This window comes from Streptomyces sp. NPDC049585 (assembly GCF_040675615.1).
Taxonomy (GTDB): Bacteria; Actinomycetota; Actinomycetes; order Streptomycetales; family Streptomycetaceae; genus Streptomyces; species Streptomyces luteosporeus.
Map to the genome: position 1 here is coordinate 1 of NZ_JBFAPE010000039.1, position 49,002 is coordinate 49,002.

The window sequence follows — 49,002 nt, forward strand, 5'->3', positions numbered from 1 at the left end:
CCGCTACGAGCGCAAGCCAGAACACTTCCTCGCCTTCACGGCCATCGCCGCGACCCTGATATGTCACCGCAGACTGGCCAAGTGAAATGACGTTTTAGAGAGTCGCGGGGACCGGTGGAGGAACGACGGGCTCACCCATGTCTCAAAGCGCCGCGACAGCCTCCCTCGACCCCACGAGTTCCCTCAGCTTGTCGCGTGTCTCGGGGTCGGTGGAGTACACCACGGTGCCGATCATCCCGCGGGTCAGCAGCACCTTGTAGGTGTTGCGGACGAGGCGGTCGACATCGGCGTCGGGGGTCGACTTCTTGAACACGGGGTCCTTGGACGCCGTACGGTCCGTGACCCACCTGTCGCCCCGCCACACCAGGTCGGGCCCGATGACGACGCCCGACCAGTCGTACTCGAAGCCCTGCGCTGTGTAGACGCATCCGACCTGGCCGAATCCGGCCGGGTCCGTGGCCCAGAGGGCCGCGGGCGGCGCGCCGGCCACACCCCGGTCACCCCGCACGTTCCAGGGGCGGGCCCACTCCCCGATCACCACGTCCGCCGCGAGCGGCTCCCCCGCCTTCGGTGCCTGCGACCACGGCCAGCAGTAGCCCGCGGAGATGCGCGCCCCGTACCCCTGGGCGCGGCGCCCTTCGAGGAACTCCTCCATCTGCTCCGGGCTGTCGGCAACCCGCAGCTGCATCCGGTCGTCGGGCTCCCAGCGCACGGGTCCGCCCGGTTCCAGTCCCAGGAGCCGTGCGACCCAGCGCAGGTAGGCGTCGCTGCCGCCGCACCGGAACTGGCCGTCGAGGTGGACCACGCTGCAGCCCAGGCCCTTCACCGCTGCGGCGGCCCGGATGTCCGCCACCGTCCCCATCTCGCCCGGACGCACGACTTGGTGCTCGTCCAGGAGGAAGACGGGGACTCGCGCCACGTCGATGAGTTCGTCGATCTGCGCCTTGCCGGTGCGCCGAGCGGCCGGCGTGTAACGGTTGGCGGAGGTCTCGCGGATGCGGTGTGCCTCGTCGCAGATCAGGACGTCGAGGCTGTTCCTACCGGCGGTCATGAAACTGTTGAAGTACTTGAAGAGATCCTGGACCTCACGCTTACGCGCGCCCGCGACCTTGCGCATGGTGGTGGTGAAGGACTGCGATCCCGTGGCGTGGAGCGCCGGCACCCCCTGCCGGTACAGCTCCCCCAGCAGGGAGAGCGCAATGACGCTCTTGCCCGTGCCCGGCCCACCGGTGACCACGACGACCTCTTTGTGATCGGCTTCCTTCGCCTTGCGCACGGCGTTGAGGACCATCCGGTACGCGACCTGCTGCTCGTCCAGGAGAACGAACTGCTCCCGCTCGCGCACTTCCTGCGCCGCGACGGACATCAGCTGCCGGGACGGAACCGTCCTCCCGTTCAACAGCTCGTCGGCCGCTCGAGCACCAGGGACCGAGGGGCTCAGCTTGGCGCGCAGATAGTCGAGGAACTCACCGCGCCGGCCGGCGGTGAACAGCTGTCCGTGATCGTCGCACTCGATGTCGCGCAGTCCGGCGACACCGAACTCGGTGGCGTTGTGGAGATACGCCACGCCACTGATGCGCTCCGGATGCCCGGCGACGGCCCCGTTGAAGTTGGCGATGTACTGGCAGTACCGGCGCACCTGCTCGATGGGATTGAGAACGGGCCGCGTATACCTCTCGACGTGGCAGAGGGAGGCGTCGTCCTCGTCCGGTACGGCCTGGCTCCACTGCTTGAGCTCCACCACGACATAGGACGGTGCACCGGTGACCGGATGCACTCCGGCGAGCACCGCGTCGACACGCCTGCTGTTCAGCGGAAGCGCGTACTCGAGGACGACCTCGACGTCACCGAGCCCGGCATCGTTGAGGGCCGCGGCCAGCACGGGGATGCTGCGCTCCCACGACCGCGCCTCCGACGGCCCCGGGCGGTGCCCGAGCACGTGGAAGTACTGCTCGTTCAGATGAAGAAAGAGCGAGCCGTCCAACGCCATGACGGCGACGGTCTCGGCAGACGCACGGAACAACAAGAAATGCCCCCCAAGCAGCACGAAGAGACTCGTGCGGGTGGGGGCATGTCCGTTGCGCCCGCATCAGGACGGGCAGACCGGAAGCCCGGCGGGCCGCAGTGACGAGATCGGCCCAAGAATACCTGTGCGATGCATGGAGGAGTGAAGGCTCTGCTTCGGCCCACTCCGCCGACGGCTCGTCGGTGGCGCCAGCTACCATCGCCCACAGCCGGACAGTTGTACGGGGGCAGCGTCGGCGGTGGAGGGGTGCGTCCGGCGGGAGCGGCGGGGGATGTCATGGGTGACGTGAAGGCCGTGGTGTTCCCGGCGTGTGCTGCCCTGTGTGCGTTGGCCTTCCTCTACAAGGTGCGCGATCTGCGGCACCGGAGGAACGATCCTGCGCTGCGGGCGCTGCTCGTCGCCTTCTTCTGCAAGGGTGTCTCCTTCACGCTGTCCACGCCGCTCGTCGCGCGGGCGGTGGACGTTGCCGTGGGCGTGGACGACCTGGGGGCGCTGGGCATCCATCTCTTCGGCGGTGTGGCCTCCAGTGCTGCGTTCCTCACCGCGATCGTCTACTGGGTGTACCCGAGCGAGGAGGCGCGCCGTCGGGCGCTCGTACGGCTCCTCGCCGCGGCCGTGGTGGCCGTCGCCATGGTGGGGCTGTGGATCACTGCCAAGCACGGGGGTCAGCAGCAGCGCAGCGCCCATTACCTTCTGCAGAACGCGCATCGCCCGGCCGTGGCCACCTACCTGCTGCTGTACGTCAGCGCCTTCGGCGCCGGGATGATCGAGATCATTCGGCTGTGTCTGCGGTACGGGCGTGTGGCGGGGCGGCAGTGGTTGCGCCGGGGGTTGCACACCACGGCGATCGGGGCGAGCGCGTGCCTCGTCTATTGCCTCAACCGCCTGTTCGTCCTGATCAGCGTGCAGTGCGGGCTGGACCCGCTGGAGTGGGAACTGCTGACTCCGGTCGCCAACGGCACGGGCATTTTCTTCCTGGTGGCGGGGCTGACGATGCCCTCGTGGGGGCCCCGGGTGTCCGAGGGGCGGCGTCTGGCCCGTAACTTCGTCGCGTACCAGCGGCTGCATCCGCTGTGGCACGCGCTGTCCACGGCGGTGCCCGGCATTGCGCTCGACCCGCAGGCGGGCAATCCCCTGGCCCGGCTGCTGCCGGGGGGCACCGACTTCCGGCTCTACCGCAGGGTCATCGAGATACAGGACGGCCTGCTCGCCCTGCGGCCCTACACGTCCCCGGCCGTCATCGCCGCCGCCCGGCAGTCGGCGCAGGAGGCGGGGCTGGCGGGGGACGCACTGCGCGCACGCGTCCAGGCCGTCTCTGTGGCAGCGGCCCTGCGCGCGAAGCGCGACCAGCGCAAGCAGCCGGACGGGGAGCCCGCGTCCGTCGGCCCGGAGGCGGCCGGGGGCGGGGGCTACGCCGACGAGGTGGCGTGGCTGCTGAAGGTCGCCCGGGCGTACTCCGCTCTTCCCGCGATGGAAAGGAACGAACGATGAAGTACCGCAAGCTCGGGGCCCACGGGCCCGAGGTGTCGGCGATCGGCCTGGGCTGCATGGGCATGTCGATCGCCTACGGCGTGCCCGACGAGGAGGAGTCCCAGCGCACGCTGGACCGCGCCCTGGAGCTGGGCATGACCCTGCTCGACACCGCGGACGCCTACGGGCAGGGTCTCAACGAGGAACTGGTGGGCCGCTGGCTGCGCCGGCACACCGGCGACCGGGACCGGGTGGTGGTGGCCACCAAGTTCGGCCTGCGCCACGACGCGGCCACGGGCCGGGTGGGCGATGTCGACACCTCGGCCGCCTACGTCCCGGTGGCCTGCCGCGCCTCCCTGCAGCGCCTGGGCGTCGATCACATCGACCTCTACTACGCGCACCGCAGGAACCCCGACACCCCCATCGAGGAGACGATGGGCGCCCTGGCCCGCCTCGTGGACGAAGGGCTGGTGCGCCACGTCGGCCTGAGCGAGGTCAGCGCCGCCACGCTCCGCGCGGCGCACGCCGTCCACCCAGTCGCCGCGGTGCAGGTCGAGTACTCGCTCTTCACCCGGAACGTGGTGGAGGGCGAACTCCTCGACACCTGCCGCGAGCTGGGTATTGCGGTCGTCGCCTACTCCCCCCTGGGACGCGGAATGCTCACCGGGGCGCTCTCCTCCCGCGACGACCTCGGCCCCGACGACAACCGCCGCCGCTGGCCGCGGTTCGACGAGGACAACATCGACCGCAACCTGGCCCTCGTGCGGGCCGTGGGAGAGGTCGCCGCACGGATCGGCTGCACCCCGGCCCAGGCGGCACTGGCCTGGCTGCTCGCGCAGGGGGACGACATCATCCCGATCCCCGGCACCAAGCGCCGCCGCTACCTGGAGGAGAACGCCGCCGCGGCCGACCTGTCCCTGACCCCCGCCGACCTCGACCTGCTGCGCGCGGCCGTCCCCCCGGAGGCCGTGGCCGGCGACCGCTACCCGGCCCAGGCCCTGGAGCGGCTGGGGCACTGAGGGGCCAGTGGCAGGGTGATGCCCTGCCACCCACGGCTCAGGCGTCCTTCGCCACCTGCTTCAGGATCGCCACACGCTCTACGTGGTGCCTGATCGGGCAAGCCGAGGGCGATCAAGTGGCGCCGTAGCCCCGGGGGGAGCCTGCTGGGAAACGATGGCCACCACCCACAAGAGCGGCTGCTTTCCCGGCGGCGTCAACAAGGTGGCCTCCGGCGATCAGTGCGCCCAGCTCTTCACCGACAAGATGGGCGACAGCAGCAACTTCGGCCTGCTCGCCGATACTAGGAAGGCTCAGAACGGCCCGAAGGGCAAGGAACGCTGCGGCAGGGCGTCCATCCCCGATGTCCAGTACTCTGGCGCGTTTCAACGAGTTCCCGGCACCGTCGTGGCACCTGCTCGACAATGATGGGTCTTCGCCAAAACCCGGGCTTCGAGCACTGCACGAACACCCACACCACCTGCGTCTGGCGCAAGGCGTAGCAGCACCGCCTGAACATGTCTGTGGTGCCCGGCCCCGAGCCGGCCCCCCACACACCCATGTCTGCGACTGGACCGTTCAGCCGGTGTACTCCAGCCACGGATGGTCCGGATCGGGATAGAACGACGGCCCCCACACCAGGGCGCCGCCCGCGAGGCCCGACCTGGCACCTCTGACAGGGCCCGGCGCCTCCAAGGCGTCGGCGAACTCTTCCAGGTAGACGGTCAGTGACGCCTGTTCCGTCCAACATTCCGCGTACCGACTGAAATAGCCCAACTCGACGGTAGCGACCTCCAGATAGAGGCCGGCGCCGCGGTCGTCGGCCCCGTACGAGCAGAACTCGGCCCCCTCTTGTTGTCGGATCAACCCATTAGAATCCGGTCCGAGGGTTGAGCCGGGCTTCCTGGACGCACTGAGCAGGAACGCGGCAGGGGGCACACGCGCACAAACAGACACAGGCGGGGGGCCGCATGCGGGAAGGCCGGTGGACAACGGTCACCGAGTCCGAGTACGAGCACGAGCGCCGCGGTCTTGAGGCGATCCGCAGGCGCTTACCGGACGAGGAACCGTGGCGCGCCTGGGCGAACTTCCAGTTCACCGCGAACAGCGGGCACGTCCGTGAGGTCGATCTCCTGGTAGTAGCACCGGCCGGAGTGTTCCTCGTCGAGCTCAAGGACTGGCACGGCTCGGTTCACGGCGGCGGCAACGACTGGGTGCAGACCACGCCGGGCGGGACCAGCCGTCGGCATGGCAACCCGCTGCATCTGTCGAACCGGAAGGCCAAGGAGCTGGCGGGTCTGGTCAACGGTGTCTCCGGTCGACCTGCGGACCGAACGAAAATCTGGGTGGGTGAAGCGGTCTGCTTCACCGACGACAAGCTTCGGGTGAACCTTCCGGCCGCCGATATGAATGGCGTGTTCACGGTCAAACAGCTCGTGGAGATGCTGGCCGTACCGCCGGGAGACGCCCGGTACCAGACCACAGCCGCGACGTCCCGCCTTGTCGATACGGCCCTGAAGAAGCTCCGTATCGCGCCGATCCGCCGCCAGTACGAGGTGGGCTCCTACCTCCTGGAGGCGAAGGCGTTCGACTCCGGGCCCACCTGGGCCGACTATCTGGGCCGCCACTCCCAGCTGCACGATCTGGCACGGGTACGAGTCTTCCTCAGCGAACGTGGCGCCTCCGACGACGAGCGGCGCTCGGTGGAGCGAGCCGCCGCGCGCGAAGCGTCGGTACTGAGCCGGTTTCGTCATCCAGGCGCGGTGCAGCTGAAGAACTACCTGCCGTCGGGGCACCCCGCCGGCCCCGCAATCCTCTTCGACTACCATCCGGAGACGCTGCGCCTGGACGACTACCTGGTCCAGCACGGGGACGGTCTGGACCTGAAGGCTCGCCTCGCTCTGGTGCGGCAGCTTGCCGAGACGGTGCGCTCCGCGCACTCCCGGAGGGTCCACCACCGCACGCTCTCGGCACACGCGGTGCATGTGATTCCACGCGACCGCGGCCCTCGCGGGCGTGAGCTCAGCGAAGAACAGCGCTGGCTGCGCCCGTGGCCGCAGATCGCGGACTGGCAGATCGCCACCGGGGAAAGCGTCAGCCGCGGTCGGCCACTGACCCTGGCTCCGAGCAACATGTCGGGGTTTCATGTCGCGGAGCAGGCCGATCCGTATCTGGCGCCGGAGCTGAAGATCCCGAAGGCCGATCCGGTGCGCCTCGATGTATACGGGCTCGGCGTTCTTACCTATCTACTGGTCACCGGGCAGGCGCCCGGCGCGAGCCAGAGCGAGGTCATGGCACGCCTGGAGGCCGGCGAGAGTCTGCGCCCGAGCGCATTGGTCGACGGTCTTCATCCGGACGTCGACGATCTGGTGGAAGCGTCCACTGCGTACGAGCCCGGTCGGCGTCTGTCCACGGTCGACGATTTCCTGGAAATGCTGGAGTACGTCGAGCAGGCGTTCGTCGAGGAGGTCCCGGAAAGCAGGGATACGGCTGCAGGTGCAGGCAGCGGCGGCGGTTCGGCCACAGCCGGGGGCGAGGAGCGGTCCGAGCCGGAGAAAGATCCGCTGGAGGCGGTGGCCGGGGATGTGCTGGCCGGGCGCTGGGAGGTCGTGCGCCGGCTCGGTACGGGCTCGACCGCGCGGGCATTCCTGGTGCGGGACTTGGAGGGCGAGCCACGGCGTAGCGGCACCCTGCCGGTGGCGGTACTGAAGGTCGCGCTGAGCGAGGCCAAGCACGCAGTCCTGGATCGGGAGGCGGAGGTCCTGGGCCGTATCCACCGGGATTCCAGCATCATCTCACTGTACGAGCCCGAGCCGCTCACGCTGGCCAGGCGCCGGGTGCTGGTCCTGGAGTACGTGGGCGACAGTCGGGAGCTGAAGGACCAGGACGGCGGGACGGTCAAGGGGCCGCGCCGCCGTGAGGACACCGTCGCCCGCCAGCTGCGGGACAACGGCCGCCTGGGCATGGACCAGCTGGAGGCGTACGGGAAGTACCTGTTCGGCGCGGTGGAGCACCTGGAGGCGGAGGGGATCTGGCACCGGGACCTGAAGCCGGACAACATCGCGATCCGGATCCGCCCCAACGGCACCAGGCAGCTAGTGCTGATCGACTTCTCGCTCGCCGGGTATCCGGCGAAGGAGATCGCGGCAGGCACCGAGGGTTATCTCGACCCCTTCGTAGGGATCATCACGCGCGGCTCGTACGACGGACACGCCGAACGATATGCGCTGGCCGTGACACTGCACGAGATGGCGTCAAACGAGCTGCCCCGCTGGGGTGACGGCTCGGTCACGCCCCGGCAGACGGATGCGAAGGAGTGGCCGTACCCGCAGCTTGTGGCCGACGCCTTCGAGCCGGCCGTCCGGGACGGCCTCGTGGCGTTCTTCCGTAAGGCCCTGGCCCGGGACGTGAAGGACCGCTTCCCGGACCTGAAGCCGATGGAGCGTGCCTGGCAGAAGATATTCCTGGACGCACAGCAGACGACGGCGCCGAGCACGGGGCACGGTGAGAAGTCGACGCGCGGAGCGAAAAGCGGCACGGACTCGGTTGCCGGGTCAGCGGCGGAGCCGCGGATCGGGCGGGAGGACGACGACGTCTCCGCTGAGCAGGTCCGCGACCAGCAGGCCGAGCGCGCCGACCGGAAGACGCCGCTGTCGGTGGCCGGTCTGACGGTGGCGGCGCAGTCGCAGCTGTTCGCGATGGGGCTGAACACCGTCGGGGACGTCCTGGAGTACTCGGCGAAGAAGTTCCTCACTGCGCCGGGCATGGGCTCGCGTACCCGGGAGGAGATCCAGCGCCGGCAGAAGGAGTGGAACGCACGCCTGGGCAAGGCGGCTCCCGCGCCGCTCAGCGCGGAGGCCCGCAAGGCGGCGGGCCAGGAGCTCTCCGACCTGGAGCGGGCGGTCGCGGAGTCGATCGCCGCAGTCGACGCAGACGTCACCGACCCGCAGGTGCTGCGTGGCCTGAGCCTGGACGCACTCGCCGCCCGCCTGGTGCCGAAGCCGTCCAGCGGCAGCGCCCGCTCCAATGCCAAAGAACGCGAGGCGGTCCGGCTGCTGCTGCGGTTACCCGACGAGGCGGGCACGCTGCCCGGGGGCCTGGCATGGGTCCGGCAGAGGGACGTCGCCGATGCGGTGGGTCTCACTACGGGCCGAATCCCGCAGATCGTGAAGAAGGCGCGCGAGCGCTGGTACAACGACCCCGCCCTCGCGCTGCTGCGTGAGCAGGTGGTGGAGCTCCTCGCCGAGCGCGGCCGGGTGGCCCCGGTGATCGAGCTCGCCGACGCGCTCATCGCCCGGCGCGGTACCCAGCACGTGGAGCGGCGTGACCGGCGCGCGCTCGCCTTGTCGCTGCTGCGTGCGGTGGTGGAGCGTGAGAGTTACGACAATGAGTCCCCGCCCCTCTTCCGTTACTTCCACGCCCGGATGCCCAAGGGCGCCGATCCGGTACTCGGCCTGCTCGCCCTGGATGTCCGGGAGGACGTGGACGGCCCGGACACCCCGGCGCTCCCTGCCCTGCAGGAATACGCGCTGAACCTGGGCGTGCGGGCCGACCGGCTCGCGGCGCTCGAGTCCCTGCCGACGGCGAGCACGGTCCTCACCGAGCTGGACGCGGTGCGACGGCCGCCGGGCAGCCTGGGCTGGGACGAGCGGCGCACCGCTGAAATCGCGGTTGCCGCCTCCACCCGGGCCGCGCTCACCCCGCGCCTGGAGATCTACCCGCGCGACCTGGACCTGGTGCGCGCGCTGCGGATCACCCAGGCCGGTGTCGTCGCCGTGCAGCCGGGCGTGGAGGAGGAGCGGCAGCCGGGTCTGACGGTGGACGCGCTGCACAAGCGGGTCGCCACCCGCTTCCCCGACCTGGGCACCGATCCACTGGCTCCGCGCGAGCTGCCCACGGGCAGCGCCTTGGTCCGCGACCTGAAGCAGGCCGGCTTCGAGCTGAAGCTGGCGACCCGCTACGACAAGGTACTCCGGCTCGTCCCGGACCGCCCGTACGGAGACACCACCGCCGGGCTTACCTCGGCGAGCTGGGGCGCTTCGGCAGCGCGCCGCTCGGCCCCTACCCAGTACGACGCAGACGCGGCCGTCGCCGCCGCCGTCAAGGCCGAGCAGCGGCTCGCGCACTCGGCACGGCAGGACGGCTTCCGGGTCCTGACCGTGCCCCAGCGGCGTGCCGAGGATGCGGTGCGGTGGCTGGCCGACGAGCCGTACGGGGCTCGACCGGTGTCGCTGACCGGACTGTTCGTGGACGAACTGCGCGCCGTGGTCGCCGAGGCGGCCCGCCCGACCTGGGAGACCGTCCTCAAGGCGGACGCCGCCGAACCAGGCAGCCGGGCCCACCAGCAGCTGCGGATCCGCACCGACAAGGCGTGGGGGCGGATCGAGCCGCGGCTGCGCGAGCGGCTGGCGGAAGGGCATGGCCCGTTGCTACTCACCGACACAGCAGTTCTGGCCCGGTACGACGCGCTGGACCTGCTCGGGCGGCTCGCGGAGGAGGCTCGGCAGGGCGGCAGCCCACTGTGGCTGCTCGTCGCCCAGTCCGATCCGGCGCGGGCGCCGCGGCTGGCCGGGCAGGGCGTTCCGTACCAGGCGGGGTTCGACGAGTGGATCGTCGTACCCGAGGCCTGGGTCACGCGCAAACACCTCGCACCGAACGCCTGACTCAATTCCTCCCTTCTGATCTTGCTTTCTTCCGTCCTCTCCCATTTCTCCACAGGAGCCGTTCGTGATCGACCGCAAGAGCCTCCTCGCCGACCTGCAGAAGCAGGTCAAGGCGGCAGAGACCGACCTTGAGCAGCAGGTCAAAGCCGTCTCGGAGGTCGGAACGCGGCTGCGCGGCGAGTACGACCAGGCACGGAAGTTAGGCCGTACAGCGGCGACCTGGAATGCCTGGCTCGGCGAGCGGATCACCCAGGTCGCGGTGGCCTGGGTGCTCGGCACGGTCTTCGTCCGCTTCAGCGAGGACAACCGGTTGATCGCCGAGCCGTACATCACCTCCCCCGACGTAGCGGGGCGGGAGACCGCGCAGGCTCGGTACGAGGAGTACTTGGAGAAGGACGCCGACCCGACGTACCGAGGGTGGCTGGAGACGGCATTCGCCGAGTTGGGCGCCGGGCAGGCCGGGCGGTTGCTCTTCGACCGCAACCACAACCCGCTCTACCAGATCCCGCTCTCGCACGACGGAGCGGGCGCGCTGCTCGCGTTCTGGAGGGAGCAGCGCGCCAGCGAGGGCAGCGGGGACGAAGGTGTAGGCGGTCCGGCCCTCGTGCACGACTTCCGCGACCCGCTGAGCAAGGACGGCACCGAGGGCTGGGACACCCGGTTCCTGGGCGACCTGTACCAGGACTTGAGCGAAGCAGCCCGTAAGACGTATGCGCTGTTGCAGACGCCGGAGTTCGTGGAGGAATTCATCCTCGACCGGACGATGACCCCGGCGGTACAGGAGTTCGGCTTCGAAGAGCTGAAGATGATCGACCCGACCTGCGGGTCTGGCCACTTCGTGCTCGGCGCGTTCCGGCGGCTGGTACGGATGTGGGCCGAGCAGCGGCCCGAGGTGGGCTCGTACGAGCAGGTGCGGGCGGCGCTCGAGTCGGTGCACGGGGTTGACCTCAACCCGTTCGCGGTTGCGGTGGCCCGCTTCCGTCTGCTGGTCGCGGCGATGGCCGCGAGCAACATGCGGACCTTCGAGGAGGCGGGGCGCTACGAGTGGCCCATCCAGCTCGCAGTGGGCGACTCACTCATCAAGGACCGGCAACTCGAGCTGCAGTTGGGGCTCGCCTTTGAGGAGGAGGGCAGCAGCGCACCTGGTGACCCGCTGGCCGACTTTTCGTATGCGACGGAGGACGTGCACGAGTATCCCGGAATCCTGGACGAGGGGCGGTACCACGTGGTGGTGGGCAACCCGCCCTACATCACGGTCAAGGACAAGAAGCTCAATCAGCTGTACCGGGACTTGTACGACGCGTGCGCGGGGACGTACGCGCTGTCCGTCCCCTTCGCCCAGCGGTTCTTCGAACTGGCCAAGCAAGGCGGAGTTGACGGAAACGGTTACGGCATGGTCGGCCAGATCACGGCGAACTCCTTCATGAAGCGAGAGTTCGGCACGAAGCTCATTGAGGAGTACTTCGCGCACAAGATCGAACTCACCGAAGTCATCGACACGTCAGGGGCGTACATCCCGGGGCACGGGACGCCGACGGTGATCCTCGTGGGCCGGCCGAGGGACGGGGCAAAGCGACAGGCAACGATCCGCACGGTCCGGAGTGTGCAGGGGGAACCTTCGGCGCCAGAGATGGCAGAGGAGGGCTTGGTGTGGCGGGCGATCGTTGAGCAGATCGACCGTCCGGCAAGCACGGGGCGGTGGGTCTCGGTGGATGACCTCGAGCGCGAACGGTATTTCGGTCACCAACCCTGGGTTTTGGCTGATGGCGGGCGTGAAATGCTGGAAGCGCTCGACTCCACTTCCCCACGCACCCTGAAGCAGGTCATCGACCCGCCGATCGGCCGGGCGATCCGAGCTGGCGCTGACGAAGCGTACATTCGCCCGATGCGGGCCACGTACCGCGCGATGGCCGACCGACAGGGACTGCGGCCGCTCGTGATCGGTGAAATCGTCCGCGACTGGCGCGCCACGCCAGAGGAGGCAATCTGGTTCCCCTACGCCCCGGAAATTAAGGCATCGGACCTTGCCGATGAGCTGTGGCCTCTCCGTACTCCTCTAACCGTCCGCCGCACATTCCAGGGTGATATGGCCGCTGCGGGTTTACAGTGGTGGGACTACATGCAATACACCGCCTCGGCGTACAAGACATCCCTTTCGATCGCCTTCTCGTTTGTGGCCACGCACAACCACTTTGTGCTTGATCGGGGCGGGAAGGTGTTCAAGCAGTCCGCGCCAGTGATTAAGCTTCGAAAGGGAGCAACCGAGGAGGAGCACGTGCGGCTGCTTGGGCTGCTCAATAGCTCCACAGCCGGGTTCTGGCTCAAGATGGTGAGCCACGACAAAGGTAGCCAGGGTGTAAATGAGGGCTACAAATCGCAGGCATGGGAGCGCTTCTACGAGTTCACCGGAACCAAGCTCCAGGAATTCCCCCTCCCCTCCAAATACCCCACTGCTCTCGCCACCGAGCTTGACGCCCTCGCCCAGCAACTCTCCACGACGGCCCCCGTCGCCCTCGCCGCTGAGGCCATCCCCACCGCCACCGCCCTCCGCGAAGCTCAGGTCCATTACAACTCCACCCGCGCCCGCATGATCGCCCTCCAGGAGGAGCTGGACTGGCAGGTCTACTCCCTCTACCAGCTGCATTCTGAGGACCTGCGTCTGCCCGACCCCTCCACCGTCCCCGAACTTGCCCTCGGCGAGCGTGCCTTCGAGATCGTACTCGCGCGCCGAGTTGCTGCCGGTGAGGCCAGTGACGAGTGGTTCAAGCGGCACGGCTCGACGCCGATCAAGGAGATTCCCGTGCACTGGCCCGCCGACTACCGGGCGCTCGTGCAGAGGCGGATCGAGGTCATCGAGTCGAACCGTGCCATCGGCATGGTGGAGCGCCCGGAGTACAAGCGGCGCTGGGCCACCGAGGGCTGGGATGCGATGCGGCAGAAGGCGTTGAAGTCCTGGCTGCTCGACCGTATCGAGGACCGTGCGCACTGGTTCGACGCCAGCGGCAATCCCACCGTCACCACCCTCGCTCGCCTCACCGAAAACCTGTCCACCGACGAGGACTTCACGTCCGTCGCCGAGCTGTACGCACCCCGGCAGGACCTCGCGAAGACCCTGCGCGAGCTGCTCGCCGAGGAGCACGTACCCTTCATCCCCGCCCTCCGCTACAAGCCGGCCGCGCTGAAGAAGCGCGCCGACTGGGAGCACGTCTGGGACCTCCAGCGCGAGGAGGACGCAGCGCCCGACGAGCCCGCCAAGCGGAAGGTCCGTGAGCGGACGCCCGTGCCGCCGAAGTACACCTCGGCGGACTTCCTGAAGCCGAGCTACTGGCGTGCGCGCGGCAAGCTCGACGTGCCCAAGGAACGGTTCATTTCATACGGCACGGTCAACACGCAGTCGCCGGAGCTGTACGGGTGGGCCGGCTGGGATCACCTGGAGCAAGCCCTCGCGCTCGCCTCGTACATTCAGCAGACCGGGCTCGGTGACGACGAGATCGTGCCGTACCTGGCCGGACTGCTTGAGCTGCAACCGTGGCTGGAGCAGTGGTACGGCGAGTACGACCCGGAGTTCGGGGCGTCGCCGGCCGCCGAGATCCTGGCGTTCCGGCAGCAGAAGCAGGGCGAGCTCGGATTGACCGACGATGCGCTGCGGGCCTGGCGTCCGTCCGCGGCCACGCGCGGACGTGGCGCGAAGAAGGCCGCTGTGCCGAAGCAGCGCACGAGCACGAAGGCCGCCGTCCAGACGTCCTTCACCGACGCCGACACGAATACCGTCACCGATGCCGTCAGCGGCACACAGTCCGCCTGAGAAGGGCGAGGAGCAGACACACCATGGCGTTCATGAGCAGGAACACCCCTCGTCCCGAGGACCGGCCGCTGCTGCGGGAGTTGATCGACATCCCGGAGTCGGTGTCCACCTCCGACTTCGTGCTGAAGCTGAACGAGGCGGTCACCCCCGAGGGGGCCGAGGCGGCGCTGAAGGACTATGTCGTCACCGACCGGCTGCTCGGCAACTTCGACGAGGCACTCGACTTGATCAAGTCGGCGCTGGACAGCCGCTCGTCGAAGGCTGCCTACCTGCATGGTTCGTTCGGTTCCGGTAAGTCGCACTTCATGGCAGTGCTTTACGCGCTGCTGTCGCGGAACCAGGCCGCCCGGGAGCGCGGCGACCTCGACCCGGTGCGGGCTCGGCACGCCTGGCTGGATACGGACGACCGCAAGTTCCTGCTGGTGCCGTACCACATGCTGGGCTCCAAGTCCCTGGAGCAGCGTGTGCTCGGCAAGTACGTGGAGCACGTACGGAAACTCCACCCCGGATGCCCGCTGCCGCAGGTCTACCGGACCGACGGACTCTTCGAGGACTTCGCCGAGCAGCGCCGCCGCAATGGTGACGACCGGGTGATCGAGCAGCTCGCCGACGCCGGCGACGGCCAGGAAGACGAGTGGGGCGACTCCTTCTCCTGGACCACCGAGCTGCTCGACCAAGCAGTGAACGCGCCGGAGGAGCACGAGAACACCAAGGACCTCGACCTGGAGAACCCCTCCACGCCGCGGGAACTGCGGGCGCGTCTCGTGCAGGACCTCACCCAGACCCTGTTCCCGTCGTTCTCGCGCAGCGCCTCAGAGGATGCCGACGGGTTCGTCTCGCTGGACAAGGGGCTCGGCATCATAGCCGCGCATGCCAAGTCCCTCGGCTACGACGGTCTCGTCCTCTTCATGGACGAGTTGATCCTTTGGCTGGCCTCCCGCATCCATGACCAGAAGTTCGTCTCCCGCGAAGCCGACAAGATCACGAACTTTGTGGAGGGCGGCGGCGAGCGGCGCGCCATCCCGGTGGTGTCGTTCATCGCCCGCCAGCGCGACCTGCGTGAACTGGTCGGCGAGGAAATGTCGGGGGCCGCCGAGGCCGCCGTCCAGGACAGTCTGAAGCTCAGCGGCGGCCGCTTCGACAAGATCGTTCTGGAGGACCGCAACCTCCCGCAGATCGCGCAGGCCCGCCTGCTCAAGCCCAACACCCCCGAGGCCGAGGCGAAGGTGGAGGCGGCCTTTGCCGAAGCCAAAAAGCTCGGCCCGGACGTGTGGGACACCCTGCTCGGCCACGACAAGTCCACCACGGGCGCGGACGAGGACGCCTTCCGGCGGACGTACCCGTTCCCGCCGGCGTTCATGGACACCCTGGTGCACATCTCCGCCGCGCTGCAGCGCTCCCGCACCGGCCTGAAGCTGATGAGCCAGCTGCTCGTCGACCACCGCGACGACTGGCGGCTCGGGCAGCTCGTACCACTCGGCGATCTGTACCCAGCGATCGCGGGCGGCGGTGACAAGGCGTTCAGCGGCGAGACCAGCGTTCATTTCGAAGCCGCCGACAAGCTGTACCGGGACAAGCTTCGCCCGTACCTGCTGAAGACCAACCAGGTCACCGAGGACCAGGTCGAGGCGTACCGGCGCCGTCCCGGTACCCTTGGCGACCCGCAGCTCGCCGCCCGTTGCCGCGACTTCACCGGCGACAGTCGGCTGCTTCAGACCCTGCTGCTCTCCGCCCTCGCGCCCAGCGTCCCGGCGCTCGCCGATCTCACCCTGGCGCGGCTGCACGCCCTCAACCATGGCTCCATCACCACCCGCATCGCAGGCACCGAGGTCGGTCGGCTCGAGCAGAAGGCGAAGGAGTGGGCGGCGACCTTCCCTGAAATCAAGGTGACCGGTACCGGGCCGGGTGCGGTGGTGCGTCTGGAACTCACCGGTGTCGACTTGGACGCCGTCCTCGCGAACGCCCAGGTCCACAACAACCAGGGCAATCGGCGTGCCAAGATGCGCGGCCTGCTCAAGGAGGCGCTCGGCGTCAGCGATGGGCCCGGCGGCTTTGATGCGTACGACGTGCTCAACCTGGTGTGGAGGGGAACCGAACGGCAGGTCGAGGTGGTCTTCGGTAACGTCGCCGAGGTCGACTCGCTGCCCGAGGCGACCCTGCGGCCCAGCCAGGATGACGCTTGGCGACTCGTTGTCGACTTGCCATACGACGAGGGCGAGTTCGGTCCGATGGACGACCTGCAGCGGCTGCGCGCTCTGCGGGAGAAGCCGGGCGGCGACTCACGCACCCTGGCCTGGCTGCCCACCCACCTGACCGATGCCTCCCGGGGCGACTTCGAGCGCCTCGTCGTTATCGACAAGGCCCTCGCCGACGAGATCCGCTTCGACTCCGACTTCGCGCGCAGCCTCAACGCCGACGACAAGGCACGCGCCAAGGGCATGCTTCAGTCGCAGCTGGCCATCCTTACCGAGCGCGTCATCCAGGCACTGCGGCAGGCGTACGGGCTTGCCCAGAAGCAGGAAGGGGTCGTCGACCTCAGCTTCGACACCCATCTGGTCGCCCAGCAGGATGTCCCCGAGCTGCGGCTTCCGCTCGGCGCATCCCTGGATGCCGCCGCCCGCGACTTGGCCGGCAAACTGCTCGCCCACCAGTACCCCGCCCACCCCGACCTGGACCCCGACGGCACAGGCAAATCTGTGAAGCCTGCCGAGATCAGGGCCGTCTTCGAGTACGTGCGCAAGGCCGCCGAGGACCGCGACGGGCAGGTCGAGGTCGACTCCAAGGACCGCAAGACCATGGCGCGGATCGCGGGCGGCCTCGGGCTCGGTGCCATGCGGGAGGCGTACTACCGGCAGTCCACGGCCTGGCCCGACCACTTCAACGCCCAGGCACGCCGGAACGGCACCGCCGAGCCGACCCTGGTCAAGCTCTCCGACTGGAGCGATCAATCCGAGCCGCGCGGACTGCCCGAGCCACTGCGCCGACTGCTCGCCGCTGCGTACGCGGAGATGACCGACCGGGTGTGGGTGCGCGGCGGCGTTCCCGTCGAACCCGCGCCGGCACCGCACGAGCTGAAGCCGGACTATGCCCTGCGCGAGCAGCAACTGCCTGGCGAGAGCGACTGGGCGGAGGCGCGCAAGCGCTTCGAGACCGTGCTCGGCGACCGGGCGCCGCAGCTGCGGCGCGGGCGGATCGTCAACCAGTTCGCCGGGCAGATCAAGCGGGCCGCCGCCGCGCTCGCCCAGGACGCCGGACGGCTCGTCGGGGAGCTGGAGAAGCATCGCGACTTCCTCCAGCTGAATGACGGTTCACCCCGGCTCGTCCTCGCTCGACGGGCGCAGGAGCTGGTCAAGGAGGTGACGGAAGCGGGCATCGAGGCGAAGGCCGTAGTGGAGCGGCTCGCCCGCTTCGACCTCGGCGATTTCACCGCCCACCGGTGCGGCATGTCGTTGAAGAGCGCCGGGACGGTCGCCAGCGCGCTGCAGAGCACCAGCTGGGACCAGCTGGGTCTGGCCGACACCCTCGGCGTGGACGGTGCGGCCGTCCTGGACCGGGTGCGGGATGCCGCCGCCGGCGACCCGGGTGACTACCCCGACCTGCCGGGCGTGTTGAACGCCAGCAGCCGGGAGGTGCTGTCTTTGCTGAGGTCTCGCCAGACCCCGGCTGAGCACCACCAGCCGTCGCCCACTCCGCCGCCGAGCTCCGACAGCGTGGACTTGAACGGCGGTTCCGCCCACCCGCTGGTGCTGCCGGAGTCGACGCAGCGGCCGGGCCCACGTGCATCGTCGCGGCCCGCGGCCCGCTCCGGCGGCGGGCGGACCACCGCCGCACGGGCCGCCGCCGAACTGCAGGCGGCGATCGCGGCGCTGGCGGCCGAGCAGCCGAATGCCACCGTCGAGGTCATCTGGAAGGTCGTCGACTGATGCCCGACACCGTCACCACAGCTTCCGCGACTGCCGGCCCTGCCCGGCTGTCCGCTGGAACCGTCCGCCAGTACCTCGCCGCCCGCAGCCGGCTCGGCGACGGCGCGGTTCGCGTACTGCTGCTGCGGGCCGCTCCCATCTGGGACGGGCCCGCCGTGCAGCAGACAGCGGGCGGGCTGCAGGCGCGGGTGGCCGTCGCGCCGTCGGTGCTGGCCGTGCACGAGCAGATCCTGAGCCATCTCGATGCAGCGGCTCCTCCCGACCCCAAGGTCCTGGTCGTCCTCACCGACCGCGAGGACACCGACCTCGACCCCGGGCTGCTCGCCCGCGTCTACGGCGGAAGGATACGGTCCGTCGACAACTGGGAGGTCGTACAGGAGGCATTCGACGCGCGCGGTCTCGACGGGCGGCTGCGCAGTGAGACCTGGGCTGCCGAAGCGCTTCTCGACGCAGCGGCAACCCGCGGCTGGCCCTCGCTCGGCAAGGGACTGCTCTCCCGCGACGAGGCCCTCACGCGGCTGGCGAGGCGACGGCTGAGGCTCGACCGCCACAACACGGACGCGTTGGGCGGGCCGGCCGCACACGACGACGGAGACCGCATCGACCCCGTCACACTGTTCCGGTGGACCCTCACCCCCGGCGGCCCCGACCTCCTGCGTGACCTGCGCGGACCGGAACGGGCCGGCCTAGCCCGCTTCCTCTCCGAACCCGAGCACGGTGGCCCCACCGGCAGGATTGTCACCGCCTTGGTGGACGCCGAGCACGGTGCGGACGCGGCCGCATACGCGGTCGTCTGCGCGGCCCTGTGGGGACACGCAGAGGCCGACCACGACTTGTATCGGGCACGCGGTCGCGCCGAGCGGTGGCTCGGCGACCAGCCGCCCGCCCAAGGCGACGAACTCGACAGACTCCTGACTTCCTTCGGGCGCAACGGCGAGGCATACGTGCGCGGCCTCATCGACCGGGGCGAACATCGACTCGCCGACCCGGTTCTGCGCCGGGCCGCACAGCTCGTCACCCAGTTCGGGGCGCAGACCGCCGCCGCGGCCAGCCCCCTGCTCGCGGCCGGCCTCGACGCACGCTTCACCGCCGCGGGACGCGCCCTCGCCGACGGGGGTACCGAGACGGTCACGGCCGCCGTTACCGCGCTGGCCGAGCACGCCCTGGCCTCCGACGGCGCCACCCGCACCCGTATCGAACGGGTACGGATGGCGGTGCGGCTGCGGCGGTGGCTCGCGTCCCAGCCCGACTCCGACATCGCCTCGGTAGCCGACGGCACCGCCCTCCAGATCCGCGAACTCGGCTGGGTGGACCGGGCCCTGGAACACCTGGAAGCGGGCGGCGATGCGGACGGCGTACTCGCCGACGCCTACAGTCGGATCGGCGTGCAGGCGCGAGCAAAGCGCCGCGAGATGGACCGCGCGTTCTCCGAACGGCTCGCGGTATGGACCGCGGACGGCACCACCCCCGGCGCCATGCTCACCGTGGAAAACTTTCTGGATCGGGTCGTCGCGCCCATCGTGGCCTGCCCCGGCCGGCGCGTCCTGCTCCTCCTCGTCGACGGGATGAGCGCGGCGATCGCAGCCGAACTGGGCGAGGAATTGCACAGACATTGGTCCGAGTTCGATCCGCTGCAGGACGCGGCCGGAGCACCGGCCCGGCGTGCCGTGGCCGCTGCGCTGCCCACACTTACCGCCGTCTCCCGCACATCACTGTTCGCAGGCACCCTGATGAAGGGCGACCAGAACGACGAGAAGCGGCTCTTCCCCCAGCACCCCTGCTGGAACGGGGCCCCAGCAGCGGTCTTCCACAAGGAAGACCTGCGCAGTCCCGACACCGGCTCGCCCTTCTCCACCGCACTCAGCGACGCGCTCGCCGACCAGCACACCCATGTCGCGGTCGTCCTCAACACCGTGGACGATCGGCTCGCTAAGGAGCAGAAGCTCAACGACGGCACCTGGGAGGCCAAGGAGATCGGCGGCCTGGAGCCCCTGCTGCGAGCCGCCCGCGCCAACGGCATGACCGTGCTGCTCACCTCCGACCACGGCCATGTGATCGAGCGACGCAGCAGCAAACTCGATGTGACCGGCGCCGTGATCGCCTCGGCCCGTCACCGCACCCCCGGTGGTCCCGTCACTCAGGCCGAGATTGAGCTGGCCGGGCCGCGGGTGGTCTGGCCGGAGCCCGGATCACAGATCATTGCGCTGCGAGACCATGACACCCGGTACACCGCGCTGAAGGCCGGCTACCACGGCGGGGCGACCCTCGCCGAGTTCACCATCCCGCTGCTCGCCCTGCTGCCGTTCGGCGCTGAGCCGCCCACGGCGTGGCGGGAGTTGGGCGACCCAGCACCCTCGTGGTGGGTGGAAGACGCTGAAGACGGTGTCGAAGTGGAGACCAAGGCCATCGGAGCCGACGTCGCCGCCACGCCCGGCACCTCTGTAACACGGCCACGTCGCAAGCAGACCACGAAGGCAGCCCCGCCCGTATCTGAAGGAGCCATCAGTCTCTTCGGCGAGGACGAGGTCGCGCCGGCCGTACCGCAGGAACCTGCCCCTTCTGCGATGGAGTCTGTGACCGTACCGGCGCCCGCCGCGGCAGGGGACCCAGCCGCCGCTCTGGTGGAACGCCTCATGGCCACCGAGCTGTACCAGGCACAACTGGACCTGCTTGCCCGTAAGCCACGCGACAAGGCGGTCCTCCCGAAGGCCTTGGCCGCGCTCGTCGAAGCGGGCACCCTGCCGATGACCGCCCTCGCCGAACGCGCCGGCCACCCCGCCACCCGTGCTCCTGGCTTCGCCGCGACCCTGGCCCAGCTCCTCAACTACGACGGCACCCAGATCCTGGAGATCCTCCCCGACAACCGCACCCTGCGTCTGCACCGGGCCCAGCTGGTCGAGCAGTTCGGGCTGTGAACCGGAGCTCTGCGGCGGCGCTGGGCGGGGCGGTTCACCACCCCGCCCGGTCCGCGAAACGGCCGGGCCAATCTCCACATGGGTGTCCGGCCGGCCATGTGGAGACGGGTGCAATCTCTATGCAGGCCCTGTGCCCTTGAGGACCGACTCCAGGCTTTCCCCGTTCTCCGCCCACCGCCGCAACTCCTCGCGGCCGATCAGTCGCACCCGGGAGTCTTCCGCCGCCCACCCCTTCGCCCCACCAGTGAGCCTTCCATTCGTCACGACGACGGCCAATGTCGAGGAGTGCGTGGCCATGGCCCCGCCGTACAGGTGCTGCACGACCGGTTGGCCCACCGAACCACCACCGCCGGTGAAGTGCTTCGCCTGCACCATCACGAACCTCCCGAGGGGGTCGGCCGCGAGGACATCGGCGCCCATGTCGCCAGCGCCCCCACCCGAGCGGATGATCCGGTATCCGTCGCGGTCGAGGAGGTCGGCGATCAGCTGCTCGAACTGGCTGTGGTGCAGCTCGTCGATCCCCTCCAAGTCCATCACCGTGGGTTCCTGGAGAAGGGGGCCGTCGAGAGCCTCCTTGGTAACCTGCCAGAGCGTCGTCATCCGCAAGGTGACGTCCTTGTACATGGTGCGGGTAAACGTCGCGTGCTTGGCGTAGCGCTTGATGAACAAGGCTGTCGGCCCAAAGAGGCTCCCGCCCTCCACCCTCAGCAGCGGCGACGAAGCGTGAGCGAAGGTCTCCGAGATCTCGTCCGCCGAGTTCCAACCGGGGGAGTACGGGGGTGAGACCCTGAGCCGACCGGAAAGACGCTCGACTTCCTGCCGGCGCCGGACCGACTTCAGGTCGGCCCCCATGAGCTCCTGGAAGAGTTCGGTGAGCGCATCATCGATTGCGCCAGCCTCGTCGTCACACTGCTGCACGTCGCGCAGGAGACATTGATCATCCTTAACCAGGCCGAGAGCAAGGGCATCCATCCGGGGGACGCGGGTGACGGTCTCCTGGTGAGCCCGCAACACAGTGGCGCAGCGTTCCAGCCTGCCTTGCAGGATCATCAGCCGCTGACGCATGCCCTCGGTGCCTGTCTCCGTGCCGGGCAACAGGGCCTGCCCGAACTGCGGCCCCGCTGACGCCGGTCGCCGAGTGGTCGGCCGCGCCGTGCTCGAATCGATACTCAAGGTCCCCCCTCGGATGTTTCACGCTGGGGGAAAGCCTAGGTGATGCCACGTCAGGCTCAATTTAGCCGGAGCCGTAATCGACCGGGCTCGCCGCCGTGAGTCGCGTGCCGCAACCAGCCCTGTTCGTCCTTGCGTTGCGATTCGTATGCGGCGGCCGGGTGGGAAACTGTTCGGGTGAACGCGTTTGGATCTTCAGCATCCGGGACCGCCGCACCGGTCGGCGTCGTGCGACGGCGGGCCGTGGTGGATGCGTTGCGGCGTGGCGCCGTCCCCGAGAGCGGCCTCGACCTGCTCGCCACCGGACTCGGCCGCTTCGAGCAGGCAGTCGACGAGGAACTGGACACCGTCGCCGCCGGCGGCTCGGTGTTCAAGGCCGTGCGCGGCGAGTACGGCTCCGGCAAGACCTTCTTCACCCGCTGGCTCGGCGAGCGCGCCAAACGGCGCACCTTTGCCGTGGCTGAGGTGCAGGTGTCGGAGACCGAGACCCCCCTGCACAAGCTGGAGACGGTCTACCGGCGACTCACCGAACGCCTGGCCACTGCAAGCTTCCCGCCCAGCGCCCTGCGCCCGGTCGCCGACGCCTGGTTCTACGCACTGGAGGAGGACGCACTCGCCGACGGCGCAGGCGAGAGCGAGCTGCCGGAGGCCGTGGACAGGCTGCTCACCGCCCGCCTGGCCGAAGTGTCTCGGCAGGCCCCCGCGTTCGCCACCGCCCTGCGCGGATACAAGCAATCCCTGGACGCCGGCGACGAGGCCACCGCAGCTGCGGTGATGGCCTGGCTCGGTGGCCAGCCGCACGTCGCCGCAGCCGCGCGGCGCAGCGCCGGCGTCCGCGGCGACCTCGACCACTTCGGTGCCTTCGGCTTCCTGCAGGGCCTGCTCACCGTACTCCGGGACGCCGGGCACGCCGGACTCGTCCTCGTCCTGGACGAAGTGGAGACCCTGCAACGGGTCCGCTCCGACGCCCGCGACAAGGCACTCAACGCGCTGCGGCAGCTCATCGACGAGGTCCATTCCGGCCGCTTCCCCGGCCTGTACCTCGTCATCACCGGTACGCCCGCCTTCTACGACGGACAGCAGGGCGTGCAGCGACTCGCACCGCTCGCTCAGCGCCTCGCCACCGATTTCACCACCGACCCCCGCTTCGACAACCCCCGGGCCGTCCAGATCCGGCTGCCTGGATTCACCGAGGAGGCACTGACCGGTCTGGGCGCCACCATCCGTGACCTGTACGCCGAAGGCTCCCAGTCCCCCGACCGGATCAAGCAGCTCGCCGACGACGCGTACCTCACCGACCTGGCACGGGCTGTGGGCGGGGCCCTCGGCGGAAAGGTCGGAGTAGCCCCACGGCTGTACCTGAAGAAGCTCGTCGGAGACGTACTCGACCGGATCGACCAGTTCCCCGACTTCGACCCACGCGCTCACTACAAGCTAACCGTGGCCAGCGGTGATCTCACCGCCGCCGAACGGAACTTCGCCGCGCCCGTGCCGGCCGCCTCAGCGGACGACCTCGAGCTCGAACTCTGAAGACACATTTTCCGAAGCCCCATTCTCTGACGACCAGCGCAGGAGTCACACACGTGCAGGAGCAACGGCGCGACACCGACCCGTTGGAACGCCTCGACCCGGTAGTCCTGCACCACATCGTCAACACGCTCGGGTGGTCCGATCTGCGCCCCCTGCAGAAGGCCGCCGTGCATCCGCTGATGGACGGCGAGGACGCGGTCCTTCTCGCGCCGACGGCGGGCGGAAAGACAGAGGCCGCCACCTTCCCGCTGTTGTCCGCCATGCGAGAGAAGCACTGGACCGGCACCTCCGTCCTCTACCTGGCCCCGCTCAAGGCACTCCTGAACAACCTGGTGCACCGGGTCGACAGCTACGCTCAGTGGCTGGGGCGCCGAGCCGCCCTCTGGCACGGTGACACCCCCGAGTCCGTACGCCGTCGCATCCGCATCGAATCCCCCGATTTCCTGCTCACCACGCCCGAGTCCCTCGAAGCGATGCTCATCAGCGTCAAGACCGACCACGCGCACATGCTGGGTCGAGTGCGTGCCGTCATCGTCGATGAGGTGCACGCCTTCGCCCGGGACGACCGTGGCTGGCACCTGCTCGCCGTACTCGAACGTCTGGAGCGATTGGCCGGCCGCCGCATCCAGCGCATCGGCCTGTCCGCCACGGTCGGCAACCCCGAGGCCCTGCTCACCTGGCTCCAGGGCGCGCGCCCCGCCGACCGCCTCGGCCGGGTCGTCGCCCCCGGCGTCACTCTGCCCGCCACTAACGGCACCACTAGCAGCACCGAGCTCCCACGTCCCCCTGGAGAGGTAGAGCTCGACTACGTCGGATCACTCGCCAACGCCGCCAAGGTGATCTCCGCCCTGCACCGGGGCGAGAAACGGCTCGTCTTCTGCGACTCCCGCAAGCAGGTGGAAGAACTCGGTGCCGCACTGCGCGCCCGCGGCGTCACCGTGTTCCTCTCCCACGCCTCCCTCTCCCCCGACGAGCGCGCACGCTCCGAGCAGGCTTTCGCCGAAGCCCGCGACTGCGTCATCGTCTCCACCTCCACTCTCGAACTCGGCATCGACGTCGGTGACCTCGACCGCGTCATTCAGATCGACTCACCCAGCACCGTGGCCTCCTTCCTGCAGCGCATCGGCCGCACTGGGCGCCGCACCGGAACCTCCCGCAACTGCCTGTTCCTCGCCACTCGGCCCGACACCCTGCTCCAAGCCGCCGGCCTGCTCACCCTGTGGGCCCGCGGCTGGGTGGAATCCGTCACCCCGCCGCCCTCACCCCGGCACCTGGTCGCACAGCAACTCTTTGCCGTCACCCTGCAGGAACACCGCATCGGAGATCGTCTGTGGCCCGAGCAGTGGAACGGCCTCACGCCCTTCGACCGCTCCGCCGCGCCCATCCTGTCCCACCTGGTCGCAGGCGGCTTCCTCGACAGTGACGGCGGCATGCTGTTCATCGGCCCCGAGGCCGAGAGGCACTTCGGCCGCCGGCACTTCATGGAGCTGACCGCCTCCTTCACCGCACCTCCCGAGTTCACCGTGCTCGCCGGACGCACCGAGCTCGGCACCACCGATCCCACCGTCCTCACGGAAGAACGCCAGGGCCCGCGCCGCCTGCTCCTGGCCGGCCGCAGCTGGCAGGTCACCTTCATCGACTGGGCCCGACGCCGCGCTTTCGTCGAGCCCGTTGAGGACGGCGGCATCGCCAAGTGGCAGGGCAGCGAAGCCCGCGGTCTGTCGTACGTCCTCACCCGCGCCATGCGCGACGTCCTCCTCGGCACGGACCCCGACGTCCGCCTCACCCGCCGTGCCATTGCGGCCCTCACCGACCTCCGCATGGACCGGGCACCCCACGAAGTACACCCGGCGGGCACCCTGCTGGTCCACGACGCGGACGCCGTCCGCTGGTGGACCTGGGCCGGCTACCGCGCCAACGCCACCCTCGCCGCCTCCCTCGGCAGCCTCGCCGACCCCGTGCAGCGCCCCACCGACACCCATATCCGGCTCCGTCAGGACCTCTCCCCCGCCGACTGGAAGACGGCCCGTGCCGAGCTCCCCGACTCCCTCACCCTGCCCACCGTCGACCCGCGAGCCGTCCGCGGCCTGAAGTTCTCGGTGGCCCTCCCTCCCCGCATCGCCACCAATACCCTCGCCGAACGCCTCGCCGACTTCGACGGTGCCATTGCCGTGGCCCGCGAGCCCGTACGGGTGGATTGGGGCACCTGAACAACCAGGAACGCGACCCGCTATGGGTGACGCCACAGAGCATGGAGTTTCAGCACGCCCATGGCCCACCTTTGCCACAACTCTTCCTCAGGTTCCGAAGCTTCACGTGCCAGAGAGAAGGCGACATGGCGATGGAACGAGTGCATCACATGACGACCCACCACGATGAGCGCCGAGAGCAGTGGTCAGTGCCGGTCGGCAGGCGCCGGCGATCTCGTCGGCATACCGGTCGTACCAGGGGTTCAGCCTGGTCACTGATCAAGGGGTCGCGGTTGCATCCGGTTGGCTGGGCAGCGGCACGGCATAACGCGGAGCATCTTCTCCAGCCCGACACAACCCGCCCGCCAGCGGATCTAGCGATCCATCTGGCGGGCGGATTCATAGCGCGACCATCAGGAGAGCGTCACGAGCGTCATTTCAGCGTCAGAAATTCACCCTTAAGGCCCATGTCGCACATCGTGCACACCAGGTAAATCGCAGGTCAGCCTTCCTTCGCCACCCGCTTCAGGATCGCCACGCACTCCACGTGGTGCGTCATCGAAAAGATGTCGTCAGGCGGGATGCCGGAAGAAACCGCAGGTCAGCGATGGCATTCGGGGCGAGCGACGGCCGTCGGAAGCACTCGGAGCGTCATACGAGCGTCAGCCGCGGCCACAGCTGTCGGCCGGGCGGTGTCGGCGGCCAGGCCGACGAGGGCGGCAGTCAGAGCAAGCATGCTGTTCGCGACGGTCGCATCCGCCACCTCGCGCTCTGGAGGGCCCACGCCCTGGTGAACCCCACCGCGACAGCCCGAGAGCGGGAACCTATGCGGCTCGCGTACGACACACGCGAGCCGCATGGCGTGGGGCCCCGGAGGCTGCGGCCGACTGCCGAGCCGAAACGTCATCGTCTGCGTCCGCACGACCTGCCCCCGCTGCGTCCTCCTGGCGTGCTGGGGTTCGGCGGGGGGACGGCGCGCGGAACTCGAAGTCAAACGTCAGCTCGGGCAAAGGACGCCCGTCGCCCACGTCGATGACCATCTCGCTTGTGCACTGTCGCCGCCGCGTACGTCGGGATTACGTCCGGTCAACGCATCCGCCTCTATGCCGGCCGGGCTGCCAGGGAATCAGTGACAGGGTGTGGCCGGCCCGTCAGCGCCGTGATAGAGGTTGAGTTCGTTTGCGGTCATGGGTGTGCCGGCTCGTGCACAGAGAATTTTGGCCGCGGTTCGAGCGTTGGTGTTCCAGCTGTTCAGGGTCTTGTCGCCTGTGGCTGCGATCAGTGAGTCGGCTTCTGGGGCGAAGGCGCTGACGCCGATGGTGCCGTGGAGGACGGCGTCGAGTTGCGGGTAATGGGGAGCTCTGAGGTTCCAGATGCGGAGCGGACCGCCCTTATCACCGCTGGTGGTGAGGAGGCGGGCGCCGTCCGGGGTGAGGTCTGCTGTCCAAATGGGGGTGGTGTGGCCGCTGAGAGTGGGAAGAGGGGTGGGCTGACGGGGATCGGAGGCGTCCCAGAGGTAGACGTTGTGGTCGTCGTAGGTGCCGATGGCCAGTAGGCCCTTGTCGCTGACGGCCAGGCTGGCGACTTTGACGGCACCGGGCAGTTTCCTGAGCCGGCGTGGTTCACGGGGGTTGTGCAGGTCCCACAGCTGCGCTCCTTGCCGGGTGGTGCCGATGACGAGGGCACTGCTGTTGGGGAGGACAGTCAGAGCGACGACATCGTCGAATGTGTGGCCGTCGCCGCGTCGGGTGAGTTCGCGGTGGTGCCCGGGCGTGGTGATGTCCCAGAAGATGGTCTGGCCGTCGTTGCCTCCGGTCACCAGGGTGCGGCCGTCCCTGCTGAACGCGGCAGCGTTGATGTCGTTGCCGCCCACCTGCGGTGTCCAGTGGTCGATTTGGTGGGGGTCGGCGGGGTTGCTGATGTCCCACAGACATACGGCCGCCTTTGAGGTTTCGGCGTAGGTGGTCAGAGCCAGAGTGCGGGAGTCGCGGCTGAAGGCCGCACTACGCAGGGCGTGGTCCTCGCAGGCGAGTTTGTGCACCAGCGGGGGTTCTCGGTATGAGTCAAGGCGCCAGATTCCTGCCGTCTTGTCCTGGCTGGTAGTGACGGCCAGTTTCCGGTCGAGGCTGGTCTTCAGGGCGGTAATGGAGGCAGTGTGGCCAGTCAGGTGGGCCGGGAGGTGCCACAGGGCGTTGCCGCCGGTGCGGGTGCCCACGGTCAGTGAGGAGCTATCCGGCCCGAAGGCGACGCCCACGGTGCCGTCCGTCTGCGGCAAGTCGGTGGCGTGCCAGCGTTCGCGGACGTTCCACAGGTGCACGCCGTTGTCGATATGGCCCACGGCCAGCCGGGTGCCGTCGGCGCTGAGGGCCAGGCTGGTGACGGTGCTGACGGAGTCGAAGAGGTGGCCGGGCTCCGTGCTCTCGCGATCCGGCCCGAGGTGTGCGATCCATACTTCGCAGTTCGGTGAGTACTCGGCCAGGGCGAGTGTGCGGCCGTCCGCACTGAGCGCGATCCTGTCGAACGCCTGATTCTTGCGGGGGAGCTGGTGGGGCTCGGGGTGCTGCGGGGCGTCAAGGTTCCACACGGTCACCGTGTGGTCGTGGCCGAGGGCGGCGGCGGTGTGTCCGTCGCGGCTGACGGCCAGGTCATCGATGGTCGCGTGCGGGCTCTGCCAGGTGGTCAGGAGTGCCGGGTGCAGGGGGTCCTTGGTGGTGTCCCAGAGGGTCAGTTCGCCGCTGTGGCCGGCCGCGACCAGGCGGCTGCCGTCTGGGCTGAAGGCCACGACCACGGCATCGTCGGGGCCGTGGGGCAGGAGCCGCGGGTGCGCGGCCGGCTGGCTAGCGGTGGTGTCCCACAGCCGGATGCGCCCGTCCTTGCCCGCGATGGCCAGTACGTGGCTGGGGTGGAAGGACAGCCGGGCGATGGGCTGGTCCGTGACCGGCGCGGTCACCGGCGGGTGGCGTCCTTGGTCGCTGGTCTGCCACAGCCTCACCGATCCGCCTTGGCGGCTCCAGTCCGCCACTGCCGGGAAGCTGACTGTGCCCGATCCCGGCCCCCGAACCCGTGGACGGTGGCGTGCCTCCTACTACGACGCGCTCCATCACGGTCACGTACCGGCTGGGCACAAGCTGCGCTGGACTGGGCGCCAGCGCGGCGACTGCGTCTTCACGCTGGTCGACGAGGAGGCCGAAAAGGCCGCCCAGCCGGCTCCGGTGCCGACCATTGATGTACCTGCTGTGCTGGACCGGCCCCACCGGCTGGTCCGGGCGACACGCAAGGCTTGCAGCAGGTCCAAAACCGTGGTGGACACACGTGGAACACCCGAGGTGATTCCTCTGCATGTGTCACGTGAGCAGGTCGACCGGGCGCTGCGGATCATGCACGCATTCCTGACCGAAGCGGAAAGCCGCGGCTATCAGGTGGAGACCCGAACCGACCTTCAGCGTGGCAAGGCCGTACACCAGCTGGTCATCGTCGTCCGCGGGCACGCTCTCCCCCTCGCGCTCACGGAGCGGACGACCAAGGTGCCGCACGACGCGACACCGCAGGAGATCCGTCAGCAGCAACGCAATCCCTGGACGAAGATCCCCGCGTACGACCACGAGTTCGACGGGCGTCTCGAACTCGGCGCACCTGCCGGAAGCTGGTACCAGTATTCCTACAGCTACCGCGATGGCGCGCGATGGACACTGGAATCCCGGCTGGGACACCTGCTGCGTGATCTCGAAGACCGCGCAGCAGCGGCCGAACGTCGAGAACAGGAAGAGGAGCTCCGCAAGGCCGAGCAGCGGCGCCGCTGGTACGCGGCCGTTGCCGAGGCACGAAAGCTGCAAGTCGAGCGCCATCGAGCGAAGGTCCTGGCCGAACAGGCGGAGGCATGGCACCAGGCCGACAAGATCCGCAACGTGCCGAGCAGGCCGCGATGGGTGGAGGCCCGAAGTCATTGCTTCGGGCCTCCACCCATCATTTGCCCTGGCGTGCCAACGTGGCCGGCGCAGGGCACTGGCGGTGGCGGACTCAGAGCTCGGGCGGCTCACCGGGCTGAAGGTGGAGGACGGTGAGGTACTCGCCGTAGGGCATCTCTTCATCCACCCATCGGCTGCCGCCTGAGCGGTCGGGAATCCACATGCCGTCGAGAAGGTACTTGTCCTCGAAGACGGCGACGCGGTCCTCCTGCACCGCTGCCGCCATCAGCAGCTGGATTCCCAGCAGCAGCACCGTGGAGGCTTCCCTCAGCGCGCAGACCTCGGCGTGCCCGGTGGGAAAGACGTTCCCGTCCGCGTCGCTGTCCGGCTCAGGGATGACGGTACGACCCCGGACGGCCATCTCGTGCAGGGCAATCACTTGGGCCACCGCTGCCCCCACCGGCGTGCTGGCACCCGGCGCGCCGTCCGGGGCATGCGTCCGCAAATGGTCGACGACCGCGCGAGCATGGACGGGCCATGCCTCGGCGTGGTGTTGCAGCCGTCGTTCGGCGGCCTCGACAGCCACCCCGGGCTCCGTGGCGTCCGGGTGCAGCAGCCGGACAAATCCTTCAAGTGCTGCGCGCAGGTAGCCAAGACGGACGTGGTGCTGCTGCCACTTCTCCATCATCTCGGTCCAGACAGCGTCAAAGTCGCAGCCCGCCGAGCACATACTGCCATCGTCGTACGACATGTCGAACGTCATCGTGCGCAGGCCCTGTGCGAGGCGCAGCCACTTGTAGGCCATATCCCAGACGTTCTGCGCCCCGGGGACTCTGGTGACGGCGGAGGCATGCTCCACCCAGTCGGTGAGTTCACGGACGTGGTCCTCGGGCTCGGACAACGCAAGCGTTGACAGGGGGCGATACGAGGGCAGGCAAGAGCCCTCCATCCGGGTAGTGGTCATAGGGTGGAGCGTGGCACACGGCACTGACAATCGCTCCAGCGCCGAGAGCCGGTGCGGCGCTCAGGTGCTGGTCGTGCGGCGTACGAGTCAGTGGTGGCGCAACTCCCGCTCGCAGCGCACGACTGGCACGTCCTGCCCGATCCAGAGAGGCAGCAAATGGACAGTTCCGGAAAGTTGGTAAGGGACAGGATCCCTGAAATCATCCGCGCTGAGGGACGCGAGCCGATCACGTACGTCGCCTCACCCATCGAATACCGCAGAAGGCTCCGGGAAAAGTTGACCGAAGAGGTCGCCGAGTTTCTATCGGCGGACGACGCCGCAGCTCCGGGAGAGCTTGCTGACATCTTGGAAGTCGTGCGCGCCCTCGCAACGAACCTCGGCATCGACGCGGAGGCCCTAGAAGAGTTGCGCCGGGCAAAGTATTGGGAGCGGGGCGGTTTCACGCGTCGGATCGTCTGGACGGGTAACCGCCCATCTGCAGAATAGGTGCCTCACCAAGCACGCCCGAATCAGACGATGAAGTGAAAACAACGCTGACTTCGCGGTCGCGACCCCGGCTCCGTGGAGCGCACCGCACCGAAGACGACACGGACCACCGGCACGGCAACGGCCACCATCGTCGAACGGGCGCGTGGCCGGCTCTGCAGGACACCAGTTCTCACGTCCGCGATGACACCAGCGGAGGTACGGGCAGCAGGTGTTGATCTACCCAATCGAGAACACCTAACAGCCCATCAGAACGAGCGTCAAATGAGCGTCACGAGCGTCATTTCAGCGTCAAGATATCGCCCGTAACGCCCACATCGCACATAACGCGCCCCAGCAAAGCCGCAGGTCAGAAGCCTTACGCCGTGCGCTTCAGGATCGCCACGCACTCCACGTGGTGCGTCATCGGGAACAGGTCGAACGCCCGCAGCGTCACGGGGGCGTACCCCGCCTCCGCGAAGTACTTGAGGTCGCGGGCCAGGGCGGCCGGGTCGCAGGCGACGTAGGCGATGCGGCGGGCGCCCAGGGTGGCCAGGTGGCGGACGGTGTTGCGGCCGGCGCCGGCGCGCGGGGGGTCGAGGACGATGATGTCGGCGCTGTCGATGCGGGTGCGGGGCAGGACGTCCTCGACCTTGCCGTGTTCGATGCGGACGCGGTCGAGGTCCTGGAGGTTGTGGCGGGCGTCCTCGACGGCGCGCTTGCCGGATTCGATGCCGAGGACGGCGCCCTTGTCGCCGACGCGTTCGGCGAGGGAGCCGGCGAAGAGGCCGACGCCGCAGTAGAGGTCGAGGGCCATGTCGCCCTTGCGGGGCATGAGGCCCTGCATGACGGCCTGGACCAGGACGTCGGCGGCCTTGGGGTGGACCTGCCAGAAGCCGCCCTCGCCGACCCGGTAGGTGCGCTCGTCCGCGCGTTCGCGGACGAAGGGGCGGCCGTGGACGCGGTGGACGGCCTTGTCCTTCTCGCCGATGCGCAGGACGGAGACGGGCTTGTCCAGTTCGACGATGGGCAGGCGGCCGCCGGGGCGGGGGGTGAGGATGACCTGGCGGTCGGCGGAGCCGGAGGCGGCGATGGCCTCGACCGAGGCGATCTGGGGCCACTGGCGCTTCTCGATGCCCAGTTCGCTCACGCCCTCGGCCGCGATCAGGCAGCGGTCGATGACCTGGACCTCGTGGGAGCGGTGCTTGCGCAGGCCCGCGTGGCCCTCGGCGTCGATCGCGTACTGCACGCGCGTGCGCCAGGCGGGGACCTCGCCCGCGGGGAGCTTGTCGCCGGGGGCCGGTGAGACGGTGCCGTCCCAGCCGGCCTCCTCGGGGGTCAGGCCGGCCAGGCGCTGGAGCTGTTCGGCGATGACCTCGCCCTTGAGGCGGCGCTGGGCGCCGGGCTTGGCGTGCTGCCAGTCGCAGCCGCCGCACTTGCCGGGGCCGGAGAAGGGGCAGGGGGCCTCGATGCGGTCCTTGGAGGCGGTCAGGATCCGCACCGCGTCCGCGCGCAGGAAGCGGGAGGTCTCCTCGCCCTCGGTGACGCGGGCCACGACGCGCTCGCCGGGCAGGGCGTGGCGGACGAAGAGGACACGGCCGCCCTCGGTACGGGCCACGCAGTGGCCGCCGTGGGCCACCGGGCCGACCTCGACCTCGTACTCCTCGCCGACCAGCGAGTTCTGCGGTGCGTCGGTCATGTCGGTCGGCTCCAGGTACGTCAAAGGGGTGAGGCGGGACAGCCGTCCAGTCTACGTCCCCGCTCACCCCTTCCACGCCGCGCCTCCTGCGTGCGCGCCTACTTCTTCGTCGAGGCCTTTTCCTTCTTCGGCTCCGTCACCGGGCCGCGGCGCACCGAGCCGGGGGCGTTCCATTCGGCGCGCTTGCGGGCGCGCTTGCGGGCGGCCTCGGAGGAGTCGAGCTGCCAGGGCACGGAGGTGACCATCACCCCGGGGGTGAACAGCAGCCGGCCCTTCAGGCGCAGGGCACTCTGGTTGTGCAGCAGGTGCTCGTACCAGTGGCCGACGACGTACTCGGGGATGAAGACGCTGACCGCGTCGCGCGGACTCTCCTTGCGCAGGCTCTTGACGTAGTCGATGACCGGCCGGGTGATCTCGCGGTAGGGCGAGTCGAGGATCTTCAGCGGTACGTCGATGCCGCGCCGGTGCCACTCCTCCTTCAGTGCCTTGGTCTCGGCGGCGTCCACGCTGATGCTCAGGGCCTCCAGGGTGTCGGAGCGCATGAGCTTGGCGTAGGCCAGGGCCCGCAGGGTGGGCTTGTGGACCTTGGAGACCAGGACGATGGAGTGCAGGCGGGACGGGCGGACGGTCTCGTCGCCCGGCTCGTCGGCGGCGGCGATCTCCTCGGCCACCCGGTCGTAGTGCTTCCGGATGGCGGTCATGGTGACGTAGAAGATCACCATGCCGAGGAGGGCGACCCAGGCGCCGTGCGTGAACTTCGTCAGCAGCACCACGACCAGCACCAGACCGGTCAGGAAGGCGCCGAAGGCGTTGATCGCGCGGGAGCGCACCATGCGGCGGCGCGCGGCCGGGTCGCTCTCGCCGCGCAGCAGGCGGTTCCAGTGCCGGACCATGCCGGTCTGGCTGAGGGTGAAGGAGACGAAGACGCCGACGATGTAGAGCTGGATGAGCTTCGTCGAGTCGGCCCCGTAGATGTACGTGAGGACGGCCGCGGCGCCGGCGAGCAGCACGATGCCGTTGGAGAAGGCGAGCCGGTCGCCGCGGGTGTGCAGCTGGCGCGGCAGGTAGCGGTCCTGGGCGAGGATCGAGCCGAGCAGCGGGAAGCCGTTGTAGGCGGTGTTGGCGGCCAGGAACAGCACGAGGGCGGTGGCGGCGGCCAGCACCACGAAGAGGAACGATCCGCTGCCGAAGACCGCCTCGGCGACCTGCGAGATCACCGGGTTCTGGGTGTAGCCCTCGCCGAGCGGGACGCCGTGGTTCAGCAGGTTGGTCGCCGGGTCCTCGGCCATGCGCACGTTGGTGGCCATGGCCAGGCCGATGATGCCGCAGAACATGGTGACGGCCAGGCCGCCCATGAGGGCCAGGGTGGCCGCCGCGTTCTTGCTCTTGGGCTTGCGGAAGGCGGGGACGCCGTTGCTGATGGCCTCGACGCCGGTCAGGGCGGCGCAGCCGGAGGAGAAGGCGCGCAGCAGCAGGAAGACGAGGGCGAAGCCCGCGAGCCCCTGGTGCTCGGCGTTGATGGTGTAGTCGGCGGTGGGTGCCTTCATGCTGTCGCCCGAGATCAGGCCGCGGTAGGCGCCCCAGGCGATCATCACGAAGACGCCGCCGACGAAGACGTAGGTCGGGATGGCGAAGAGCTTGCCGGACTCCTTCACGCCGCGCAGGTTCATCAGGGTCAGCAGCACGATGACGCCGATGGCGCAGGCGGTCTTGTGCTCGATGATGAAGGGGACGGCGGAGCCGAGGTTCTCGATGCCGGAGGCGATGGAGACGGCGACGGTCAGGACGTAGTCGACGAGCAGGGCGCTGGCGACGGTCAGCCCGGCCTTGGGCCCGAGGTTGACGTTGGCGACCTCGTAGTCGCCGCCTCCGCTGGGGTAGGCGTGGACGTTCTGGCGGTACGAAGCGACCACCGTGAACATCAGCACCACGACCGCCACGGCGATCCAGGGGCTGAAGTGGTAGGCGGAGACGCCTGCCGCGGACAGGACGAGCAACACCTCGCCTGGTGCGTACGCCACGGAGGAGAGCGGGTCGGACGCGAAGACGGGGAGGGCGATGCGCTTGGGCAGGAGGGTCTCCCCCAGCTTGTCGCTGCGCAGCGCCCGCCCGATGAGGATCCGTTTCGGCAGGTCGGTCAGTTTGGACACGCAGAGGATCGTAAGGGCTCGATATCGGTCGCGCCCACCCGGCTGCCCATGGGCACGAAAGTGCGTTAAGAGGCCGTTAAGACCTGCGCCCGCGGGCATCCGCGGGCGCTGCGCGGGCGTCCGGGGGCCTCAGGAGCGGCGGGGACGCAGCGTCACGGGCAGTGACCGGTGGCCGTTGGAGATGAAGGATTCCACGGGTTGCAGGCCCTCATCCGGAGTCATCAGTTCCATTTCTGGGAACCGTGTGAAGAGTGCCGGCAGCGCGATCTCGGCCTCCAGCCGGGCCAGCGGAGCGCCCAGGCAGTGGTGCACGCCGTGCCCGAAGGAAAGGTGCTCCTTGGTGGCACGTATCACATCGAATCGGGCGGCGTCGGAGCCGTCGCCGTAGATCTCGGGGTCGCGGCCGGCCGCGGCGTACGCGGCGACGATCGGGTCGCCCTTGCGCAGCACGACTCCCCCACCGTTGCCGAGCTCGTCCAGCGCGATGTCCTCGACCGCGTAGCGCAGCGGCAGGTTGGCGACCGGGGCCTGGACACGCAGGGTCTCCTCGATCACGTCCTGCCAGCCCGCCCGGCCCTCCCGGACCAGGGCGAGCTGGTCGGGGTGGGCGAGCAGGGCGTGGATGGCGTTGTCGAGGAGGTTGACGGTGGTCTCGTGGCCCGCGCCGATCATCAGCAGCAGGGTGTCGACGAGCTCCTGCTCGTTCAGCCGGGAGTCGTCCTCGTCGCGGGCGGAGATCAGCACGCTCGTCATGTCGTCGCCCGGCGTCTCGCGCTTGGCGGCGACCAGGCCGCGCAGCAGGGCGTACAGCTCGCTGTACGTCGCCGTGACCTCCTCCGGGTCGGCGGAGGTGTGGAAGATCGAGTCCACGCAGCGGCGCAGCCCCTCGCGGGTGTCCGCGTCCTCGACGCCGAACAGCTCGCAGATCACCTGGATCGGGATCGGGTACGCGTACCCCTCGCGCAGGTCGGTCGGCTCCCCCGGCGGGAGCGCGGCCAGGCCGTCGAGGATGTCCGCGACCATCGCCTCGATGCGCGGGCGCAGCGCCGCGGTGCGGCGGGCGGTGAACGCCTTGGCCACCAGGGTGCGCAGGCGCCTGTGGTCGCTGCCGTACGCGGTGAACATGTTCGTCACCGCCACCCACGTGTACAGCGGCCACTCCGGCGAGATCTCACCGTTGATCCAGGCAGGCCAGTGGCGGCGCGGGTCCTTCGAGACGCGGGGGTCGGTCAGCAGCCGCTTGAGCAGGGACTGGGACGTTATTGCCCACGCCACCACGCCGCCAGGGAGCTCCACAGGGGCCGCCGGCCCGTGGGCCCGGACGCGGGCGGCCTCGCCGTGGAGGTCACGGCCGGTGGGGTCGAGCGCGACGACGGGGCGGGCGGAACGTTCCATCGGCGGTCTCCAGAGGTCTCGGTCCCGTCGGGCTGCGGCCCGGACGGGTGCGGGGAGTGGGGGGACGAGGTGTCTGCGCCAGGATCCGTGGGCGGCGCCCCCGCATGCCGCCCGTAGCCGCCACCGGCGGGTACGGAGCGGGGTACGGGCACCTGCGCGGGCACCGGAACCGGGGGGAAGCGCACCGGCAGCGCGGTCAGCGCGCGGTGGAACGGGCCCGGGCGCCACACCAGCCGGTCGGCCGGCACGGCCAGCTCCATGTCCGGCAGCCGGTCCAGCAGCTTCTCCACGGCGGTGGCCGCGATCAGCCGGGCCGGGTCCTTCGCCGGGCAGTGGTGCGGACCCGCGCTCCAGGCCAGGTGGGCACGGTTGCCGGTGCGGCGGTCCGAGCGCAGCGACGGGTCGGTGTTCGCGGCGGCGAAGCTCACCACGACCGGCTCGCCGGCGCGCACCGGCACCCCGGCGAGCTCGGTGTCGGCCACGGCGTAGTGCACGGCGTAGTTGGCCATCGGCGGGTCCAGCCACAGCACCTCGTCGAGGGCGTCGTCGACGGGCATGCTGCCGCCGGCCAGGTCGCCGGCGAAGCGGTCGTCCGACAGCAGCAGCCGCAGCGCGTTAGCGATCAGGTTCTGCTGGGGCTCGGTGCCGGCGCCGATCAGGACGACGAGCTGGTGCAGCATCTCCTCGTCCGACAGCTGCACCGGGTGCGCCATCAGCCAGGAGGTGACGTCCGCGCCGGGCTTGCGGCGCTTGAGCTCGATGAGTTCCAGCAGACTGGTGGTGATGAGGGTGTCGGCGCGCTCGGCATCGACCCCGTCGAAGATGCCGGAGAAACCCTCCACCAGGCGGTCGCCGAGCGCGGGCGGACAGCCGAAGAGCTGCTGGAAGACCAGCAGCGGCAGCACCTTGGCGTACGAACCCAGCAGATCGGCCTCGCCCAGCGCGGTGAAGCGGTCGATCAGGGCGTCCGCGCTGCGTTCGACGTAGCCGCGCAGCGCGTTGGGGTCGATCCGGGAGAGGCTGTCGTCGACGGCGCGGCGGTAGCGGTGGTGGTCCTCGCCCTCGGAGAACAGGCAGTTCGGCCGGTAGGCCATCATCGGCACGACCGGGTTGTCCGCCTCGACGCGGCCCTCCACGAAGGCCCGCCAGCGACGGGCGTCCTTGCCGAACCGCTCCGGACTGCGCAGCACCTCCAGCGCCGCCCGGTAGTCGGTGACCAGCACGGCCCGTACCCGCGGCGCCAGTTCCACCGGAGCCAGCGGGCCGTACTCCCGCAGCCGCCGGTAGACGGCGTGCGGGTCGGCGGCGAAGTCGGGGCCGTACAGCGGGGTGTACGGCCCCTGGTGGGGCGCATAGGGCTGCTGCTGATGTGCCGGGCAACCGCCCGGGACCGGCGTCGGGCCCGGCCCGGCGTCGGAGTGGTGCATCACACGGGCTCCTGAACGGTGCTGCGGCGCTGCAGGTACTCGACGAGGGCGATCAGCGCACGGGTCGACGAGACGCGGTCACGGGCGTCACAGGTGACCAGCGGGGTCTCCGGCAGCAGGTCCAGCGCCTCGCGGACCTCCTCCTGCGGGTACACGGGCGCGCCGTCGAAGTGGTTGACCGCCACCGCGTACGGCAACCCGTGCTCCTCCAGCAGACCCATCACGTCGAACGACTGCTCGAGCCGCCGGGTGTCGGCGAGCACGAGGGCGCCGAGGGCGCCCTCCGTCATGTCCTGCCACAACCGGGTGAAGCGCTGCTGACCCGGTGCGCCGAACAAGTACAGGACGAGACTGTCGTTCAGCGTGAGCCGGCCGAAGTCCATGGCGACCGTCGTGGTCGTCTTGCCCTCGATCCCGGCGAGATCGTCGACGAGCGCGCCGGCCTGCGTCATCGTCTCCTCCGTGCGCAACGGCCGGATCTCCGACAACGAACCGACGAACGTCGTCTTGCCGACGGCGAAATGACCGACGACAAGAATCTTGACCGCCGTGCGGACGGTCCCCGGCAGATAGCGGGAGCCGTGCGAGCCGTGCGCGGCGGCGTCAGAGGCGAGCGCGGAGTCCATCCAGCACCTCCTGCAGGATCTGGGCCTCGGGCAACTGCGCCGAGGGGATGGGGGCCCGGGTGGAGAGATGACCGCTGTCCACGAGATCGCCGAGCAGCACCTTGACGACACTGACGGGCAGCATCAGATGCGCGGCGATCTCCGCAACGGACAGCGCGCCGCCGAGGCAGAGTTCCATGAGGGCACGCTTCTCGGGGCTCAGGCCCCCGAGGGGCCGGTCCCCGTGCGCCATGACCAGGGTGACCAGGTCGAAGGTGTTACGGGTGGGATGCGAGCGGCCCTCGGTGACCACGTACGGGCGTACGAGCCCCTTGTCGCGGCGCGACGCCGGCGGGGTCATGCCGGGCTGCCCGGAACACCCTGCCACTGGCGCGGCGGCGTCACCAGTTCCTTGCCGAGACGGTCGACGGTCTTCTGCATCCGGTAACTGACGGCCTCCATGTCGACGTTCTCCGACGTCGACACCGCCAGATACGCGCCCGGGCCCGCGGCTATGAGGAACACGTAGCCGTGCGCGAACTCGATCAGCGTCTGCCGCCAGGCCGTCTCGTGGTGCTGCGGATGCGTACAGAAATCACTGGTGGAACGGCTGATCGACTGCAGACCGGACAGCGCCGCGGCCTGCCGTTCCGCCTCGTCGCGGTCGATACCGCGCGAATGCGCGCGCAGCATGCCGTCCGCCGACAGCAGGATCGCGTGCCGGGCCTCCGGCATCTTCACGACCTCGTCCAGCATCCAGCCCAGGTCTTTGTTCAGGTGGTCGTTCACGCGTACGGGTTCCCTTCGTCTTCCGGATGCTGGTAGCGGTGGCCGCGCCCGTCGGTGCGGCCGGCGCGGGTGCCACGCGCGAACGCGCCCATCCGCCGTGCGGTCTCCTCCGCGGTGCGCTCCGCCACGGGCGCCGCAGGCGCCCCCGCCGCGCGCCGCCCGGCGGCAGGCTCCCGCCGCCGCCGCTTGGGCAACCCCCCGGCGGTGGTCTCCCGCGGCGCGGGGGGCTCGCCGGGCTCGCCGGACGCGGCGGGCGCGGCGGGCTCGGCGTCGGTGGGCGGCACGGTGCCGGGCCGCGGGGCGGCGTCGGCGTCGGCGGGCGGCACGGTGCCGGGCCCGGACGGGTGGCCTTCGGCCGGACGCCAGGACGGCGACCCACCCGCGTCGACGGGCGGGACGCCACGACCACCGGCACCGGCACCGAACGGCTCGCCCCCGGCCCGGGGGGCGCCGGTACGGCCTGCAGCCGAGCCCTCGGGCCAGTCGTCCGCGTCCGCGAAGCCGTGACGGCTTGCGCCGAACGGTGCGGCGCCGGAGCGGCCGGAGACGGTCCGACCGTCGGCGTCCGCGGGCAGCGGACCAGCAGCCGAGCGCTCGGGCCAGTCGTCCACGTCCGCGGGTACGCCGCCGGGGCCGGGCGCACCCGCAGGGGCCTGCGGCACGCCGGAGCGAGCGTCCGCGCCGGCGGGCGGGAAGCCGCGACCGTGGTCGGCATGCGGTACACCACCGGCGCCAGGCGCACTGGCCCCGGACGGGCCTCTGCCACCATGCGCCTGCGGCGCGTGCCCGCCCGCGGGCGGGAAGCTGCGGCCATCGGCCTCAGGCGGCACATCAGCGGCCACGTCGCCGAACCAGGCATCCCCGCCGGCAGGCGGCAGCGCACCGGCACCACGCGCCTGCGGCGCGTCTGTGTCCGCAGCCCGGAAGCCGCGGCCGTCCGCCGCAGACGGCGCAGCACCCGTGCCGCCCGGCCAGGCATCACCGCCGGCAGGCGGGAGCGGGCCGGCACCGGGTGCCTGCGGCACGTCCGTGGCCGGGCTGCGGCGACTGCCGACCTGAGGCGCCAAGTCGCCTGCCGTGCCGCCCGGCCAGGCGTCCGCATCGGCACCGCGCGCCTGCGGCGCGTCCAGGTCCGCAGCCCGGAAGCTGCGGCCGTCGGCCCCGGACGGCGCATCGGCCGCCGCGCCATCGGGCCACGCATCCCCACCGGCAGGCGGGACCGGGCCGGCACCACGCGCCTGCAGCGCATCAGCGGCCGCGCCCTCGGACGGCGGCAGCGCACCGGCACCACGCGCCTGCGGCGCGTCCAGGTCCGCAGCCCGGAAGCCGCGGCCGTCGGCCGCAGACGGTGCAGCGCCCTCAGCCGGCAGGTGGCCCGCCGCCGCGGCGTCCGGCCAGGCGTTCGCGTCCGCAGGCGCCCCGTGGGCGGGACGCCCGGGCGCGGCCGCGCCAGCGCCGCGCGCCTGCGGGCGCGCCGCGGGTGCGTCGGTGGCCGCGCCGTCGGGCCAGGCCTTGCCGCCGGCAGGCGGTACCGCGCCGCCCGGCGCGCGCGGCATCAGGCGGGGTGGGTCCGCCAGGGGTGGCAGGTCCGGGGGCGGAGGGGTGGTCTCCGGGGGGCGGGGGCGCAGTGGCGTGGTGGACGGGCCGTCGACGTCGAGTTGGGTCAGGAGGGTGGCGGGCAGGAAGACCACGGCCCGTACGCCGCCGTAGGGCGAGCGCGTGTCGACCGAGACGCTGAAGCCGTAGCGGGCGGCGAGGACGCCGATGACGGGGAAGCCGAACTGCGGGGGGTCGCCGAGGCGGGAGACGTCCACGGGGCGGCGGCCGGCGAGCATGGCGACGGCTTCCTCGACCTCGCGGCCGTCCATGCCGACGCCGGCGTCGTCGATGATGACGCAGGCGCCGTTGTGCACGGGCTGGATGCCGACCTCGACGGTGGTGTTGGGCTGGGAGTGGCGGGCGGCGTTGTCGAGGAGTTCGGCGACGGCGAGGACGACGGGTTCGACGGCGCGGCTGACGACGGCGAGGTCGCCGTCGGCGGGGCCGTGCACGCGGACGCGCCGGTAGTCGCGGATGCGGGAGGTGGCGCCGCGGACGACGTCGGTGAGGGGGGAGGCGACGCGCTGCCGGCCGGGCCAGGAGCCGCACAGGACGGCGATGGCCTGGGCGCGCCGGCCGAACTGGGCGTTGGCGTGGTCGATCTCCAGCAGGTCGCGCAGCACGTCGGGGTGGTCGTGGCGTTCCTGCATCTCGGAGATGGCGAGTTGCTGTTCGTGGGCGAGGCCCTGCAGGGCCCGCATGGAGGCCTTGAGCGCAGCCTTGGCGGACTGGTCGGCGCGGGCCTGGGCCTTGTCGACGGCGCGGGCGAAGAGCTCGATGACGGCCTGGAGGTCGTGGGCGAAGGCGGTGCCGGCGAGGCGTTCGTCGAGGGGGCCGGGCGGGGGCGTGTCCTGGCCGACGGCGTCGACGACGGCGGGCAGGCGTACGCCGACGAGGTGGGCCGTCTCCTCGTCACGGGCGCGGAGGCTCTCCTCCAGCTGGGCGACGCGCCGGCGCACTCCGTTGGTGATCGTCCGCTGGCGCACCAGCAGGACCGCGACGGCGGTCAGCGCGATGGCCAGGCACCAGATCACCACCTCCGGTATGTGATGCGACATCAATTCCTCTTGGACGACGGGGGCATGGACACGGCGGGACAGGTCGGCGTCCTGACGTCCCGTCCGAAGCGGAATACGGCGATCATCCTAACCACCACGGTGACCCCCTGTCCGATCTTCGTCACGCATTCCCGAACAACCTTGCGTATCTCTTGATCACTTCCGGTCATGCTTGATCACCTTCCCGGTCGGCGGTCCTGGCGCCCGCTCGCCGGAGCGTTGCGGATACGGTGGTGGCATGCGCCGACGCGGGGCGCACGCCACCACCGGGCGCGCCGCGGCGTACCCGCGTACCGGAAGTTCGCGGGGCCAGCAGATCGGGAAGAAAGTTGTGAGCAGGTTGTTGGTGCAGGTCAGCGCGGTAGTCCGGAGCATGGGGCAGTCGTAATGCACATCGTGATCATGGGGTGCGGGCGGGTGGGCTCGGCCCTCGCGCAGACCCTCGAACAGCAGGGCCACACAGTGGCGGTCATCGACCAGGACCCGACGGCGTTCCGCCGCCTGGGCTCGGGGTTCGGCGGCCGCCGCGTGACCGGCGTCGGCTTCGACCAGGACACCCTGCGCGAGGCGGGCATCGAGGAGGCGGGCGCCTTCGCCGCCGTCAGCAGCGGTGACAACTCCAACATCATCGCCGCCCGGGTGGCCCGCGAGATGTTCGGCGTGGAGAACGTGGCCGCCCGCATCTACGACCCCCGCCGTGCCGAGGTCTACCAGCGGCTCGGTATCCCGACCGTGGCGACCGTCCGCTGGACGGCGGACCAGATGCTGCGCCGGCTGCTGCCCTCGGGCGCGGAGCCGCTGTGGCGCGACCCGAGCGGCGGCGTCCAGCTGGCCGAGGTGCCGGTGTCCGAGGCCTGGGTGGGTCACAAGGTGAGCAGGCTCCAGGAGGAGACCGGGGTGCGGGTGGCGTTCATCACCCGCCTGGGCGAGGCGATGCTGCCGGTCTCGGCCACGGTGCTGCAGGAAGGCGATCTGGTGCACGCGATGATGCGCACCGACGAGGTGGAGAAGGTCGAGGCGGCCTTCGCTGCCGGTCCCGAGGAGGCTCACTGATGCGGGTAGCCATTGCCGGCGCGGGAGCCGTCGGTCGCTCGATCGCGGGCGAGCTGCTGGAGAACGGGCACGAGGTGCTGCTCATCGACAAGGCCCCCTCGGCCATCTCGGTGGAGCGCGTGCCGCTGGCGGAGTGGCTGCTGGCCGACGCCTGCGAGATCACCTCGCTGGACGAGGCCGCGCTGCAGCGCTGCAACGTGGTGATCGCCGCCACCGGTGACGACAAGGTCAACCTGGTCGTCTCGCTGCTGGCCAAGACGGAGTACGGCGTGCCGCGCGTCGTGGCCCGGGTGAACAACCCGAAGAACGAGTGGCTCTTCAACGAGTCCTGGGGCGTGGACGTCGCCGTCTCCACCCCGCGCCTGATGTCGGCCCTCGTCGAGGAGGCCGTGAGCGTCGGCGACCTCGTGCGCCTGCTGCGCTTCAGCCAGGGCGACGCCAACCTCGTGGAGCTCACCCTGGCCCCGGAGGCCGCGCTGGCCGGCACCCGCGTCGGGGACGTCGACTGGCCGGAGGACACCGCCCTGGTGACCATCATCCGCGGCAACCGCGTCCTGACCCCCAACAAGGAGGACGTGCTGGAGGCCGGTGACGAGCTGCTGTTCGTGGCGGCCCCGGCGCGCGAGGAGCAGCTGGAGGACCTGCTGTCGGTGCGCCGCGAGGACACGACGGGCTGACGCGGGCACTGCGTACGCGACGAGGGCCCCGGGACATGTCGTCCCGGGGCCCTCGTCGTGTCCGTTCGGCCGGCCGGCCTCAGCCCGCCTCGTCGCGTCCGTCCGGCCGGCCTCAGCCCGCCTCGGTCCGTGCCTCGCGCTCGGCGCGCTCGGCGGCCTCCATCTCGGCGAAGACGTCGATCGGCGGCGGCGCCTTCGACAGGAAGATCCAGGTCAGGTAGACCGAGAGCAGCATCGGCGGAATGCCGAGCGCCACCTTCACCCAGCCGAGCTGGGTGGCGTCGCCCCACCAGTACAGGGGGAAGAGGATCGCCGACTTTGCGAGCAGGATCAGCCCCCAGGCCCAGCTGGCCTTGGTGTAGGCGACCTTGCGGCCGGGGTTGCGGGTCCGCCAGGAGAGGTTCTCCTTGAAGATCGGGCCCAGGATGAGGCCCATCAGCGGGAACCCGGCCAGGGAGGAGGCGATGTAGGCGATCGCCAGGCCCAGGGTGTAGAGCATCCCCGGCAGGTAGAAGTTCTTGGCGTCGCCGGACATCATCGCGAAGACGGCGCCGAAGGCGACCCCGAAGACGCCGCTGAAGGCGTGCTTGAGGGTGTCGCGGCCCACCAGCCGGGCGATGCCCAGCACCAGGGAGAGGCCGAGGGCGGCGATGGCGGCGATGTGGATGTCCCGCTTGACGGTGTAGAGCGCGACGAAGACCAGGCCCGGGACGGTGGTCTCCACCATGCCCCGCACGCCGCCGAACGCCTCGAAGAGCGCGGCTTCCGTGGCCGCCCGGGAGTCCGTCCCGTGCGGGTGCTGCGAGGCTTGCTGGTCCGTCATCTTGTCGATGGACGACAACGGCTACTCCTGTCCGAGCGGTCGGAGTTCGTATCGGGGGTTGAACAGCACCCGCCGGCCGCGGCTCATGGAGACCCGGCCGGAGGCGATCAGCTTACGGCCGGGTTCGATGCCCGCGATGGAGCGGCGGCCCAGCCATACGACGTCGATCGCGCCCGAACCGTCGAACAGCTCGGCCTCGAGCGCGGGGACCCCGGCCCGCGGACGCAGGGTGACGGTCCGCAGCGTGCCGGTGACCTTGACTATGTCCCGGTCGTCGCAGTCGCATATGCGCGCGCAGCCGGTGGCCGCCGTGTCCTGCTGCAGCTCGGCGTGGTGCAGCTCCTCCTGCGAGGTGGAAAGCCGGTCGAGCATCCGGCGAAAACGGCCGGTCGGCTTGTCGGAACGGGGTTCGGCACTCATGCCCCCAGCGTAGCGGGGCACGAGTGCCCCCGGAGCAGCGGCGACGGCCCGTACCGTCACGCCTCGAAGCGGTAGCCCATCCCCGGCTCGGTGACGAAGTGCTTGGGGTGCGAGGGGTCCTGTTCCAGCTTGCGGCGCAGCTGGGCCATGTAGACGCGCAGGTAGTTCGTCTCCGTGCCGTAGGAGGGGCCCCAGACCTCCTGCAGCAGCTGCTTCTGGCTCACGAGACGCCCCGTATTGCGTACCAGCACCTCCAGCAGGTGCCATTCCGTCGGGGTGAGGCGGACGTCGGTGCCGCCCCGGTTGACCTTCTTCGCCGCGAGATCGACCGTGAAGGCCGCCGTCTCGACGATCGCGTCGTCGCCCGCGGCCGAGGCGCCCACCGGCTCGGCGCGGCGCACGGCGGCGCGCAGCCGGGCCAGCAGCTCGTCCATGCCGAAGGGCTTGGTGACGTAGTCGTCGGCGCCCGCGTCGAGCGCCTCGACCTTCTCGTCGGAGGTCTGGCGGGCGGAGAGCACCAGGATCGGCACCCGGGTCCAGCCGCGCAGGCCCTTGATGACCTCGACGCCGTCCATGTCGGGCAGGCCGAGGTCGAGGATGACGACGTCGGGGTGGCGCGCGGCGGCGAGCTGGAGCGCGGTGGCGCCGTCGGGCGCGGCGTCGACCTCGTACTTCCGCGCCTTGAGGTTGATCACGAGGGCGCGGACGATCTGCGGCTCGTCATCGACCACGAGCACCCGGTTCATGCGGCATCCACCTCTGCTGTTCGGTTCTGTCTGCTGTGTGCGTACGGCCCGTACGCTGCGCCGGGGCTCACGTCGTGACCTGGGCGGGCAGGTCCGGCCGTACGGGCGGGCGGCCGGCGGCGGCGCACAGGGTCAGGACCATGGTCATGCCGCCGCCGGGGGTGTCCTCGGCCGTCAGCGTGCCGCCCATGGCCTCGGCGAAGCCGCGGGCGACGGCGAGGCCCAGGCCCACGCCGGCGCCGCGCGGGGCGTCGCCGTAGCGCTGGAAGGGCTCGAAGATGCGGTCCTTGGCGCTGTCGGGCACGCCGGGCCCACGGTCGGCGACGCGCACCTCGACGCGCTCGCCCAGGGCGCTGGCGGAGACGAGGACCGGGGTGCCGCCGGGGCTGTACTTGACCGCGTTCTCGACGATGTTGGCCACGCTGCGCTCCAGCAGGCCGGGGTCGACGGCGACCATGGGCAGCGACTCGGGGATGTCGAGGTCGACGCTGCCCTCGGGCACGCCGCCCAGCGCCATGGGGACGACCTCGTCGAGGTCGATCTCCCTGATCAGCGGGGTGACCGTGCCGGTCTGCAGGCGGGACATGTCGAGGAGGTTGCCGACGAGGTGGTCGAGCCGGTCGGCGCCGTCCTCGATGCCGGCGAGCAGCTCGGCCTCGTCCTCGGGCGACCAGGCGACGTCGTCGGAGCGCAGGGAGGTCACGGCGGCCTTGATGCCGGCGAGCGGGGTGCGCAGGTCGTGGCTGACGGCGGCCAGCAGGGCGGTGCGGATGCGGTTGCCCTCGGCGAGCCGGCGGGCCTGCTCGGCCCGGTCGACGAGCCGCTGCCGGTCGAGGACGACCGCCGCCTGGGCGGCGAAGGCGGCCAGGACGCGCCGGTCCTCGGCGGGCAGCACGCGACCCGAGAGGGCCAGGGCGAGGTTGTCGCTGACGGGCATGTCGACGTCGGCGTCCTCGGGCCGCAGCAGCTGGGTGCCGGTGCCGGTGACGACGCTGCCCACGCACGTCCACGGCTCGACCTCGCTGGCCCGCTCCAGCAGGGCGACCGACTCCATGGCGAAGGTCTCGCGCACCCGCTCCAGCAGGGCGTCCAGGCTGGTCTCGCCGCGCAGGACGCTGCCGGCGAGGAAGGAGAGGATCTCCGACTCGGCCCGGAGCCTGGCGGCCTGATGGGTGCGACGGGCGGCGAGGTCCACCACGGAGGCCACGGACACGGCCACGAAGACGAAGATCGTGATCGCGATGATGTTCTTGGGGTCGGTGATCGTCCACTGGTGCAGCGGCTCGACGAAGTAGTAGTTGAGCAGCAGGGAGCCGAAGGCCGCCGAGGCCAGCGCCGGCAGCAGGCCGCCCAGCAGGGCCGCCGCCACCGTCGCGCACAGGAACAGCAGCATGTCGTTGGCGAGCCCGAGGTCCGCCGGGATGACCTGGGTGAGCAGCAGGGTGAGCAGCGTCGGCATGCCCACGCCGACCAGCCAGCCGGCGAGGATGCGGCCGCGGCCGAGGCGGGCGCCACGGGCCACGGGCAGGCCACGGCCCTTGGCGACCTCGTCGTGGGTGACGATGTGCACGTCGAGGTCGGGGCCGGAGTCGCGGGCGACGGTCGCGCCCACGCCGGGGCCGAAGATGTACTGCCAGGCCTTGCGGCGGCTGGAACCGAGCACGATCTGGGTGGCGTTGACCCCGCGCGCGAACTCCAGCAGCGAGGCCGGCACGTCGTCCCCTATGACGTGGTGGAACGTGCCGCCCAGGTCCTCCACGAGCGTCCGCTGGACGGCCAGCTCCTTGGGGGAGGCGGAGGTCAGACCGTCGCTGCGGGCGATGTAGACCGCGAGGATCTCGCTGCCGGAGCCCTTGGCGGCCATGCGGGCCGCGCGGCGGATGAGGGTGCGACCCTCGGGGCCGCCGGTCAGCCCCACGACGATGCGCTCGCGGGCGTGCCAGATGCGGGAGACGTCGTGCTCGGTGCGGTACTGCCGCAGGTACTCGTCGACCCGGTCGGCCGTCCACAGCAGGGCCAGTTCGCGCAGGGCGGTCAGGTTGCCGGGGCGGAAGTAGTTGGAGAGGGCGGCGTCGACCTTGTCGGGCTGGTAGATGTTGCCGTGCGCCATGCGGCGGCGCAGCGCCTGCGGCGACATGTCGACCAGCTCTATCTGGTCCGCGCGGCGCACCACCTCGTCGGGGACGGTCTCGCGCTGGCGCACGCCCGTTATCGACTCGACGACGTCGCCGAGCGACTCCAGGTGCTGGATGTTGACGGTCGAGACGACGTCGATGCCGGCCTGCAGCAGCTCCTCGACGTCCTGCCAGCGCTTGGTGTTGCGGGAGCCGGGGACGTTGGTGTGGGCCAGCTCGTCGACGAGGGCGACGGCCGGGCGGCGGGCCAGGATCGCGTCGACGTCCATCTCGGTGAAAGGCGACTCGCGGTAGGTGATCTCGCGGCGGGGCACCTGCTCCAGGCCGTGCAGCATGACCTCGGTGCGGGGGCGGCCGTGGTGCTCCACGAAGCCGACGACCACGTCGGTGCCGCGCTCCACCCTGCGGTGCGCCTCCGAGAGCATCGCGTACGTCTTGCCGACGCCCGGTGCCGCCCCGAGATAGATGCGAAGGTTGCCGCGTCCCATGGCCCCATTGTCTTTCACGTGTCGCGACGGTGTTCGCTTCGCCGCATACCGTCGACCTTACGGCCAACGTTCGGGACATTTCGGGCGTCGGCCGCCTCGGGGGCAGGTATTGACGCAGCTCTGACGCCCGCAGCCGGGACGAGGGAAACCAGGTGCGGCACCCGGGCGCGCGGCGGCACAATGACGCCACCGCCGACGCGAGGGACCGCCGCCATGCCGATGCGTATACGCTCCGCGCACACCTGCGACCTCACGGCCGCCGAGCTCGACGCCGTCCGCTCCCTGCTGGACACGGCCTTCGACGACTTCACCGACGACGACTGGGACCACACCGTCGGCGGCATGCACGCCCTCGTCCTCGACGAGGACGGGGCCGTCCTCGCCCACGGCTCCCTGGTGCAGCGCCGGCTCCTGCACGCCGGCCGGGCGCTGCGCACCGGGTACGTCGAGGGGGTGGCCGTACGGGCCGACCGGCGCCGCCGAGGCCACGCCTCGGCCGTGATGGCCGCGCTGGAACGGGTGCTGCGCGACGGCGCGTACGAGCTGGGCGCGCTCGGCGCCTCGGACGAGGCCGTGCCGCTCTACACGGGCCGCGGCTGGCAGCCCTGGCACGGCCCGCTGTCCGTGCTCGCCCCGACGGGCCTGTACCGCATGCCGGAGGAGGCCGGCGGCGTCTTCGTCCTGCCGGTCAACGGCACCCGGGTCGACACCGCCGGCGAGCTCACGTGCGACTGGCGCCCGGGCGACGTGTGGTGAGGCCCGCGCCACGCGTCCCCTGCGGGGAGCCGTAGGGGTGGGGGGCCGTGCCGATCCGCGAGTTCGTCGGCTGCAGGCCGCCGGTGGCCGATCGCGCAGTTCCCCGCGCCCCTACGGGGCGCTGCACCGGATACGGTGCGCCCGCCACGCCGGGCGAAGGC

Annotated in this window: 30 protein-coding genes and 1 pseudogene; 14 read left to right on the top strand and 17 right to left on the bottom strand. The window is 70.3% G+C overall.

Annotation, left to right across the window (positions count from 1 at the left end; genetic code table 11):
- Window positions 1-142 precede the first annotated feature (142 nt).
- A complete protein-coding gene (locus AB0K17_RS27190; RefSeq protein WP_365984594.1) occupies window positions 143-2,026 on the bottom strand; it encodes a DUF2075 domain-containing protein in 1,884 nt (627 codons plus the stop codon).
- Window positions 2,027-2,302: 276 nt separating this feature from the next.
- Here AB0K17_RS27190 and AB0K17_RS27195 point away from each other — a divergent pair, with 276 nt between their 5' ends.
- The 3 genes from AB0K17_RS27195 to AB0K17_RS27205 all read left to right on the top strand — a co-directional run bounded on the left by AB0K17_RS27195 (window position 2,303) and on the right by AB0K17_RS27205 (window position 4,921).
- Window positions 2,303-3,517 carry an MAB_1171c family putative transporter gene (locus tag AB0K17_RS27195; RefSeq protein ID WP_365964429.1) on the top strand — a complete coding sequence of 405 codons (1,215 nt, stop codon included), beginning with the start codon at window positions 2,303-2,305 and terminating at the stop codon, window positions 3,515-3,517.
- Window positions 3,514-4,515 carry an aldo/keto reductase gene (locus AB0K17_RS27200; RefSeq protein WP_365984595.1) on the top strand — a complete coding sequence of 334 codons (1,002 nt, stop codon included), beginning with the start codon at window positions 3,514-3,516 and terminating at the stop codon, window positions 4,513-4,515. Before AB0K17_RS27195 ends, AB0K17_RS27200 begins: the two co-directional genes overlap by 4 nt.
- Before the next feature lie 154 nt (window positions 4,516-4,669).
- Window positions 4,670-4,921, top strand: coding sequence for a hypothetical protein (locus AB0K17_RS27205; RefSeq protein ID WP_365984596.1), 252 nt, complete (start codon window positions 4,670-4,672; stop codon window positions 4,919-4,921).
- A 150-nt stretch (window positions 4,922-5,071) separates the two neighbouring features.
- On the opposite strand, the gene AB0K17_RS27210 is transcribed toward AB0K17_RS27205, so the two are convergent.
- On the bottom strand, window positions 5,072-5,359 hold the full coding sequence (locus tag AB0K17_RS27210; protein ID WP_365984597.1) for a hypothetical protein: 288 nt from the start codon (window positions 5,357-5,359) through the stop codon (window positions 5,072-5,074).
- 104 nt (window positions 5,360-5,463) lie between these two features.
- Between AB0K17_RS27210 and pglW the strand changes: the two genes are divergently transcribed.
- The 4 genes from pglW (at window position 5,464) to pglZ (ending at window position 20,798) form a co-directional block, all read left to right on the top strand.
- Window positions 5,464-10,155, top strand: coding sequence for a BREX system serine/threonine kinase PglW (gene pglW / locus AB0K17_RS27215; RefSeq protein WP_365984598.1), 4,692 nt, complete (start codon window positions 5,464-5,466; stop codon window positions 10,153-10,155).
- A gap of 64 nt (window positions 10,156-10,219) precedes the next feature.
- Window positions 10,220-13,960, top strand: coding sequence for a BREX-2 system adenine-specific DNA-methyltransferase PglX (gene pglX, locus AB0K17_RS27220; RefSeq protein ID WP_365984599.1), 3,741 nt, complete (start codon window positions 10,220-10,222; stop codon window positions 13,958-13,960).
- 23 nt (window positions 13,961-13,983) lie between these two features.
- A complete protein-coding gene (locus AB0K17_RS27225; protein WP_365984600.1) occupies window positions 13,984-17,883 on the top strand; it encodes a phage resistance protein in 3,900 nt (1,299 codons plus the stop codon).
- Window positions 17,883-20,798: a BREX-2 system phosphatase PglZ gene (gene pglZ, locus AB0K17_RS27230; protein ID WP_365984601.1), complete on the top strand. Its 2,916-nt coding sequence runs from the start codon at window positions 17,883-17,885 to the stop codon at window positions 20,796-20,798. The genes AB0K17_RS27225 and pglZ overlap by 1 nt, the downstream gene beginning before the upstream one ends.
- 117 nt (window positions 20,799-20,915) lie before the next feature.
- Here pglZ and AB0K17_RS27235 read toward each other — a convergent pair whose 3' ends face one another.
- A complete protein-coding gene (locus AB0K17_RS27235) occupies window positions 20,916-21,971 on the bottom strand; it encodes a restriction endonuclease (protein WP_365984602.1) in 1,056 nt (351 codons plus the stop codon).
- A gap of 225 nt (window positions 21,972-22,196) precedes the next feature.
- Here AB0K17_RS27235 and brxD point away from each other — a divergent pair, with 225 nt between their 5' ends.
- Together brxD and AB0K17_RS27245 are read left to right on the top strand one after the other, a co-directional pair.
- On the top strand, window positions 22,197-23,498 hold the full coding sequence (brxD, locus tag AB0K17_RS27240) for a BREX system ATP-binding protein BrxD (RefSeq protein WP_365984603.1): 1,302 nt from the start codon (window positions 22,197-22,199) through the stop codon (window positions 23,496-23,498).
- 53 nt (window positions 23,499-23,551) lie between these two features.
- Complete coding sequence (locus AB0K17_RS27245; RefSeq protein ID WP_365984604.1) at window positions 23,552-25,708, top strand: DEAD/DEAH box helicase; 2,157 nt, start codon at window positions 23,552-23,554, stop codon at window positions 25,706-25,708.
- Window positions 25,709-26,813: 1,105 nt separating this feature from the next.
- Here AB0K17_RS27245 and AB0K17_RS27250 read toward each other — a convergent pair.
- A complete protein-coding gene (locus tag AB0K17_RS27250) occupies window positions 26,814-28,637 on the bottom strand; it encodes a hypothetical protein (protein ID WP_365984605.1) in 1,824 nt (607 codons plus the stop codon).
- Between AB0K17_RS27250 and AB0K17_RS27255 the strand changes: the two genes are divergently transcribed.
- Entirely contained in the window at window positions 28,609-29,748 is a 1,140-nt protein-coding gene (locus tag AB0K17_RS27255; protein ID WP_365984606.1) for a hypothetical protein, read from the top strand. The genes AB0K17_RS27250 and AB0K17_RS27255 overlap by 29 nt on opposite strands.
- Here the strand turns inward: AB0K17_RS27255 and AB0K17_RS27260 are convergent.
- On the bottom strand, window positions 29,705-30,556 hold the full coding sequence (locus tag AB0K17_RS27260; RefSeq protein ID WP_365984607.1) for a hypothetical protein: 852 nt from the start codon (window positions 30,554-30,556) through the stop codon (window positions 29,705-29,707). The two genes, AB0K17_RS27255 and AB0K17_RS27260, sit on opposite strands and share 44 nt — an antisense overlap.
- A gap of 93 nt (window positions 30,557-30,649) precedes the next feature.
- On the opposite strand from AB0K17_RS27260, the gene AB0K17_RS27265 reads away from it, so the two are divergent.
- Window positions 30,650-31,042, top strand: coding sequence for a nucleoside triphosphate pyrophosphohydrolase (locus AB0K17_RS27265; RefSeq protein ID WP_365984608.1), 393 nt, complete (start codon window positions 30,650-30,652; stop codon window positions 31,040-31,042).
- Between the two features lie 358 nt (window positions 31,043-31,400).
- Here the strand turns inward: AB0K17_RS27265 and AB0K17_RS27270 are convergent, their stop codons facing one another.
- The 8 genes and pseudogenes from AB0K17_RS27270 to AB0K17_RS27305 form a co-directional block, all read right to left on the bottom strand.
- Complete coding sequence (locus AB0K17_RS27270; RefSeq protein WP_365984609.1) at window positions 31,401-32,720, bottom strand: TRAM domain-containing protein; 1,320 nt, start codon at window positions 32,718-32,720, stop codon at window positions 31,401-31,403.
- A gap of 98 nt (window positions 32,721-32,818) precedes the next feature.
- Window positions 32,819-34,870: an APC family permease gene (locus AB0K17_RS27275; protein WP_365984610.1), complete on the bottom strand. Its 2,052-nt coding sequence runs from the start codon at window positions 34,868-34,870 to the stop codon at window positions 32,819-32,821.
- 129 nt (window positions 34,871-34,999) lie between these two features.
- Window positions 35,000-36,148, bottom strand: coding sequence for a cytochrome P450 (locus AB0K17_RS27280; RefSeq protein ID WP_365984611.1), 1,149 nt, complete (start codon window positions 36,146-36,148; stop codon window positions 35,000-35,002).
- Window positions 36,130-37,692 carry a cytochrome P450 gene (locus AB0K17_RS27285; protein ID WP_365964487.1) on the bottom strand — a complete coding sequence of 521 codons (1,563 nt, stop codon included), beginning with the start codon at window positions 37,690-37,692 and terminating at the stop codon, window positions 36,130-36,132. The genes AB0K17_RS27280 and AB0K17_RS27285 overlap by 19 nt, the downstream gene beginning before the upstream one ends.
- Window positions 37,692-38,318, bottom strand: a complete 627-nt coding sequence (locus AB0K17_RS27290) for an ATP/GTP-binding protein (protein ID WP_344433846.1) — start codon at window positions 38,316-38,318, stop codon at window positions 37,692-37,694. The genes AB0K17_RS27285 and AB0K17_RS27290 overlap by 1 nt, the downstream gene beginning before the upstream one ends.
- Window positions 38,296-38,658 carry a DUF742 domain-containing protein gene (locus tag AB0K17_RS27295; protein WP_344433847.1) on the bottom strand — a complete coding sequence of 121 codons (363 nt, stop codon included), beginning with the start codon at window positions 38,656-38,658 and terminating at the stop codon, window positions 38,296-38,298. The genes AB0K17_RS27290 and AB0K17_RS27295 overlap by 23 nt, the downstream gene beginning before the upstream one ends.
- A complete protein-coding gene (locus tag AB0K17_RS27300; protein ID WP_365964488.1) occupies window positions 38,655-39,086 on the bottom strand; it encodes a roadblock/LC7 domain-containing protein in 432 nt (143 codons plus the stop codon). The genes AB0K17_RS27295 and AB0K17_RS27300 overlap by 4 nt, the downstream gene beginning before the upstream one ends.
- 1,652 nt (window positions 39,087-40,738) lie before the next feature.
- Window positions 40,739-41,743, bottom strand: a pseudogene (locus AB0K17_RS27305) (ATP-binding protein); the annotation flags it as partial.
- Between the two features lie 387 nt (window positions 41,744-42,130).
- Between AB0K17_RS27305 and AB0K17_RS27310 the strand changes: the two are divergent.
- Together AB0K17_RS27310 and AB0K17_RS27315 are read left to right on the top strand one after the other, a co-directional pair.
- Window positions 42,131-42,796, top strand: a complete 666-nt coding sequence (locus AB0K17_RS27310; protein ID WP_344433849.1) for a TrkA family potassium uptake protein — start codon at window positions 42,131-42,133, stop codon at window positions 42,794-42,796.
- A complete protein-coding gene (locus tag AB0K17_RS27315) occupies window positions 42,796-43,473 on the top strand; it encodes a TrkA family potassium uptake protein (protein WP_365984612.1) in 678 nt (225 codons plus the stop codon). The genes AB0K17_RS27310 and AB0K17_RS27315 overlap by 1 nt, the downstream gene beginning before the upstream one ends.
- A 112-nt stretch (window positions 43,474-43,585) precedes the next feature.
- On the opposite strand, the gene AB0K17_RS27320 is transcribed toward AB0K17_RS27315, so the two are convergent.
- The 4 genes from AB0K17_RS27320 to AB0K17_RS27335 form a co-directional block, all read right to left on the bottom strand.
- Window positions 43,586-44,314: a DUF3159 domain-containing protein gene (locus AB0K17_RS27320; protein WP_365964489.1), complete on the bottom strand. Its 729-nt coding sequence runs from the start codon at window positions 44,312-44,314 to the stop codon at window positions 43,586-43,588.
- Between the two features lie 3 nt (window positions 44,315-44,317).
- A complete protein-coding gene (locus AB0K17_RS27325) occupies window positions 44,318-44,716 on the bottom strand; it encodes an OB-fold nucleic acid binding domain-containing protein (protein ID WP_344433854.1) in 399 nt (132 codons plus the stop codon).
- A gap of 56 nt (window positions 44,717-44,772) precedes the next feature.
- The gene (locus tag AB0K17_RS27330) at window positions 44,773-45,462 is read right to left on the bottom strand and encodes a response regulator (RefSeq protein ID WP_365964490.1); all 690 of its coding nucleotides are present in this window, start codon (window positions 45,460-45,462) and stop codon (window positions 44,773-44,775) included.
- A gap of 67 nt (window positions 45,463-45,529) precedes the next feature.
- Window positions 45,530-48,085, bottom strand: coding sequence for a sensor histidine kinase KdpD (locus tag AB0K17_RS27335; RefSeq protein WP_365984613.1), 2,556 nt, complete (start codon window positions 48,083-48,085; stop codon window positions 45,530-45,532).
- Between the two features lie 213 nt (window positions 48,086-48,298).
- Between AB0K17_RS27335 and AB0K17_RS27340 the strand changes: the two genes are divergently transcribed.
- A complete protein-coding gene (locus AB0K17_RS27340) occupies window positions 48,299-48,841 on the top strand; it encodes a GNAT family N-acetyltransferase (RefSeq protein ID WP_365984614.1) in 543 nt (180 codons plus the stop codon).
- Window positions 48,842-49,002 lie beyond the last annotated feature (161 nt).

Bases quoted from the DNA above. Each gene is read 5' to 3' on its own strand.
- AB0K17_RS27195 (WP_365964429.1), top strand. From the start codon at position 2,303: ATGGGTGACGTGAAGGCCGTGGTGTTCCCGGCGTGTGCTGCCCTGTGT.
- AB0K17_RS27200 (WP_365984595.1), top strand. From the start codon at position 3,514: ATGAAGTACCGCAAGCTCGGGGCCCACGGGCCCGAGGTGTCGGCGATC.
- AB0K17_RS27205 (WP_365984596.1), top strand. From the start codon at position 4,670: ATGGCCACCACCCACAAGAGCGGCTGCTTTCCCGGCGGCGTCAACAAG.
- pglW (WP_365984598.1), top strand. From the start codon at position 5,464: ATGCGGGAAGGCCGGTGGACAACGGTCACCGAGTCCGAGTACGAGCAC.
- AB0K17_RS27225 (WP_365984600.1), top strand. From the start codon at position 13,984: ATGGCGTTCATGAGCAGGAACACCCCTCGTCCCGAGGACCGGCCGCTG.
- pglZ (WP_365984601.1), top strand. From the start codon at position 17,883: ATGCCCGACACCGTCACCACAGCTTCCGCGACTGCCGGCCCTGCCCGG.
- AB0K17_RS27255 (WP_365984606.1), top strand. From the start codon at position 28,609: ATGGGCTGGTCCGTGACCGGCGCGGTCACCGGCGGGTGGCGTCCTTGG.
- AB0K17_RS27260 (WP_365984607.1), bottom strand. From the start codon at position 30,556: ATGACCACTACCCGGATGGAGGGCTCTTGCCTGCCCTCGTATCGCCCC.
- AB0K17_RS27270 (WP_365984609.1), bottom strand. From the start codon at position 32,720: ATGACCGACGCACCGCAGAACTCGCTGGTCGGCGAGGAGTACGAGGTC.
- AB0K17_RS27285 (WP_365964487.1), bottom strand. From the start codon at position 37,692: ATGCACCACTCCGACGCCGGGCCGGGCCCGACGCCGGTCCCGGGCGGT.
- AB0K17_RS27290 (WP_344433846.1), bottom strand. From the start codon at position 38,318: ATGGACTCCGCGCTCGCCTCTGACGCCGCCGCGCACGGCTCGCACGGC.
- AB0K17_RS27295 (WP_344433847.1), bottom strand. From the start codon at position 38,658: ATGACCCCGCCGGCGTCGCGCCGCGACAAGGGGCTCGTACGCCCGTAC.
- AB0K17_RS27310 (WP_344433849.1), top strand. From the start codon at position 42,131: ATGCACATCGTGATCATGGGGTGCGGGCGGGTGGGCTCGGCCCTCGCG.
- AB0K17_RS27315 (WP_365984612.1), top strand. From the start codon at position 42,796: ATGCGGGTAGCCATTGCCGGCGCGGGAGCCGTCGGTCGCTCGATCGCG.
- AB0K17_RS27325 (WP_344433854.1), bottom strand. From the start codon at position 44,716: ATGAGTGCCGAACCCCGTTCCGACAAGCCGACCGGCCGTTTTCGCCGG.
- AB0K17_RS27330 (WP_365964490.1), bottom strand. From the start codon at position 45,462: ATGAACCGGGTGCTCGTGGTCGATGACGAGCCGCAGATCGTCCGCGCC.
- AB0K17_RS27335 (WP_365984613.1), bottom strand. From the start codon at position 48,085: ATGGGACGCGGCAACCTTCGCATCTATCTCGGGGCGGCACCGGGCGTC.
- AB0K17_RS27340 (WP_365984614.1), top strand. From the start codon at position 48,299: ATGCCGATGCGTATACGCTCCGCGCACACCTGCGACCTCACGGCCGCC.